The sequence below is a fragment of the Mesorhizobium sp. DCY119 genome (assembly GCF_003590645.1).
GTDB lineage: Bacteria > Pseudomonadota > Alphaproteobacteria > Rhizobiales > Rhizobiaceae > Mesorhizobium_M.
The window spans coordinates 2,996,136-3,052,291 of record NZ_CP031834.1; the positions used below are offsets into that span (position 1 = coordinate 2,996,136).

Annotated in this window: 58 protein-coding genes, 1 pseudogene and 1 riboswitch (1 of these 60 only partly in view); of the genes and pseudogenes, 36 read left to right on the top strand and 23 right to left on the bottom strand. The window is 61.4% G+C overall.

What is annotated here, in order from left to right:
• The 6 genes from DZG07_RS14595 to DZG07_RS24350 all read right to left on the bottom strand — a co-directional run bounded on the left by DZG07_RS14595 (position 1) and on the right by DZG07_RS24350 (position 4,420).
• Positions 1–696: a DnaJ domain-containing protein gene (locus tag DZG07_RS14595; protein WP_119818128.1), complete on the bottom strand. Its 696-nt coding sequence runs from the start codon at positions 694–696 to the stop codon at positions 1–3.
• The gene (locus tag DZG07_RS14600) at positions 693–1,427 is read right to left on the bottom strand and encodes a VWA domain-containing protein (protein WP_119818131.1); all 735 of its coding nucleotides are present in this window, start codon (positions 1,425–1,427) and stop codon (positions 693–695) included. The genes DZG07_RS14595 and DZG07_RS14600 overlap by 4 nt, the downstream gene beginning before the upstream one ends.
• Positions 1,428–1,506: 79 nt before the next feature.
• Positions 1,507–2,118 (bottom strand): 50S ribosomal protein L11 methyltransferase, encoded by a 612-nt coding sequence (locus DZG07_RS14605; RefSeq protein ID WP_119818134.1) that lies wholly within the window; start codon positions 2,116–2,118, stop codon positions 1,507–1,509.
• An 83-nt stretch (positions 2,119–2,201) separates the two neighbouring features.
• Positions 2,202–2,639, bottom strand: coding sequence for a DUF1489 family protein (locus DZG07_RS14610; RefSeq protein ID WP_119818137.1), 438 nt, complete (start codon positions 2,637–2,639; stop codon positions 2,202–2,204).
• A 63-nt stretch (positions 2,640–2,702) separates the two neighbouring features.
• The gene (locus DZG07_RS14615; RefSeq protein ID WP_119818140.1) at positions 2,703–4,103 is read right to left on the bottom strand and encodes an L-serine ammonia-lyase; all 1,401 of its coding nucleotides are present in this window, start codon (positions 4,101–4,103) and stop codon (positions 2,703–2,705) included.
• A 188-nt stretch (positions 4,104–4,291) separates the two neighbouring features.
• Complete coding sequence (locus DZG07_RS24350; RefSeq protein WP_280141847.1) at positions 4,292–4,420, bottom strand: hypothetical protein; 129 nt, start codon at positions 4,418–4,420, stop codon at positions 4,292–4,294.
• A 297-nt stretch (positions 4,421–4,717) separates the two neighbouring features.
• Between DZG07_RS24350 and DZG07_RS14620 the strand changes: the two genes are divergently transcribed.
• Entirely contained in the window at positions 4,718–5,470 is a 753-nt protein-coding gene (locus DZG07_RS14620) for a DUF599 family protein (RefSeq protein ID WP_119818142.1), read from the top strand.
• On the opposite strand, the gene DZG07_RS14625 is transcribed toward DZG07_RS14620, so the two are convergent.
• From DZG07_RS14625 to DZG07_RS14645, 5 genes are all read right to left on the bottom strand, one after another.
• Complete coding sequence (locus DZG07_RS14625) at positions 5,422–6,216, bottom strand: YdcF family protein (RefSeq protein WP_119818145.1); 795 nt, start codon at positions 6,214–6,216, stop codon at positions 5,422–5,424. The two genes, DZG07_RS14620 and DZG07_RS14625, sit on opposite strands and share 49 nt — an antisense overlap.
• Positions 6,217–6,251: 35 nt before the next feature.
• Positions 6,252–7,817, bottom strand: coding sequence for an amidase family protein (locus DZG07_RS14630; protein ID WP_119818147.1), 1,566 nt, complete (start codon positions 7,815–7,817; stop codon positions 6,252–6,254).
• Positions 7,817–8,284 (bottom strand): GNAT family N-acetyltransferase, encoded by a 468-nt coding sequence (locus DZG07_RS14635; protein WP_091916777.1) that lies wholly within the window; start codon positions 8,282–8,284, stop codon positions 7,817–7,819. The genes DZG07_RS14630 and DZG07_RS14635 overlap by 1 nt, the downstream gene beginning before the upstream one ends.
• A 7-nt stretch (positions 8,285–8,291) precedes the next feature.
• The gene (gatC, locus tag DZG07_RS14640) at positions 8,292–8,579 is read right to left on the bottom strand and encodes an Asp-tRNA(Asn)/Glu-tRNA(Gln) amidotransferase subunit GatC (protein ID WP_119818150.1); all 288 of its coding nucleotides are present in this window, start codon (positions 8,577–8,579) and stop codon (positions 8,292–8,294) included.
• A gap of 100 nt (positions 8,580–8,679) precedes the next feature.
• Positions 8,680–9,387, bottom strand: a complete 708-nt coding sequence (locus DZG07_RS14645; RefSeq protein ID WP_119821741.1) for a metal-dependent hydrolase — start codon at positions 9,385–9,387, stop codon at positions 8,680–8,682.
• A gap of 78 nt (positions 9,388–9,465) precedes the next feature.
• On the opposite strand from DZG07_RS14645, the gene ruvX reads away from it, so the two are divergent.
• Positions 9,466–9,951, top strand: coding sequence for a Holliday junction resolvase RuvX (gene ruvX / locus DZG07_RS14650; RefSeq protein ID WP_091916770.1), 486 nt, complete (start codon positions 9,466–9,468; stop codon positions 9,949–9,951).
• On the opposite strand, the gene DZG07_RS14655 is transcribed toward ruvX, so the two are convergent.
• Positions 9,918–10,229, bottom strand: coding sequence for a DUF6105 family protein (locus DZG07_RS14655; RefSeq protein ID WP_091916767.1), 312 nt, complete (start codon positions 10,227–10,229; stop codon positions 9,918–9,920). The genes ruvX and DZG07_RS14655 overlap by 34 nt on opposite strands.
• Positions 10,229–10,783 carry a hypothetical protein gene (locus DZG07_RS14660; RefSeq protein ID WP_119818152.1) on the bottom strand — a complete coding sequence of 185 codons (555 nt, stop codon included), beginning with the start codon at positions 10,781–10,783 and terminating at the stop codon, positions 10,229–10,231. Before DZG07_RS14660 ends, DZG07_RS14655 begins: the two co-directional genes overlap by 1 nt.
• A gap of 170 nt (positions 10,784–10,953) precedes the next feature.
• On the opposite strand from DZG07_RS14660, the gene DZG07_RS14665 reads away from it, so the two are divergent.
• On the top strand, positions 10,954–11,889 hold the full coding sequence (locus tag DZG07_RS14665) for an AEC family transporter (RefSeq protein WP_119818155.1): 936 nt from the start codon (positions 10,954–10,956) through the stop codon (positions 11,887–11,889).
• Here DZG07_RS14665 and DZG07_RS14670 read toward each other — a convergent pair.
• On the bottom strand, positions 11,874–13,499 hold the full coding sequence (locus DZG07_RS14670; protein WP_091916761.1) for a DNA alkylation response protein: 1,626 nt from the start codon (positions 13,497–13,499) through the stop codon (positions 11,874–11,876). The two genes, DZG07_RS14665 and DZG07_RS14670, sit on opposite strands and share 16 nt — an antisense overlap.
• A 168-nt stretch (positions 13,500–13,667) precedes the next feature.
• Between DZG07_RS14670 and DZG07_RS14675 the strand changes: the two genes are divergently transcribed.
• The 4 genes from DZG07_RS14675 to dprA are packed head-to-tail and all read left to right on the top strand — an operon-like array spanning position 13,668 to position 17,706.
• The gene (locus tag DZG07_RS14675; RefSeq protein ID WP_119818158.1) at positions 13,668–14,633 is read left to right on the top strand and encodes an aspartate carbamoyltransferase catalytic subunit; all 966 of its coding nucleotides are present in this window, start codon (positions 13,668–13,670) and stop codon (positions 14,631–14,633) included.
• Positions 14,630–15,916 (top strand): dihydroorotase, encoded by a 1,287-nt coding sequence (locus tag DZG07_RS14680; protein WP_119818160.1) that lies wholly within the window; start codon positions 14,630–14,632, stop codon positions 15,914–15,916. Before DZG07_RS14675 ends, DZG07_RS14680 begins: the two co-directional genes overlap by 4 nt.
• A gap of 45 nt (positions 15,917–15,961) precedes the next feature.
• Positions 15,962–16,576, top strand: a complete 615-nt coding sequence (gene plsY / locus DZG07_RS14685) for a glycerol-3-phosphate 1-O-acyltransferase PlsY (RefSeq protein ID WP_162931627.1) — start codon at positions 15,962–15,964, stop codon at positions 16,574–16,576.
• Positions 16,573–17,706, top strand: coding sequence for a DNA-processing protein DprA (gene dprA / locus DZG07_RS14690; RefSeq protein WP_119818163.1), 1,134 nt, complete (start codon positions 16,573–16,575; stop codon positions 17,704–17,706). The genes plsY and dprA overlap by 4 nt, the downstream gene beginning before the upstream one ends.
• On the opposite strand, the gene DZG07_RS14695 is transcribed toward dprA, so the two are convergent.
• Positions 17,668–17,871 carry a hypothetical protein gene (locus tag DZG07_RS14695; protein WP_091916756.1) on the bottom strand — a complete coding sequence of 68 codons (204 nt, stop codon included), beginning with the start codon at positions 17,869–17,871 and terminating at the stop codon, positions 17,668–17,670. The two genes, dprA and DZG07_RS14695, sit on opposite strands and share 39 nt — an antisense overlap.
• Before the next feature lie 288 nt (positions 17,872–18,159).
• On the opposite strand from DZG07_RS14695, the gene topA reads away from it, so the two are divergent.
• The 6 genes from topA (at position 18,160) to rpmG (ending at position 25,841) form a co-directional block, all read left to right on the top strand.
• Positions 18,160–20,778: a type I DNA topoisomerase gene (topA, locus tag DZG07_RS14700; RefSeq protein WP_091916755.1), complete on the top strand. Its 2,619-nt coding sequence runs from the start codon at positions 18,160–18,162 to the stop codon at positions 20,776–20,778.
• Between the two features lie 39 nt (positions 20,779–20,817).
• Positions 20,818–23,112 (top strand): ribonuclease R, encoded by a 2,295-nt coding sequence (gene rnr / locus DZG07_RS14705; protein ID WP_245429646.1) that lies wholly within the window; start codon positions 20,818–20,820, stop codon positions 23,110–23,112.
• Positions 23,112–23,546, top strand: a complete 435-nt coding sequence (locus tag DZG07_RS14710) for a DUF983 domain-containing protein (protein WP_091916754.1) — start codon at positions 23,112–23,114, stop codon at positions 23,544–23,546. The genes rnr and DZG07_RS14710 overlap by 1 nt, the downstream gene beginning before the upstream one ends.
• Positions 23,547–23,621: 75 nt before the next feature.
• Positions 23,622–24,362, top strand: coding sequence for an NUDIX hydrolase (locus tag DZG07_RS14715; protein WP_119818166.1), 741 nt, complete (start codon positions 23,622–23,624; stop codon positions 24,360–24,362).
• A 23-nt stretch (positions 24,363–24,385) separates the two neighbouring features.
• Positions 24,386–25,570 (top strand): MFS transporter, encoded by a 1,185-nt coding sequence (locus tag DZG07_RS14720; protein ID WP_091916752.1) that lies wholly within the window; start codon positions 24,386–24,388, stop codon positions 25,568–25,570.
• Positions 25,571–25,673: 103 nt separating this feature from the next.
• On the top strand, positions 25,674–25,841 hold the full coding sequence (gene rpmG, locus DZG07_RS14725) for a 50S ribosomal protein L33 (protein WP_019173400.1): 168 nt from the start codon (positions 25,674–25,676) through the stop codon (positions 25,839–25,841).
• Positions 25,842–26,229: 388 nt separating this feature from the next.
• On the opposite strand, the gene DZG07_RS14735 is transcribed toward rpmG, so the two are convergent.
• Complete coding sequence (locus tag DZG07_RS14735) at positions 26,230–27,603, bottom strand: PleD family two-component system response regulator (protein ID WP_119821747.1); 1,374 nt, start codon at positions 27,601–27,603, stop codon at positions 26,230–26,232.
• A gap of 37 nt (positions 27,604–27,640) precedes the next feature.
• Positions 27,641–27,997 carry a response regulator gene (locus DZG07_RS14740; protein WP_084496673.1) on the bottom strand — a complete coding sequence of 119 codons (357 nt, stop codon included), beginning with the start codon at positions 27,995–27,997 and terminating at the stop codon, positions 27,641–27,643.
• A gap of 255 nt (positions 27,998–28,252) precedes the next feature.
• On the opposite strand from DZG07_RS14740, the gene DZG07_RS14745 reads away from it, so the two are divergent.
• The gene (locus DZG07_RS14745; protein ID WP_119821749.1) at positions 28,253–28,552 is read left to right on the top strand and encodes a DUF3572 domain-containing protein; all 300 of its coding nucleotides are present in this window, start codon (positions 28,253–28,255) and stop codon (positions 28,550–28,552) included.
• A complete protein-coding gene (locus DZG07_RS14750) occupies positions 28,549–29,202 on the top strand; it encodes a hypothetical protein (RefSeq protein ID WP_119818172.1) in 654 nt (217 codons plus the stop codon). Before DZG07_RS14745 ends, DZG07_RS14750 begins: the two co-directional genes overlap by 4 nt.
• Before the next feature lie 9 nt (positions 29,203–29,211).
• Here DZG07_RS14750 and DZG07_RS14755 read toward each other — a convergent pair whose 3' ends face one another.
• Positions 29,212–29,787 carry a GNAT family N-acetyltransferase gene (locus tag DZG07_RS14755; RefSeq protein ID WP_119821751.1) on the bottom strand — a complete coding sequence of 192 codons (576 nt, stop codon included), beginning with the start codon at positions 29,785–29,787 and terminating at the stop codon, positions 29,212–29,214.
• A 67-nt stretch (positions 29,788–29,854) separates the two neighbouring features.
• Here DZG07_RS14755 and DZG07_RS14760 point away from each other — a divergent pair, with 67 nt between their 5' ends.
• The 5 genes from DZG07_RS14760 to DZG07_RS14780 all read left to right on the top strand — a co-directional run bounded on the left by DZG07_RS14760 (position 29,855) and on the right by DZG07_RS14780 (position 32,784).
• On the top strand, positions 29,855–31,183 hold the full coding sequence (locus DZG07_RS14760; protein WP_119818175.1) for a DNA polymerase IV: 1,329 nt from the start codon (positions 29,855–29,857) through the stop codon (positions 31,181–31,183).
• Between the two features lie 108 nt (positions 31,184–31,291).
• On the top strand, positions 31,292–31,744 hold the full coding sequence (locus DZG07_RS14765) for a nuclear transport factor 2 family protein (RefSeq protein WP_119818178.1): 453 nt from the start codon (positions 31,292–31,294) through the stop codon (positions 31,742–31,744).
• A complete protein-coding gene (locus tag DZG07_RS14770; protein ID WP_119818180.1) occupies positions 31,741–32,043 on the top strand; it encodes a hypothetical protein in 303 nt (100 codons plus the stop codon). The genes DZG07_RS14765 and DZG07_RS14770 overlap by 4 nt, the downstream gene beginning before the upstream one ends.
• A 76-nt stretch (positions 32,044–32,119) precedes the next feature.
• Positions 32,120–32,362: a type II toxin-antitoxin system prevent-host-death family antitoxin gene (locus tag DZG07_RS14775; RefSeq protein WP_119818183.1), complete on the top strand. Its 243-nt coding sequence runs from the start codon at positions 32,120–32,122 to the stop codon at positions 32,360–32,362.
• Entirely contained in the window at positions 32,362–32,784 is a 423-nt protein-coding gene (locus DZG07_RS14780; RefSeq protein ID WP_119818185.1) for a type II toxin-antitoxin system VapC family toxin, read from the top strand. The genes DZG07_RS14775 and DZG07_RS14780 overlap by 1 nt, the downstream gene beginning before the upstream one ends.
• 17 nt (positions 32,785–32,801) lie before the next feature.
• Here the strand turns inward: DZG07_RS14780 and dnaE are convergent, their stop codons facing one another.
• The 5 genes and pseudogenes from dnaE to DZG07_RS14805 form a co-directional block, all read right to left on the bottom strand.
• The gene (dnaE, locus tag DZG07_RS14785) at positions 32,802–36,290 is read right to left on the bottom strand and encodes a DNA polymerase III subunit alpha (RefSeq protein ID WP_245429647.1); all 3,489 of its coding nucleotides are present in this window, start codon (positions 36,288–36,290) and stop codon (positions 32,802–32,804) included.
• Positions 36,291–36,510: 220 nt separating this feature from the next.
• Positions 36,511–36,797: pseudogene (locus DZG07_RS14790) on the bottom strand (GIY-YIG nuclease family protein).
• Between the two features lie 103 nt (positions 36,798–36,900).
• On the bottom strand, positions 36,901–37,593 hold the full coding sequence (locus tag DZG07_RS14795) for an HAD hydrolase-like protein (RefSeq protein ID WP_119818189.1): 693 nt from the start codon (positions 37,591–37,593) through the stop codon (positions 36,901–36,903).
• Positions 37,594–39,606, bottom strand: a complete 2,013-nt coding sequence (locus DZG07_RS14800; protein ID WP_119818191.1) for an acetyl/propionyl/methylcrotonyl-CoA carboxylase subunit alpha — start codon at positions 39,604–39,606, stop codon at positions 37,594–37,596.
• A 102-nt stretch (positions 39,607–39,708) separates the two neighbouring features.
• Positions 39,709–40,143, bottom strand: coding sequence for a potassium channel family protein (locus DZG07_RS14805; protein ID WP_119818193.1), 435 nt, complete (start codon positions 40,141–40,143; stop codon positions 39,709–39,711).
• Positions 40,144–40,263: 120 nt separating this feature from the next.
• Between DZG07_RS14805 and DZG07_RS14810 the strand changes: the two genes are divergently transcribed.
• From DZG07_RS14810 to DZG07_RS14885, 16 genes are all read left to right on the top strand, one after another.
• Positions 40,264–41,391 (top strand): S-(hydroxymethyl)glutathione dehydrogenase/class III alcohol dehydrogenase, encoded by a 1,128-nt coding sequence (locus DZG07_RS14810; RefSeq protein ID WP_119818195.1) that lies wholly within the window; start codon positions 40,264–40,266, stop codon positions 41,389–41,391.
• Between the two features lie 14 nt (positions 41,392–41,405).
• Positions 41,406–41,891 (top strand): YaiI/YqxD family protein, encoded by a 486-nt coding sequence (locus tag DZG07_RS14815; RefSeq protein WP_119818197.1) that lies wholly within the window; start codon positions 41,406–41,408, stop codon positions 41,889–41,891.
• The gene (locus DZG07_RS14820) at positions 41,888–42,538 is read left to right on the top strand and encodes a DUF1345 domain-containing protein (protein ID WP_119818200.1); all 651 of its coding nucleotides are present in this window, start codon (positions 41,888–41,890) and stop codon (positions 42,536–42,538) included. Before DZG07_RS14815 ends, DZG07_RS14820 begins: the two co-directional genes overlap by 4 nt.
• A gap of 65 nt (positions 42,539–42,603) precedes the next feature.
• Positions 42,604–42,858 (top strand): hypothetical protein, encoded by a 255-nt coding sequence (locus DZG07_RS14825; RefSeq protein ID WP_091916725.1) that lies wholly within the window; start codon positions 42,604–42,606, stop codon positions 42,856–42,858.
• Positions 42,848–43,249, top strand: a complete 402-nt coding sequence (locus DZG07_RS14830; protein WP_119818204.1) for a type II toxin-antitoxin system VapC family toxin — start codon at positions 42,848–42,850, stop codon at positions 43,247–43,249. Before DZG07_RS14825 ends, DZG07_RS14830 begins: the two co-directional genes overlap by 11 nt.
• A complete protein-coding gene (gene fghA, locus DZG07_RS14835; protein ID WP_119818207.1) occupies positions 43,246–44,082 on the top strand; it encodes an S-formylglutathione hydrolase in 837 nt (278 codons plus the stop codon). The genes DZG07_RS14830 and fghA overlap by 4 nt, the downstream gene beginning before the upstream one ends.
• Before the next feature lie 121 nt (positions 44,083–44,203).
• A complete protein-coding gene (locus DZG07_RS14840) occupies positions 44,204–45,085 on the top strand; it encodes a cytochrome b/b6 domain-containing protein (protein WP_119818210.1) in 882 nt (293 codons plus the stop codon).
• On the top strand, positions 45,082–45,873 hold the full coding sequence (locus DZG07_RS14845) for a molybdopterin-binding protein (protein WP_119818212.1): 792 nt from the start codon (positions 45,082–45,084) through the stop codon (positions 45,871–45,873). The genes DZG07_RS14840 and DZG07_RS14845 overlap by 4 nt, the downstream gene beginning before the upstream one ends.
• 181 nt (positions 45,874–46,054) lie before the next feature.
• A complete protein-coding gene (locus tag DZG07_RS14850; RefSeq protein ID WP_091916718.1) occupies positions 46,055–46,441 on the top strand; it encodes a helix-turn-helix transcriptional regulator in 387 nt (128 codons plus the stop codon).
• 166 nt (positions 46,442–46,607) lie between these two features.
• Positions 46,608–46,694: riboswitch (glycine riboswitch) on the top strand.
• 150 nt (positions 46,695–46,844) lie between these two features.
• A complete protein-coding gene (gcvT, locus tag DZG07_RS14855) occupies positions 46,845–47,945 on the top strand; it encodes a glycine cleavage system aminomethyltransferase GcvT (RefSeq protein ID WP_091916717.1) in 1,101 nt (366 codons plus the stop codon).
• A 7-nt stretch (positions 47,946–47,952) separates the two neighbouring features.
• Entirely contained in the window at positions 47,953–48,321 is a 369-nt protein-coding gene (gene gcvH, locus DZG07_RS14860; RefSeq protein ID WP_119818215.1) for a glycine cleavage system protein GcvH, read from the top strand.
• A 15-nt stretch (positions 48,322–48,336) separates the two neighbouring features.
• The gene (gene gcvP, locus DZG07_RS14865; RefSeq protein WP_119818218.1) at positions 48,337–51,147 is read left to right on the top strand and encodes an aminomethyl-transferring glycine dehydrogenase; all 2,811 of its coding nucleotides are present in this window, start codon (positions 48,337–48,339) and stop codon (positions 51,145–51,147) included.
• Positions 51,148–51,211: 64 nt separating this feature from the next.
• Positions 51,212–51,523: a type II toxin-antitoxin system RelE/ParE family toxin gene (locus DZG07_RS14870; RefSeq protein WP_348272919.1), complete on the top strand. Its 312-nt coding sequence runs from the start codon at positions 51,212–51,214 to the stop codon at positions 51,521–51,523.
• A complete protein-coding gene (locus DZG07_RS14875) occupies positions 51,523–51,801 on the top strand; it encodes a helix-turn-helix transcriptional regulator (RefSeq protein WP_091916713.1) in 279 nt (92 codons plus the stop codon). Before DZG07_RS14870 ends, DZG07_RS14875 begins: the two co-directional genes overlap by 1 nt.
• Before the next feature lie 231 nt (positions 51,802–52,032).
• Positions 52,033–54,081 carry a DNA topoisomerase IV subunit B gene (gene parE / locus DZG07_RS14880; RefSeq protein WP_091916712.1) on the top strand — a complete coding sequence of 683 codons (2,049 nt, stop codon included), beginning with the start codon at positions 52,033–52,035 and terminating at the stop codon, positions 54,079–54,081.
• A 22-nt stretch (positions 54,082–54,103) separates the two neighbouring features.
• Positions 54,104–56,156, top strand: partial view of an FUSC family protein gene (locus DZG07_RS14885; protein ID WP_119821753.1) — the 5' portion only. The gene runs 14 nt beyond the window's last position; 2,053 of the gene's 2,067 nt are visible here — the first part of the coding sequence; its start codon is at positions 54,104–54,106; the stop codon falls past the right edge of the window.

A 56,156-nucleotide genomic window follows, 5' to 3' on the forward strand; every position in this document is an offset into this window, starting at 1 on the left:
CTAATGGTGATTGGTGAGCAAGACGTCCTTGGCTTCGTTGATCCGCGCCGCCAGGAAAGACGTGCCTCCGAGATCGGGGTGCAAGCGCTGCATCAGGCGGCGGTGCGCCTTGCGGATATCCGCCGCGGTGGCCCCCGTTTCAAGACCAAGGATCTTGTAGGCCTCCTCCTTAGTCATGGCGCCAGAACCTGGCGGAATACCATGCCCGTCGCCACCGTGCGCATCCGCGTCTTCGCGCCAGACGGGAAACCGGCCATCAAGATAAGTCTCTAGCAATTGACGGCTCTCCTGGTCACCGGAGAGGTCTGCGTAGAGTTCCTTGAGTTCCTTCAGTGACATGGCGCTCAGCATCTTCTGCTCGTGCCGGCCGGCAAGCACCATGCCTTCCAGCACGCCGCTGTCGTGATCGAGCTCCATCTCAAGTGCGGCCGTGCGCACAGTCGAGCGCTTTCCCGGCGTCTTTTTCTTTGACGCGCGCATGCGTCCCGCGGAATACCAGGCGAAAGCTGCCGAAAGCAGCATGCCGCCGAAACCGGCGCGACCGACAAGTAGAAACACCACACCCATAAGCCCGACGGCGATAGGACCAGCGAGCGTCGCCGTTCTGGCAAGGCTGGCGGGTTCGGCGCGCAGAAAAATCGTGCCTGCCACCAGCAGCAGCATCGCAAGGCTCAGGATTCCAAGCAGAAGGCTCATCCGGACCTGCCGCGCAGATGTTCGATCATAAGCCGGTCCTCCTCGCGCCCGCGCGCTTCAAGCGCCTTCAGGCCACCCGTTGCAAAGACCGCGATTGCCGAGAGCAGTTTTGCCAGCATCGCCGGCGCGTTTCGGTCGAACCGAAACCAGGCACCCTTCGACAGCCGCGCGATTTCCTTGAAGGCCGCTTCCGCGAGATGGTCCTTGCCTTCCTGAAAGACGAAGACGGGAACGCCATGCAGGCCGAGATTGCCCGCCTTCACCGCAAGATCATCCACATCCTCCTCCATCGCATCGCCGATATAGACGAGCGCGCCAACTTTGGAGCGGCCCACCTCCTTCAGCGCATGCGAAAGAACCTTGCCGATCTGGGTATGGCCGCCCTGACAGGAGATTCGCATCATCAACCGCTTCAGCGACGCCGTATCGGCCACGAATTGCGAAGAACGGCATTCGCCGAGCCCGCGAAAATAGACGAGCTGGACATTGAGCGAACCGGCATGCTGCACGGCATCGAACATTTCGGCCTGAAGCGAGCAGGCGAGATCCCATGTCGGCTGCCGGCTCATCGTCGCATCAAGCGCCAGAATGAGGCGGCCTGAACCAGGCCCCTTCCCCACACCGAGCGCTCGCGCCTGCCGCACGAAAGCCTCGACATCCTGCGCGCTCGAATGCCTTTCAACGGGCGCGCCGCGGTTTCCGATCGGTGCTGGTGGCTTCTTTTCAGTCATGAAAGGAAGATGTGGCGGGATTGCCCGGCTTGCAAGCCGGGTTAGCGTATCATGGGTAAAAACGGCTTGATGCGCGACTTCATGGCTCAAGAGCAAAAACGGCGCTGGGGCGTATATCGGCGTCCCGGCCAACGCCGAAATCCGGCACTCGATATTCGGCAAGCTGCCGCAACCGAGAACGAGGCAGATACGCCCGCCCCGGATCGCCGATCAGGACATCGATACCGGCATCCAGGCATCGGTCGAGAAAAGCGGTGACGCGCTCGGCAAGTCGACTTTCGTAATAGAGGTCGCCGACAGCTACGAGATCGACCGAGGGCGGTGGTCCTGGTGTGAGATCGCTTCCGATTGCCGTGATCGAGACACCATTTTCCGCCGCGTTCAGGCCGATGGCGGCAAGGCCGTTGCGGTCGATTTCGGCAGCAAACACCTCGCTTGCACCTGCTTTCATCGCGGCAATCCCGACCAGTCCGGAGCCTGCCCCGAGATCCAGCACCCGCCGGCCCGTCACTATTTCGGGTCGATCGAGGAAATATCGCGCCAAGACCAATCCGCCTGCCCAGGGATAGGCCCAGTAGGGGGGTAAAGGGTCTGCATCCCCTTCGGTTTCGGTAAGGCGCCGCAACCCGCTGCCCGGATGCGCCGTGTAAAGCCTGATCTCGGGTATGAAAGGCACCGCGATGACATGCATGTACGTGCGGATGAAGCTTGGTGCATCGTGGTCAGCGGGTTGGGCGATTGCACCCGGCGCTTCGGAACTATCGGCGGGTGCGCTCAAAGCAGTCCGAGGGCGGCCAGTTCACGGCGAAGTTTCGGCGGCATTTCCATCAGGCCGGAATTGCCGGAACCAAGATCGGCCGGGGCATCAGGCGCCTTGAGGTAGCGCCAGCCCTGAAAGGCCCGGCGTGGCTGCCAGTCGGTGCGGATAACGGCGGGGTCAAGCACCAGATGGCAGCGCGAAATGCCCTCTTCGTCGACAAAAGGGCGGATTTCCAGAAGCCGCTGCCGGCACTGCACGTTGCTCTTGATGACCCAATAGAGCGAACCGCCGTCAATGAGTTCCGCGCCGCGCGTCGGCATCATGCGGGTCGTGTGATACTGCTCGACCGGTTCGCCATTGCGCCGCCGCTCGTCCAGCCGGAATGCGATCCACTCTTCCAGATCCTCGACGCTGTCGCAGCCGACGCAGAGTTTTATGAGGTTCAGGGCCATGGCCAATGGTTTAGCGCCGACATCGGCGTCGTCAATTCAAATCACCGTTCTCCACAGGCCGGCTCAGCACTCGACCACATTGACGGCGAGACCGCCCAGGCTGGTTTCCTTGTAGCGCTCGTTCATGTCCATGCCGGTCTGGCGCATGGTTTCGATTGCAGCATCGAGCGGCACGAAGTGCGTGCCGTCGCCCTTGATGGCTAGCGACGCCGCCGTCACCGCCTTGACCGCACCGAGCGCGTTGCGTTCGATGCAAGGCACCTGCACAAGACCGCCGACGGGATCGCAAGTCATGCCGAGATGATGCTCGAGTGCGATCTCGGCGGCATTCTCGACCTGCTCCGGCGTGCCACCCATGACGGCGCAAAGCCCGGCTGCGGCCATGGCCGATGCGGAACCAACCTCGCCCTGGCAGCCGACTTCGGCGCCTGAAATCGAGGCGTTGGTCTTGATGATGCCGCCGACGGCAGCTGCCGTCAGCAGGAAATCGCGGATGCTTGCCTGATCGGCCTCGGGGTGGAAATGCAACCAGTAGCGCAGCACCGCAGGCAGCGTACCGGCAGCGCCATTGGTGGGCGCGGTAACGACGCGGCCGCCGGCGGCGTTCTCCTCGTTGACGGCCATGGCGTAGATCGACAGCCAGTCATTGGCCAGAAGCGGGTTTGGCCGGTTCTGGCGCCATTCTTCCTGCAATTTGTCATGAAGCTGGCGGGCACGGCGGCGCACCTTCAACCCACCCGGCATGATGCCGTCCTGCGACAGGCCGCGCTCGATGCAGTTCTTCATGGCGCCCCAGATGGCATCCAGGCCCGAATCGAGTTCATCGCGCGACTGGCGCGTCTCCTCGTTGACGCGCTTCATCTCGGCAATCGACAAGCCGCTCTTGCCCGCCATTGCCAGCATTTCGACGGCATTCTTGAACGGATATGGCACTTTCGGGCCGGTCGACGTGTCGCCACGGGATTTCAGGCGCTGAAGCTCTTCCTCGGAGACGACGAAGCCGCCGCCAATCGAATAATAGATGCGCTTCAGAAGCAGTCGGTCGTTGGCATCATAGGCATAGAACGCCATGCCGTTGGCATGGCCGAGCAACGGTGTCTTCTTATCCAGCACCAGATCGCTCGCCGGATCGAAGCGATAGGACGGATGGCCGGGTGGTGCCACGCGCTTCTCCGCCGTGATTTTCTCGATGATCGCATCGGAAAGGTCAGGGTCTACGGTCGTGGGTATCTGGCCGGCAAGGCCAAGGATGACGGCACGGTCGGTGCCATGGCCGACGCCGGTATAGGCAAGCGAACCGTGCAGGCTGGCAGCAACGCGATCGACCTTCGCGCCGGACGGACGCGGCCAGTCATCGCTCAGGATTTCCGCTAGAAAGCGGGCCGCAGCCGTCATCGGTCCCATCGTGTGCGAACTGGACGGACCGATGCCAATCTTGAAGAGGTCGAATACCGACAGGAACACGAGCGGCTGGTCTCCGTGGACTGCAAAGCGCGGGCTGCGCTTGTCACGTCTATATATGGATGTTTGGGCGCTTTTGTCAGGCGAAGCTTGGCGCTTCCCGACCTTGATTGCTTCGCCAACGACACCCTCAAAACAAAAGAGACGCGGAAAACCGCGCCTCTCTGGAATTTCGATACTGTCTGCCGGGATCAGCTTGCAGCGAGAACTGCCGCCGCTTCGGCCCCGCTGACCAGCCAGAAAAGTACGATGATGCCTGCAATGCCGATCACTGCCTTGGCCGTTAGGCCCCAGCAGGATTTCTGAACGCTGTCGTCCATGATGTCTTTTTCTATCCTGTGAAATCTTGCGAGAACGGCTTTCCCGCCGCTTCTTCCCACCCCGCAGTGGGATGGCTGAATACGCTTTTGTGTTGCCGTTCGCAACTGCAAAAAAGGCAGAAGCAAGGCAGATTTCACATATCTGCCATGCAGCGATCATTCCTATTTTAATAAAATCAACGATTTATCCGGCTTTGCGCGTAAACGCTTTCGCAAGCTGTGTGACGGGATTGTGTCGCAGCCGTTATCTCGATCAGAGCTTTTCGCGGCATCACATCGCCGTGATATGTTTGCTGCATGCTCGATTCTCTTCACCTGACGGCGGCGGATTTCGCCGCACTAGCCTTCTTCCTGGTTGCATGGGTGGTGCATACGCTTGCCGCCGACGGCAAGCTGGTCAGTCGCGTTTCGCTGAGCAGGGCAATGAATGCCCAGCGCGAAGCCTGGATGCAGACGATGGCGCGGCGCGAACTGCGCATGATCGACACGAGCATCATGGTCGGACTCCAGCAGGGAACCGCGTTTTTCGCCTCAAGCTCGCTGATTGCGGTCGGTGGCTGCTTCGCGCTGCTCGGCGCATCAGATCACGTGCTGACGGTTTTGTCCGACCTGCCTTTTTCCAGCGCTCCGTCGCGGCCGATCTTCGAGATCAAGGTGCTCGGGCTGATCGTCATCCTGGCCTATTCGTTCTTCAAATTCGGCTGGTCGTACCGGCTGTTCAACTACTGCTCGATCCTGATCGGGGCGGTGCCGATGGTCAGGGACGGCCATGCCAACGAAATCGAGATGGAGACCGCAATCCGGCGCGCGGCGCGGATGAACATTCTGGCCGGGAAGCATTTCAACGCCGGCCTGCGCGGCATTTTCTTCTCGATCGGCTATCTCGGCTGGTTCGTCGATCCGATCGTGTTCGCACTGACGACGGTGATCCTGTTCGCCGTACTTTTGCGCCGCCAGTTCTTTTCGGCGGCAAGAGAGGCCGTCATGGTCGAAGCGCAGGATTATGCAGGGCCGGGAAACGGCGAGTCGATCCGCCCGGAAAGCCAGTAGGCGACCAGCCCAATCCATTCGCGGATCGCCATCGTCGTGTTCTGAAGCGAATCCTGCGGGTTGTCGCGGAAGAAGCCAACACCCTCTTCACCAGAAGTGCGATAGTCCACCGGCCAGGGCAGGACCGAAAAATCAGCCTTGCGAAACAACGCCATCGAGCGAGGCATATGGAAAGCCGATGTGACCAGAAGCCATGTCTCGCCGGGCTTTGGCGTCACCAGCCGCTTGGTGAAGACCGCGTTTTCGTAAGTGTTGCGCGACTGGTTTTCGAGCACCATGCGCTCGGGCGCGACGCCAAGCGCCGACAGTAGCCGAGGCGCGGTATCGGCATCGCCCTCGCCTTCCAGAACCAACGTGCCGACGCCGCCGGAGATCACGATCTTCGCATCCGGAAAACGTCGTGCCAGCACCGCTGCCTCGACAAAGCGATCGCCGGCGCTGTTCATCTCGTAACCGCCGCGCGCTAAATTGATAGCGCCTTCAAGCCCACCGCCTAGCACGACGATGCCGTCGACCTTTTCCGGCAAGCTTGGGCGCTGAAAGCGCTCTTCCAGCGGGTTCATCAGCACCGCACCGAGCGACGTCCACGTTGCCAATCCGAGGATCAGGAACGCGCTGACGCAGCCGGCAGCCGACAAGCGCCGCCAGCCCAGAAACAAGCCGATCACGCCTGCCAGAAGCAGGAAGATCGCGAGGTTGAGCGGCTGGATGAAAAACCAGAAGACTTTGGAGATTACAAAGAACATCCCGTCACCTTTTCAAAAGGATGGCGGAACAATCTCTACCACCACTTCTCCGGCTCGAACCGCCCCGCCGCCTGCTCGATCACATGGGCGGTCTGGAACAGCGTTTCCTCGTCGAAGGGCCGGCCGATAAGCTGGAGGCCAAGCGGCAGGCCGTGCGCGTCGAGCCCGGCTGGAACAGCGATGCCGGGCAGACCGGCCATGTTCACGGCGACAGTGAAGATGTCCTGCATGTACATTTTCACCGGATCGTTTGCCATGTCCTGATCGGCGATGCCGAAGGCCGCCGCCGGCGTTGCCGGCGTCAGGATGATATCGACGCCGGCGGCGAAGACATCTTCAAAGTCCTTCTTGATCAGCGTACGGACCTTCTGCGCCTGAAGATAATAGGCATCGTAATAACCGGCCGAGAGCACATAGGTACCGATCATGATGCGGCGCTTGACCTCGCGGCCGAAACCGGCGGCGCGAGTCTGCTCATACATATCGGTGATGTCCTTGCCCGGCACGCGCAGGCCGTAGCGAACACCATCGTAGCGCGCGAGGTTGGACGAGGCTTCCGCCGGCGCGACGATGTAGTAGGCCGGCAGCGCGTATTTCGTGTGCGGCAGCGAGATGTCGACGATCTCGGCGCCAGCGTCCTTCAGCCAGGCAATGCCCTTCTGCCAAAGCGCCTCGATGTCTTCCGGCATGCCTTCGACGCGATATTCCTTCGGAATGCCGACCTTCATGCCCTTTATCGGGCGGCCGATCGCGGCCTCATAGTCCGGCACCGGCAGATCGACCGAGGTCGTGTCCTTCGGATCGACCGAGGCCATGGATTTGAGCATGATCGCGGCATCGCGCACGTCGCGCGTGATCGGACCGGCCTGATCGAGCGAGGAGGCAAAGGCAACGACGCCCCAGCGCGAAACACGGCCATAGGTCGGCTTGATGCCAACGGTGCCGGTGAAAGCCGCAGGCTGGCGGATCGAGCCGCCCGTGTCGGTCGCAGTCGCGCCGGCGCAGAGCCAGGACGAGACGGCAGCGGCTGAGCCACCTGACGAACCGCCGGGCACCAGCTGGGCGTTTTCGAGCGAGCGAGCGCTGCGCGCGCCGCCGGCGGAAACGAAACCGCCATCGCCCTGATGCGTCGTCGGCATGACCACCGTATCGACGCGCGAACGCCGCCACGGATTGACGACCGGACCGTAATAGGAGGTCTCGTTAGACGAGCCCATGGCGAACTCATCCATGTTGAGCTTGCCGAGCATGACCGCACCGTCGGCCCAGAGATTGGCCGTCACGGTCGATTCGTAGCGCGGCTTGAAGCCGTCAAGCACATGGCTGCAGGCCTGCGTGTGCACGCCCTCGGTCCCAAACAGGTCCTTGATGCCGAGCGGAATACCCTCGAGCGCCCCGCCCTCACCTTTGCCCAGCTTGTCGTCCGACGCCTTGGCCATGTCGCGCGCCTTGTCATGCGTGACCGCGACATAGGCGTTGAAAGTCTGGTTGGCGGCGTCGATCGCGCCGAGATAGGCGTCGGTCAGTTCGACGGAGGAGATATCCTTCGAGCGAAGTTTCTCGCGGGCTTCGGAAATGGTCAGTTTGGTAAGGTCGCTCATCAGGCAAGGTTCTTTTCGTAAAAACGGGAATAGCCGGAATCGGGATAGTCGAGAACCGCACCGCAGACTTGGAACCCGCCACGTTCATAGACGCGCCAGGCCGGCTCGAAGCCAGGCGCTTCGCCCGTCTCCAGCACGAGCCGCGAAATTCCCTTTTCGCGCGCCAGCGATTCAATGCTCTGCAGAAGCTTTGCGCCAACGCGCTGGCCGCGCACTTCCGGCAGTGTGAACATGCGCTTCACTTCACCCAGACGGTCGCCATGATCCTTGAGGGAAGCCATGCCGACCTGGCGACCGGCTTCATTACGCGCCACAAGCACCGTCACGGTCGGCTCGGCCATCTGCTCGACGGTCAGCTGGAACTGGAACTCCCGCGGCGTCAGCGGGATCATGTGGGCGTTGAGATCCGCCACCATGGCGCGCACATCGTCCTGCAACGGTGTCTCGATGGCAATCGTTACCGTCATCGTGGTGTTACTCCACGACCTTCGGGACAAGGAAGAAGTTTTCGTCGGTTGCCGGCGCGTTGGCGACGATATCGGCCGCCTTGTTGCCGTCGGTGACGATGTCTTCGCGCTTGCGCATTGCCATCGGCGTCACCGAGGTCATCGGCTCGACGCCGGAAACATCGACCTCGTTCAATTGCTCGACAAAGCCGAGAATGGCATTCAACTCGCCGGTCATGCGCTCGGCGTCTTCCTCGGTGACGGCGATGCGGGCAAGATGGGCGACGCGCTTGACGGTGGCTTTATCGACGGACATCAAAAACTCTCCGGAAATCCGGGCTGCTAATCATGTCCGGGCTATAGCGGCGCTAAGCGCGGTGCGCAACAAGCATGTCCGCGCCATCGCCTTCGGGCGGCTAAATGTCCCTGCTTTCGCCCACCTTCGGCACGATGACATCGACGCCCGAGCCTTCCATGCCGTCAACGAATTTTTCCGCCGTCTGGTCGAGCATCGGAAATGTCGCGTAGTGGCAAGGTATGACCGTCTCGAACTTGAAGAAGCGCTGGCAGGCCAAGGCCGCAACCGCGCCGCCCATGGTATAGCGGTCGCCGACAGGCACCAGGCCGATCTTCGGCTCGTGAAGCTCATTGATCAGCGCCATGTCGGAGAAAATGTCGGTATCGCCCATGTGGTAGAGTGTGCGGTCGTCGGGGAAGTGCAGGACGAGACCGCCGGGATTGCCGAGATAGACGTTCGATCCGCCTTCCCCACCGAAGGACGAGGAATGCAGCGCCTGGACGAAGGTCGTCGTGAAGCCGCCGCAGTCTACCGTACCGCCGAGATTACCCGGATTGATCTTGTCGCCGCTGGCACCCTTGCCGACGAGATACATGCAGATCTCGAAATTGGCGACGAGCTGGGCGCCGGTCTTCTTCAGGATTTCGACCGAATCGCCGACATGGTCGTTGTGGCCGTGCGTGAGGAGCAGATGGGTTATACCTTCGGCTGGCCCTTCCCATCCCTTGCCCCAGGACGGATTCTGGCTGAGGAACGGATCGATCAGGATCTTTGCGCCGCCTACTTCGACGCGAAATGCGGATTGGCCATACCAGGTTATTTTCATGAAGGTCGTCTCCTCGATTTTCTCTTGCCGGGAAGATAGAAGGCAGCGCATGCATGTCAAAAGGAAAGCGGCGAGCCATTGAACATTGTCGTGATCGAAGACCTGCCGGCCCTGTTGGCCAACGGCAGGACACTTGCCGGGCTCGATCTCGGCGACAAGACGATCGGCGTTGCCGTCTCCGATCGCGGCCTGTCGTTCGCCCACCCGCGCCCGGTCATTATCCGCAAGAAGTTTTCAGTCGATGCCGCGAGCCTCATCGATCTGCTGACGAAGGAAAACACCGGTGCGGTGGTGATCGGCCTGCCCATCAACATGGACGGCAGCGAGGGGCCTCGCGCGCAGGCTTCACGCGCTTTCGTGCGCAACATAGCGCGCATGACCGACCTGCCCTTCGCTTTCTGGGACGAGCGGCTATCGACGGTCGCGGCCGAGCGCAGCCTGATCGAGATGGACATGTCGCGAGCAAAACGAAAGACGAAGATCGATTCGGCCGCGGCCGCCTTCATCCTGCAAGGCGTTCTGGACCGAATTCACGCGCTCGGTGAAGAGGGTTCGCCAAGATAACGTTCGCGTTGCGTTTTCAGCCATGCACCTATCTGGCGACGGCGGCGGAAGGCGTAGATGGCAAGCACGATAAGCGTGTCGATGATGCAGGCCTTGGCAACCATGCCGGGGATGATGGTCGGATCGATGCCGAGCGTGTCGCCATAGAGCTGGAAGACAAGGTCATGAACCTGCCTGGTCAGCATGACATAGCCGAAATTGATGTTGTAGAATGACAGGCCGAACCAGCCCCAGAACAGTATGAGCGGCAGAGCCCAAAGCGCGAGGACATAACGCATCAGGCGTTCCCTCGCGGGTCGGATCGGCCGGAAATGCGCGACAGCATGGCTCCGTGGGCTGCTCCCATCGCCATCGACCGCGCCACTTCCTGGGCATCTTCCTCTTCGGGTGACGCCGTCAGCAATGCCGCCCAGCGCTCGGCCTGTATTGCGAGATAGGACGTGGTAATCGCCGCAAGCACGGCAGCGATCACCGGAAAGATGCCGGCATCCGCGCGCATAACCCCCAGAACCAGCATCAAGGACAGGACGCCCGCGGCGGCGGCGAAGGCCACGCGGGTCACTTCGTCCGGATCGCCCTGATCCGAGGGTTCGCACAGGAACAGCGTCAGAAACGCCCAGAGGAACAGGGCTGCCACGAGTGCAAAAGTCACCGAGAGGAAGACGCTGGAAGACGAACCCACAGTGAATGCGTTTCCATCCGGCAAGGATATTCCGAGGATATCGAGCGCATTCGAAGCACCGCCGGCGCTTCCGAAGACGCAGACCATCGCCAGCAGCGCGAAGGCCGCTGCCCAATGGAAGGTCAAGAAGGAGCCGAGGAGATGGCGCATGGGAATCCTTTTGGTCTCCGTGCACAGTGGGGCCGGAGCATTTTCATCGCAACGGAAACCATTTGTTAAGGTTAACAGGCAGAGGCGCGCTGTTGATAACGGCAAGACATAGGCTTTATAGAACCGTCCATCGTTTGCCGCCCCGCCCTCGCCTTCAACCTGAAGCGTTCATGCTCCCGATCTTCGAAAGCATCCTGCCGATTTTCCTGCTCATCATCGGCGGTAATCTCCTGCGTCGCATGCCGCTGATCGATTCGTCGGCATGGATCGGCCTGGACCAGATCGGCTTCTGGTTTCTCTATCCGGCCCTGCTGTTCGTCACGATCTACAATGCCGATTTCAGCGGGCTTCAGCTCGATGCGATGATGGCCGCGTTGCTGGTGGCATTGGTTGCAATGATCGCCATCACCCTTGCGCTATGGCCTCTCCTGAAACCCACCGGCCTTGTCCGCAAAAGCGAGTTCTCCTCGATCTTCCAGACGGCGGTGCGCTGGAACAGCTTCATCGCGCTGGCGATCGCCCAGAAGATATTCCCGCCTGCCGGCATGGCAGTGGTGGCCCTGGTCATGGCCGTCATTATCATTCCGATCAACCTGACCACGGTTTTTACCGTCACGCGGTTTGCCGACCATTCCATTAACTGGCCGCGCATTGGCCGCGGCATCGTGACCAACCCGATGATTATCGGTTCGCTTGCCGCCATCCTGCTCAGGCAATTGCCTTTTCAACTCTACGGGCCGCTCAATCAGTCACTCGGCCTTATCGCCAACGCAGCGCTCGGAATGGGACTTCTCGCGGTGGGTGCGGCGCTTCGTGTCAGCGATCTCTGGCAACCGCGCCTGGCATTGATCCTGCCGCTGGTGCTCAAACTGGTTGTGTTCCCAATATTGCTTGTCGGCGCGGGTCTTGCCTTCGGCATCAGCGGGTTGCAGCTCAGCTACCTCGTACTTTGCGCGGCGGTTCCGACTGCCATGAACGGCTATCTGCTGGCGCGGCAACTCGGCGGCGACGCGGAACTCTACGCCGCCGTCACCACATTGCAGACGATCGTCTCGTTCTTCACCATACCGGCCGTTCTGGCGATTACGGCTCAGTTGGCGGGATAGAGCGTATCAACGATCATGCGGGCATCGTGGCGCGCGTCGAGCATGCCGTATGTTCCGCGCCACTGGCCGGCAAGCCGGGTTTCGATGAAGGCGTCGGCAATGCGCCCTGCTCCCATCCGCTTCAGCTCGGCGGCTGCGGCTGACAGTGCAAGCTGTTCCGTCAGGATGCGCGCCGAACCTTCGTCCGACGCCGCAACCTGCATCGCGGCACGCAAAACGCCGATGGTGCCGGGTCCGCCAGCGCCGAGGTCGCGCTCTATACCGGCAAGCACATCATCGAACAGGCCCGGGGCGCGGCCGAGCACACGCAGCACGTCGAGCGCCATAACGTTACCGGAGCCTTCCCAGATCGCGTTTACCGGCACCTCGCGATAGTAACGCGCCAGCGGGGCCTCCTCGACATAGCCATTGCCGCCAAGGCACTCCATCGCTTCGTAAAGCAATGCTGGTGCGATCTTGCAGACCCAATATTTGACCACCGGCGTCATGGCGCGTGCAAAGGCGGCCTCCCCGCGGTCGCTGGCGGCCTCGTCAAACGAACGCGCCAGCCGGAACGACAGCGCCGTGGCGCCGGCGACATCCAGCGCCATATCGGCCAGAACGCGCTGCATCAGCGGCTGCTCGATCAGGCTGGAGCCGAATACCTGGCGGTGGCGGGCATGATGAACGGCTTCGGCCAGACCCGCCCGCATGATGCCGGACGATGCGACGGCACAGTCGAGACGCGTCAGCGTGACCATGTCCATGATGGTTTTTACGCCTTCGCCCGGCTCGCCAACCATCTCGCCGATGGAATTGACGAACTCGACTTCCGAAGACGCGTTGGAGCGATTGCCGAGCTTGTCCTTCAGCCGCTGGAAGCGAAATCCGTTGCCGGTGCCATCACCGAGGATGCGCGGCACGAGGAAGCACGACAGACCCTCGCGCACTTGCCCGAGCACCAGAAAGGCATCGGACATCGGCGCGGACATGAACCATTTGTGGCCGGTCAGGCGGTAAAACCCGCTGCCGACGCGTTCGGCCTTGGTGGTGTTGGCGCGCACATCCGTGCCGCCCTGCTTCTCGGTCATGCCCATGCCGAGCGTCAGCCCGGTCTTTTCGACCGGTGGCTTTTGGGCCTGATCATATTTGCGTGTGGTGACGCGCGGCGCCCATTCGCGAAACAGTTTCGGGCTCGCCATCAACGCGGCGAGCGAGGCGTTGGTCATCGTGATCGGGCAGAGATGACCGGACTCCAGCTCGGACGTCAGATAGAATCGCGCGGCGCGGACCTGATGGCGCTTGCCGGTTTCGTTGGCGCCGTTTTCCCAGACCGAAGAGTGCAAACCAATGGCGACCGAGCGGCGCAGCAGCGCGTGATAGGCGGGATGGAATTCGACCTGATCGATGCGCCGGCCCTGCCGGTCATGTGTCTTGAGCTTCGGGGTTTCGGTGTTGGCGAGGCGGGCGAGATCCTGCGCTTCGGAGCTCAGAACGAAACGGCCGAGACCATCCAGATCCTTGCGGACCGGCTCCGAAAAATGTTCGGCAAGCTGTACCAGCAAGGGATCGCCCCGCCAGGCATTGCTTCCGGTCAACGGCGGGGGCTGGTTCGTTACCTCGTCGGTCACGCGCTTTCCTTACATATTCTTCGGCGCGCCATGCGAATCCGAAGCAGGTTGGACGGTTTTATAACGCAAGGATTGGTAGCCGCGCGATTAAAATCCCGGGAGAAATCGCGCCAACCCACAACGACGGCTTGCAGCCGCTTTTGTGCGCGCCTATAGCACGGCCTTGAGATGACAGAAGCTTCGTCCCTGCCCCTTTATCCGCACCGCCACCTGCTCGGCATACGGGACCTGTCTCCCGTCGACATAGAGCTTTTGCTCGATCGCGCCGACGCCGCCGTGGCGATTTCCCGACGACATGAGAAGAAGACATCGACGCTGCGCGGACGAACGCAGATCAATCTCTTCTATGAAGCGTCGACGCGAACGCAGTCGTCCTTCGAACTGGCCGGCAAGCGCCTCGGCGCCGATGTCATGAACATGTCGGTGGCAAGCTCTTCGGTGAAGAAGGGCGAAACGTTGATCGACACGGCGATGACGCTGAATGCGATGCGGCCCGATATCCTCATCATCCGCCATGCTTCGGCGGGTGCTGCCGCCCTTCTGGCGCAGAAGGTCGGCTGCTCCGTGGTGAATGCAGGCGATGGCGCTCACGAGCACCCGACACAGGCGCTACTCGACGCCCTGACCATCCGCCGCGCCAAGGGCGAACTTTCCCGGCTGACGGTGGCGATCTGCGGCGACATTCTTCACTCGCGCGTCGCCCGCTCCAATATTCTTCTCCTCAATGCGCTCGGTGCGCGAGTGCGCGTCGTCGCACCGTCGACGCTGTTGCCATCCGGCATCGCGCAGATGGGCGTGGAAGTCTGCGCGACAATGGCCGAGGGACTGAAAGACGCCGACGTGGTGATGATGCTGCGCCTGCAGCGCGAGCGCATGGAAGGCGCCTTCGTGCCTTCGGTGCGCGAATATTTCCGCTACTTCGGGCTCGACGCGGAAAAACTGAAGGCAGCAAAGCCAGACGCGCTGGTCATGCACCCCGGCCCGATGAATCGCGGCGTCGAGATCGCTTCCCAGATTGCAGACGGGCCGCAAAGCGTCATCCAGGAACAGGTGGAGATGGGCGTCGCCGTGCGCATGGCGGTGATGGAGGCACTCCTAGATCCTCGTCGCAACCGCGAGGGGGTATCGGCATGAGCGTCACCGTTTTCCAGCGTGCTCGCATCATCGATCCGTCACGCGGCCTGGACGAGGTCGGGACCGTCATCGTCAACGGCAAAAAGATTGTCACCGCTGGCGCGTCAGCGCTGAACCAGGGCGCACCGGAAGGTGCCACGATCATCGATTGCGCCGGCAAGGCTATCATTCCCGGATTGGTCGATGGGCGCGTCTTTATCGGCGAGCCCGGCGGCGAACATCGCGAAACCATCGCCTCGGCGAGCGTGGCTGCCGCAGCAGGCGGCGTGACTTCGGTCATCATGATGCCCGATACCGACCCGGTCATCGACAACGTCGCTCTGGTCGAATTCGTGCTGCGGACGGCCCGCGATACGGCCTCGGTTAATGTTTTTCCGGCGGCTGCCATCACCAAAGGCCTCGAAGGCCGCGAGATGACCGAATTCGGCCTGCTGCGCGAAGCCGGTGCGGTTGCCTTCACCGATGGCCGGCATACAATTTCCAACGCGCTGACGATGCGCCGCGCGCTGACCTATGCCCGCGACTTCGGCGCGACCATCGTGCATGAGACGCAGGACAAGGACCTCGCCGGCTCCGGCGTTATGAACGAGGGGCTCTATGCGAGCTGGCTCGGCCTTTCCGGCATTCCGCGCGAGGCCGAGGCGATCCCGCTGGAGCGCGACCTGATGCTGGCGCGGCTGACGCGCGGCAACTACCACGCCGCCAAGATTTCCACGGCGATGTCGGCGAATGCGATCACCCGGGCCAAGGCCGACGGCGCCAAGGTCACCGCCGGCGTCTCGATCAACCACCTGTCGCTCAACGAGAACGATGTCGGCGAATATCGCACCTTCTTCCGCCTGTCGCCGCCGCTGCGCACCGAGGACGACCGGCTGGCGATGATTGAAGCGCTGAGAGACGGCAGCATCGACATCGTCGTCTCCTCGCACGATCCGCAGGACGTCGACACCAAGCGCCTGCCTTTCGCCGATGCCGCCGATGGCGCGATCGGGCTGGAAACACTGCTGGGTGCCGCACTTCGCCTCTATCACAATGAGGATCTGCCGCTGCTGCGCGTGATCGAGGTGCTTTCGACGGCACCGGCAAAACTGTTCGGCCTGCCCGGCGGCACGCTGAAACCGGGAGCGGCGGCCGATCTGGTTCTGGTCGATCTCGACGAGCCATGGATCGTGCAAGAGAGCGCCATCCGCTCCCGCTCGAAAAACACCTGCTTCGAAGGCGCTCGCCTGCAAGGCAGGGTCTTGCAAACAATGGTTTCGGGCCGCACAGTGTTTACGGGTTAGAGCCGGAACACAACAACGCATGCGCTCCGGCTTGGAGGGGAAACAATGGCTGATCTGTCGGCGTGGCAGCTACCGCTGCCCTTTCTCATTGCAGCACTTGTTTTCGGCTATCTGCTCGGCTCGATCCCCTTCGGCCTTCTGATCACGCGCGCTGCCGGACTTGGCGACGTTCGCAAGATCGGCTCCGGCAATATCGGCGCGACCAATGTTCTGCGCACCGGCAACAAGAAACTCGCCGCCCTCACCCTCGTTCTCGATGCCCTCAAGGGCACGGCTGCGGTTCTCATCGCCGGCTTTTATGCGCCGGAAGCGGCATTGGTTGCCGGCTTCGGCGCTTTTCTCGGCCACCTCTTTCCGGTCTGGCTCGGCTTCAAGGGCGGCAAGGGCGTGGCGACCTATCTCGGAGTCCTGATCGGCCTCGCTTGGAAGGCCGCGCTGGTCTTTGCTGTCGTCTGGCTGCTGATCGCCTTCATCTCGCGCTATTCGTCGCTGGCGGCACTCATTGCGGCAATTGCAGTGCCGATCGCGCTTTATTTCTTCGGCGCTCATGCCGTGGCGGCATTGTTCACCGTCATGAGCCTGATCGTCATCGTAAGACACCGGGCAAATATCTCCCGGCTGCTTGCCGGAACCGAATCACGCATCGGAGCCAAGGGATGAATGTCGCAGCCGGTCCCCGCCTCAGCGACCGGCAACGGCTCAACTGGCTACGGCTCATTCGCACGCCGAATGTCGGCCCGGCGACCTTTCGCGACCTGATCAATCGTTTTGGTTCGGCCGAGACAGCCATAGAAATGCTGCCGGAACTGATGATGTCGGGCGGTGCAAACCGCATCGCGCGCATCCCTTCCATCGCTCAGGCGGAAGCGGAAATGGACGTTGCGCGAAAGCACGGTGCGCGGTTCGTCGGCATCGGCGAAGCCGACTATCCAGCTGTTCTGCGCCGCATGGACAACCCGCCGCCACTGCTCGCGGTCAAGGGCACAGGTGCGGTGTTCGGACTGACGCCGATCGCAATTGTTGGCGCGCGCAACGCTTCGCTGGCCGGAATCAAGATGGCGCGCATGCTGGCCGACGGGCTCGGCCGTGAGGGTTACTCGATCATCTCCGGCCTTGCCCGCGGCATTGACACGGCGGCGCATCAAGGCGGCCTCGCCACCGGTACGGTCGGCGTGCTCGCCGGCGGGCTGGATCGTCCCTACCCACCTGAAAACATCGGGCTCTGCGAGGAGATCGCGCAAAATGGCGGCGCGGTGGTTTCCGAAATGCCGTTCGGCTGGGAGCCGCGCGCGCAGGATTTTCCTCGCCGAAACCGCATCGTCGCCGGCATGGCGCTCGGACTGGTGGTGGTGGAAGCAGCAAAGCGATCCGGTTCCCTGATCAGCGCGCGCCTTGCCGGCGAAATGGGCCGGCTGGTCTTCGCAGTGCCGGGTTCGCCGCTCGACCCGCGAGCCGCCGGCACCAACGGGCTTCTCAAGGACGGCGCGACCCTTGTGACGGAGGTCAACGACATCATCTCGGCGATTGCGCCTCTGATTGGCGCCCCATTGCCGCTGCCACCCGAATTCGACGAACCGCCGGATTTTTCGGCGACACCGCCGCCGGTAGATGACGACCGCGCCCGTGTCGTCGAAGCGCTGGGACCTGTACCGGTCGGCGTGGACGAAATCATTGGCCATGCCGGGCTGCACCCGGCCAAGGTTTTCATGATTCTTCTTGAGCTTGATCTGGCCGGCCGGCTGGAGCGTCACTCAGGTGGCTCGGTGTCTCTTGTCCTGCTGGACCCGTGACGGGCGTTCGCCGCGTATGATGTCGCTGGTTTCGACATAGGCCATTTCGATCAGGTAGGCGAGCATGTCGCAGCGTTCCGACTCGGCCATGGTACGAAGCTGGCCGAGCATCGATTGCATGTAATCCAGCGTATCGGTGCGTCGTGTTGTAAAGACATGACCCATCGGCAATACTCCTGGTATCGCGCGAAGCGTACTTCGCGGAGCTGAATGTTTGCGACTTACAAAACTCTTGGAACGATGCAACCCCTGGTAACATCAAATATATTACAGCTATCTTAAATTGCAACCCATGCGATACATCTTGCAGGAGTTGTACAACTCGCAATAAGGCCGATTTTGCCACCCGCCCCTTGACCGGACGGCAAACGGCAGCCATGTGACGAGCCAATTGAAAATATCTGTCGTGCGCCGCAGCTTGATTTGGGCGCCACTCTGGAAATACGAGCCCTCATGGACGTTGTCGTCGTCGAATCGCCGGCTAAAGCGAAAACAATCAACAAATACCTCGGTCGGAACTACAAGGTTCTGGCTTCCTATGGCCATGTCCGCGATCTTCCGGCCAAGGACGGATCGGTAAAGCCCGACGAAGATTTCGCCATGTCCTGGGCGGTCGACGGTCCTTCGGCCAAGCGGTTGACCGAAATCGCCAATGCGGTGAAAGCCGCCGATGGCCTGATCCTGGCGACCGACCCTGATCGCGAGGGTGAAGCGATCTCCTGGCACGTTCTGGAGGTGCTGAAGCAGAAGCGCGCATTGAAGGACAAGCCTGTCAGCCGCGTCGTCTTCAACGCCATCACCAAGCAGTCGGTGCTGGAGGCCATGGCCAATCCACGCCAGATCGACGCGCCGCTGGTCGATGCCTATCTGGCGCGCCGTGCACTCGACTATCTCGTCGGCTTCACCCTTTCGCCGGTTCTGTGGCGCAAACTGCCCGGGGCTCGCTCGGCAGGCCGCGTGCAGTCTGTGGCGCTTCGTCTGGTCAGCGACCGCGAAGCCGAGATCGAGCGCTTCATCCGCGAGGAATACTGGCAGATCGCCGCCATGCTCGGCACGCCGCGCAACGACAAGTTCGAGGCGCGGCTCACTGCGTTCGAAGGCAAGAAGCTGCAGAAGCTTGATATTTCCTCGCAGGCCCAGGCCGAAGATATCAAGGCGATGCTGGAAGGCGCGAGCTTCAAGGCATTGACGGTCGAAGCCAAGCCGACCAAGCGCAATCCCGGCCCGCCCTTCACCACTTCGACGCTGCAGCAGGCGGCATCGTCGCGCCTCGGCTTTTCGGCGGTGCGCACCATGCAGGTCGCACAGCGTCTCTATGAAGGCATGGATATCGGCGGCGAGACGGCCGGCCTTATCACCTATATGCGAACCGACGGCGTGCAGATGGCGCCTGAGGCGGTGACGCAAGCACGTGAAGCCATCGTCAAGGAATTCGGCGACAAATACCTGCCGGAGAAGCCACGCTTCTATTCCGTCAAGGCCAAGAACGCGCAGGAAGCCCACGAAGCGATCCGCCCGACCGATTTCATGCGCACGCCGAACTCCGTGCGCCAATATCTCGATGCCGACCAGTTCAGGCTGTACGACATGATCTGGAAGCGCGCGATCGCCAGCCAGATGCAGCCGGCCGAGATCGAACGCACGACGGCCGAGATCGAGGCGACCAATGGCAGCCGCATCGCCGCCTTGCGCGCCGTCGGCTCGGTCATCCGCTTCGACGGCTTCATCGCCGCCTATACCGACCAGAAGGACGAGGATTCGGAGGACGAGGAAAACAAGCGTCTGCCGGAAATCCGCGCCGGTGAAGCGCTCGACCGTGATGCCATTCTCGCCACGCAGCATTCGACCGAACCGCCGCCGCGCTATTCGGAAGCCTCGCTGATCAAGAAGATGGAAGAGCTCGGCATCGGCCGTCCTTCCACCTACACGGCGATCCTGAAGACGCTCGAAGACCGCGAATACGTCACCATCGATAAGCGCCGGCTGATCCCGCAATCCAAGGGACGGCTGTTGTCGGCCTTCCTGGAAAGCTTCTTCGAAAAATATGTCGAGTATGATTTCACCGCGGCACTCGAGGAAAAGCTCGACGAGATTTCCGACGGCAAGCTCGCGTGGAAGGACGTGCTGCGCGACTTCTGGAAAGACTTTTCGGCCTCCGTCGACGACATCAAGGAACTGCGCGTCACCGACGTGCTCGACGCGCTGAACGAAGAACTTGCGCCGCTGGTGTTCCCGGCGCGCGAGGACGGTTCCAATCCGCGCATCTGCCCGAAATGCGGCACCGGCAACCTGTCGCTGAAGCTCGGCAAATATGGCGCCTTCGTCGGCTGCTCGAACTATCCCGAATGCGGTTTCACGCGCCAGCTTGGCGACGCCGTCAATGGCGATGGCGAATCTGCCGGCGGTGAAGACGGCAACAGGGTGCTGGGCACAGACCCTTACACATCCGAAGAGATCACGCTGCGCAGCGGCCGCTTCGGCCCGTATATCCAGCGTGGCGAAGGCAAGGAAGCCAAACGTTCCAGCCTACCGAAGGGCTGGACGCCGGCAAGCATCGACCACGAAAAGGCGCTGGCGCTGCTGGCTCTGCCGCGCGATGTCGGAAAACATCCCGAAAGCGGCAAGATGATCTCCGCCGGGCTTGGACGCTACGGCCCCTTCGTGCTTCATGATGGCACCTACGCCAATCTGGAAAGCATCGAGGACGTGTTCTCGATCGGCCTCAACCGCGCCGTTTCGGTGATTGCCGAAAAGCAGTCGAAGGGCAAGGGCGGCCGCAATGGCGGCACACCTGCCGCGCTCAAGGAGCTCGGCGAGCATCCGGACGGCGGCGCAATCACCGTGCGCGACGGTAAATACGGGCCTTACGTCAATTTCGGCAAGATCAACGCGACGCTGCCTAAGGGCAAGGATCCGATGACCGTGACGGTCGAGGACGCCCTGGCATTGATTGCCGAGAAGGAAGCCAAGGGCGGCGGCAAGAAGCCGGTACGGGCCAAGGCCGCAGCGACCAAGAAGGCGCCCGCAAAAAAAGCACCAGCTAAGAAGCCGGCAGCGAAAACAAAGGACTAGCACGCTTTGGCAAGGAAAATCTCCGGACGCAAAGGCGCGATCGGCAAGGACGGGTCCCCTGGCCCGTCTGCATCCGGAGACAAATCCAAGGATTTTCGTCCGACGCGCGACGACATCCTGCGCTACATCGCCAACAATCCTGACAAGAGCGGCAAGCGCGAGATCGCCAAGGCGTTTTCGCTCAAGGGCGAAGACCGCATCTGGCTGAAGGATATGCTGCGCGACCTTCAGGACGAAGGCGCGCTGGAGAAGGACCGCAAGCGGCTGGTTCGCCCCGGCGCCCTGCCCCATGTCGCGGTGCTCGACATTTTCGCGCGCGATGCCGATGGCGGCCTGCTCGGACGCCCGACCGATCAACCGGAAGACGCGCTGCCGACGGTGGTGTCCATCAAGATGTCGCGCGGCAGCGGCCCGACTGCAGGCATCGGCGACCGCGTGCTGGCAAAGACCTTCCCGACCCATGCCGAAACCGGCCCGGCCTACACCGCACGGGTGATGAAGATTTTCGAGAAGCGCAAGGACGCCGTTCTCGGCGTCTTCCGCGTGCTTCAGGACGGAACGTTCCGCATCGAACCGGTCGAGCGCCGGCAGCCGGAATTGACCGTCGAGAAGGAATACCAGAACGGCGCCCAGAACGGCGATCTGGTTGAGGTCGAGCCGCAGCGCGCCACGCGCTACGGGCTGCCGCGTGCAAAGGTTCTGAACGTCGTCGGTTCGCTGACCAGCGAAAAGGCGGTCTCGATGATCGCCATCCACGCGCACGAGATCCCGCATATCTTCCCGTCCGAAGTGCTGGCCGAATCCGAAGCGGTGAAGCCGGCAACGCTTTCAGGCCGCGAGGACTGGCGCGAAGTGCCGCTGATCACCATCGATCCGGCTGATGCCAAGGATCATGACGACGCGGTTTTCGCCGAACCCGACACGGACGAAAGCAACCCCGGCGGTGTCATTGCCATTGTCGCCATCGCCGATGTCGCCGCCTATATCCGCTCCGGCACGGCACTCGATCGCGAAGCCCTGAAGCGCGGCAATTCGGTCTATTTCCCCGACCGCGTCGTGCCGATGCTGCCGGAACGCATCTCCAACGACCTCTGCTCGCTGAAGGAGAAGGTCGACAGGCCTGCACTTGCCGTGCGCATGGTGTTTTCGGCCGAGGGACGCAAGATCCGCCACTCCTTCCACCGCATCATGATGCGGTCAGCCGCCCGCCTCGCCTACAGCCAGGCACAGGCAGCAATTGACGGCGTGACGGACGACACGACCGGTCTGATACTCGAGCCGATCCTGAAGCCGCTGTGGGCCGCCTATGGCGTCTTGAAGCGGGGCCGCGATTCGCGCCAGCCGCTGGAACTGGACCTACCCGAGCGCAAGATTCTGCTGAAGCCCGACGGCACGGTCGACCGGGTCATCGTGCCGGACCGGCTCGACGCCCACAAGCTGATCGAAGAATTCATGATCCAGGCCAATGTCGCGGCCGCCGAGACATTGGAAGCCAAGAAGCAGAGCCTGGTCTATCGCACCCATGATGCGCCCTCATTGGTAAAGCAGGAATCGCTGCGCGAATTCCTGGCCACGCTGGGCCTGTCGCTGGCGCGCGGCGCACAGATGAAACCGGCGCAGTTCAACCAGATACTCGACCAGGTGAGAGGCGCCGAGAACGAGGCGCTGGTCAACGAGGTCGTGTTGCGTTCCCAGAGCCAGGCGCTGTACTCACCTGAAAACCTTGGCCATTTCGGCCTCAATCTGCGGCGCTATGCGCATTTCACCTCGCCGATCCGCCGCTACGCCGACCTTATCGTCCACCGAGCCTTGATTGGCGCGCTGGGGCTCGGCGCCGACGGTATTTCGCGCGGCGAAGAAGAGCGGCTTGAGGATATTTCGGCGCTGATCTCGGCAACCGAGCGCCGCGCCATGGCCGCCGAACGCGACACTGTCGACCGGCTGATTGCCGGCTATCTTTCCGGCCAGATCAACGAAACGTTCGACGCCCGTATCTCCGGCGTCACCAAGGCGGGGCTATTTGTCCAATTGCCGCAGTTCGGCGCAGATGGTTTCATACCGGTGTCATCTTTGGATGGCGACTACTATATCTACGACGAGGCTGCCCGAGCGCTTTTTGGAGATCGCACCGGAAAAGGCTATCAGCTGGCAGACCGGGTTGAAGTTCGCCTCATCGAGGTAGCACCCTTGGCAGGCGCCATGCGCTTCGAAATGCTGACCGACCCGAAACCTTTGCCGGGGTCAAAAAGGTCCTTCCACAAGGCCAAGGCGCAAAGACCGCGGGGCCGCGCATCACAACAGTCGCGCGGACCGGCCCGCAACAGGAGACGTTGATGGAACAGCAGGTTTTCGGTGGGGCGCACCAGGTGGATCGTCCGGCGCGACCGCTCTGGACGGCGATCAAGCGTGGTCTTCTGTGCCGCTGCCCGCATTGCGGGGAAGGCAAGCTGTTCGAATCATTCCTCAAGCCGGTGGACAGATGCGCGCATTGCGGCGAGGAAATGTTTCATCACCGTGCCGACGACCTGCCGGCCTATCTCGTCGTCGTCATTGTCGGCCACATCATCGTCGGCGCCTTCATGGGCGTGGAGGCCACGAGCACGCTTTCAACCTGGCAGCATCTTGCCATCTGGGTGCCTTTGACGATCATCATGGCGCTTGCCCTGCTGCGACCGGTCAAGGGCGCTGTCGTCGGACTGCAATGGGCGCTCTATATGCACGGGTTCGGCGAAGAAGAAGACTACATCGAATCTCACCCCGAGGCCTGAAATTCGACTTCTGGAGCAATGCTCAGTCCTTTGGAATAATTCCGTCTGGCTGCAGATTGTCCTAAAGGGGATTTCATGGACGGAATGACGAAAGCACAAGTGGACAAAGCCGAAGGTCGGGACTTCGCGCTCGGCGCAGGCCCGAAAAGGCCGCGCGACGCCGCGACCCTGATGCTGCTCGACCGAAAGGGCGACGATGTCTTCGTGCTCATGGGCCGGCGTCACGCCAGCCACGCCTTCATGCCGGGAAAATTCGTCTTCCCGGGCGGTCGCACAGACCCGGCCGACAGCCGCATACCCGTGACCGACAGCCTGCACCCCGACGAAGCGGCGAAACTCATTGGCACCGTTGCCAGTGGCAGCGCCACGCGGGCCCGTGCCATCGCGCTGTCAGCCATCCGCGAGACCTATGAAGAAGCGGGTCTGCTTATAGGCCACAAAGCGCCGTTCGCCACCGGCAAGGCTGACTGGCAGGGTTTCGTCGAACATGGCGTGCAGCCCTCCCTCAAGCCGCTGCGCTTCATCGCCCGCGCGATCACACCTCCCGGAAGAGTGCGCCGTTTCGACACGCGCTTCCTCTCCGCCTGGCGCAGCGACGTCGCTGTTGAGTTGCCGGACGGCGGACCGACCAATGAGCTGGAAGAACTCATGTGGCTGCCGCTGCCCGAGGCGCGGCAAGCCGATATTCCAGCCATCACCAAGACAATCCTCGAAGAACTTGAACAGCGATTGGCGCAGGATCCCTTGCTTCGCCCCGGCGGGGCCGTGCCCTTCTATCGCATGATCCGCAAACGCTTCGTCCGCGAAATTCTCTGACAAATTCTAGGCTCCCGCATAAAATGACTGCCAATTCCCAATCGCCGGAAGACGACGTGCCAATGCGCTGGCTGTCGATTTCGGCAGCCATTGCCTCGATCAGCGTTGTCGGCATCGCCATCGGCCTCGGCATGCCGCTTCTCAGCATCATATTGGAAACGCGCGGCCACTCGGCATCCATGATCGGGTTGAATACGGCAATTGCGGGCTTGGCTTCGATTGCGGCTGCGCCCATGGCAACCCCGCTCGCGGTGCGTTTCGGCGTCGTCTGGACGATGCTCGCCATGATCTTTCTCGGCGCGCTGGCCTTCGTTGGCTTCTATTTCGCGCCGGCGTTCTGGATGTGGTTTCCGCTGCGCGTAATCCTGCATCTCGCTCTCACCGTTCTGTTCATCCTCTCCGAATTCTGGATCAGCACATCGGCGCCACCGCACCGGCGCGGACTGGTTCTCGGCATCTATGCGACAGTGCTGTCGCTGGGGTTTGCCGCCGGCCCATGGCTTTTCGCCCAGATGGGCAGCTCAGGATTCCTGCCTTTCGGCACCGTGTTCGTGCTTGTCACCATCGCCGCAATCCCCGTGCTTGCGGCCTGGCGCGAAAGCCCGGCGATCGTTGTCGAAGGCGGCTCGGGCGGCTTCATTCGCTACATCTGGCTGGTGCCGACGGCGACCGCTGCCGTGCTGGTCTTCGGGGCCGTGGAGACCGGCGGCTTTGCGCTGTTTCCGGTCTATGGCAACCGAATCGGCTACTCGGAAGGCGACGCCGCCCTGCTCCTGACCATGATCGGTCTCGGCAATGTACTGATGCAGATACCGCTGGGCATGATTTCCGACCGCATCGGCGACCGCCGCTATCTGCTGCTGATCTGTGCGGCGGTGGGGCTGGCGGGCATGATCCTGCTACCCCATGTGCAGATGAACTGGCATCTGGTGGCGGGCCTGCTGTTTCTCTGGGGCGGGGTCGTCGCAGCACTGTACACAATCGGCCTCGCACATCTCGGCTCGCAGCTTTCCGGCCATGAACTGGCAAATGCAAATGCCGCCTTCGTGCTTTGCTATGGCCTCGGCATGGTGGCCGGACCGCAGGCGATCGGCATCGGCATGGATATGTTCGGCACAAGAGGTTTCGGCTGGACGCTCGCCCTTTTCTTTGCAGCTTACATCGTTCTGGCGGGCACCCGGCTCATAGCCGGCAGCCGGCGGGCTTGACTTTCCGCGCACGTTCTTTATGTGTCGCGCCAAGTTTCCCGCGTCCGGGCTCTTTTGCCGTGGTCAGGCGGCCCGAACTCCAGAAAATTAACGGACGAAAATCATGGCAAAAGCCGCAAACATCAAGATCAAGCTCCTGTCGACCGCCGATACCGGCTTTTTCTACGTGACGAGCAAGAACAGCCGCACGAAGACGGAAAAGCTGTCCTTCCGCAAATACGATCCGGTCGCCAAGAAGCACGTCGAATTCAAGGAAACGAAGATCAAGTAATCTTCGATTCTCCTGCTGGAAAAACGCCGCCTCCGGGCGGCGTTTTCATTTCTGGAAATGGAAAAGAAAAACGGGCCTCTCGGCCCGTTTTTTCATGCTTCATGTGAGAATTAGGGGGCCGGTCGGCGTTCTGACAGCGGTACGAGGAGGCCACTATGTGCCAGTGCCAACCGGCCGACCCCATGGACCCAGGAGATGCGGCGGACCTGAGCATCATGGGGCGTCGGCAGGACAATCCGGCATCTCCTCGCGCCGGTGTCCGTTCTTTCGCTGGAACATTCGCGCAAGACCAATTGAAAATCAACACTTTCTTAACCAATGCTACCGAATCGCTTGGATTAAGGTAAACACCCCTTCTCCTGATTCGCCGCACAACCCGATTTCGCAGCTATGCAGCTTTTGCGACTACCCGGTTGCGCCCCGCCGTCTTGGCCTCATAGAGCGCGACATCAGCCCGCTTCATCAAATCCTCGACCGTATCGGTGCCGCGCCTGAGCGAAGACACACCCACGCTGATGGTCACATTCAGCGTCTGGCCATCCTTGCCGACAGAGAATGGCGTTTGGGCAATCTCGGAACGGATGCGCTCGGCGACCTTTTCGGCGATCGCCCCATCGGTGTCCGGCATGACGACCACGAACTCTTCGCCGCCATAGCGGCAAGCCAGATCGATGCCGCGCACATTCTTGCGCAACCGGCGTGCGAATTCGCGCAGCACATCGTCGCCGCCGTCGTGACCATAGGTGTCGTTGACCGACTTGAACCGGTCCAGATCGGTGATCATCACCGAAATCGGACGACGACGCGCAACGGCGCGGTCGAACAGGGTCTGCAGATGGCTGTCGAGATAACGGCGGTTATGCAGGCCGGTCAGCCCGTCCGTCACCGCCATTTCGATCGTCTGCGTGACGCTGGCGCGCAGATGGTCGTTATAGCGCTTGCGCTTGACCTGCGTGCGCAGGCGGGCAGTCAGTTCCTGCTGGTCTATCGGGCGAATGAGATAGTCGTTCACGCCGAGCTCGAGCCCACGAATGATGCGCTCCTCCTCGCCCTCGTCCGCCAGCAGAATGATCGGCACAAAGCGTGTGCGATCGAGCGAGCGCAATTGCGAGCAAAGCCGTAGCGGATCGAACTCGGCAAAGCCGGTCGAGACGATGATGCACTCGTAGGGCAGTTCGGCCGCCTGGAAAAACCCGGTATGCGGATCGGCTACAACGTCGAGATCGGCCGCCTGCCGCAGCATTTTCTGGATGCGCTCAAAGGAGGACGGACGCTCATCGACCAGAAGCACTTTCGGCGTGACGTCTTCGGACGGCGGACGGCGGCTCAGAAGCTCTTCGATGCCGATGTTGCGCGTGGTCGAGGCACGAAGGCGCAATTCGTCGGTGAGCATCTTCAGGCGCACAAGACTTTTTACCCGCGTCATCAACTGAAGATCATTCACCGGCTTGGTCAGGAAATCGTCGGCTCCCACCTCCAGCCCGCGAATACGGTCGGAAACCTGGTCCAGCGCGGTGACCATCACCACAGGAATATGCGAGGTCGCAGGATCGCCCTTCAGCCGCCGACAGACCTCGAAGCCGTCCATATACGGCATCATCACGTCGAGCAGGACGACATCGACCTTGTCGTTCTGGCAGGTTTCAATGGCGTCCGCACCGTTGGTGGCCGTCAGCACATCGAAATATTCAGCGAGCAGCCGAACCTCGAGCAGCTTCACATTGGCAGGAATGTCGTCGACGACGAGAATACGCGCGGTCATGATGCTTCCTGCCGATGCGAGGGCGACGGAGCAGGCATCATGCGTCACCCAGATATGATTTGATTGTTTCGATGAAGCGCGGAACCGAGATCGGCTTCGAAATGTAGGCTTCGCAACCGCCCTGGCGAATGCGTTCCTCATCGCCCTTCATGGCAAATGCAGTGACGGCAATGACAGGTATGACGTGAAGTTCGTCGTCTTCCTTCAGCCACTTGGTCACCTCGAGGCCGGAGACCTCCGGCAGCTGGATATCCATCAGGATCAGATCAGGCTTATGGGTACGGGCAAGATCAAGCGCTTCCAGGCCGTTGCGCGTGCGCACGGTCTCATAGCCGCTTGCTTCGATCAGGTCGCGGAAGAGCTTCATATTGAGCTCATTGTCCTCGACGATCATAACCTTCTTAGCCATAGATTTCCCGTCCCGACTGCCGATCGCGCCAGCCTATACTTCTTGACGCGCCTTGCCGATGGCACCAAACCCGCGACAACATTAGCGCAAGATCATTGACGAAACGGAAACCGATCCGTCGCGGCGAATTCAAACATCAATCCTATACCAATTTTGATGCGACCGCCCGAAGACTTGCCCGAGCCGATCGTAGCGGCTACTTCCGACAAACGTTTTCGCATCGATGGCTTGAAAGTGACGATGGTCGATAAATTTTCAACGAGCAAGGACGCCGAGGCGATCGCCATCGAGGCACTCGTCTTCGTCGCATCGGACCCTGAACTCCTGCCGCGCTTCCTTGCCTTGACCGGCATCGAAGCATCGGCGATTCGCGAGGCGGCGCGCGAACCGGGTTTCCTGGCGGGCGTGCTGCAATTCATCCTCGCCCACGAACCGACGCTGATGCAGTTTTCGGAAAGCTCCGGCATCCCGCCGGCCAATATCGGAGCAGCACTGAGGCGCCTGCCACTCGGCGACGACAACCACCAGTCTTCGATATGAGCGACGATCCCGAAACCGCACGCCAGATCGCCGAGCTGGCGAAAGACGAGCGCCCGCTTCTGGTACTCGACGTCGATGAGGTGGTTCTGGAATTCGTTCAGCCCTTCATCGGCTTTCTCAGGTCGCGCGGTCTGGATCTGAAAACCGATTCGTTTAGGCTTCACGGCAATGTCTTCGACCGCGATACGAATGAGGCTCTCGCCAACGAACGCGTTTCGACGCTGATCGAAGATTTCTTCTTCGTTCAGGCCGATTGGCAGGTCGCGCCGGCGGGCGCAGTCGAGGCTGTCGCGGCGATAGCCGAGAAAGCGGAAATCGTCATGCTGACGGCGATGCCGCATCAGCACCGGGCGACCCGACGCATGCTTCTGGACCGGCTTGGCTTCCCCTACCCGCTGGTGACCACCGAAACGGCGAAAGGTCCGGCGATTAGGCAGCTGCGCGGTGAACATCCTCGCCCCGTCGCCTTCGTCGACGACATCGCCCGCAATCTCGTTTCCGTGCAAGAGGCGGTTGCCGACGCTCATCTCTTTCACCTCATGGCGCACAAGGGCCTGCGTGCACTTATGCCGCCGTTGCCGGAAGGCATCACCTTCGTAGACGACTGGCACGATGCTGCGCCAAAAATCACTGTTGCTTTGGGTATTTAGGCTCAGAACCTACACCACAAAACGCATCAGCGGCCGGCCTAGCTTGCGCTCTATCATCTGCGAAAAGCCAGCTTTCTCGAAAACCCGGGTCGAACCGACGAAAAGGCCGAGCGAGCGCGAATCCTTCGATTGGTTCATCGGACAGGCCTCGACAAACCGCGCACCGTTCTTGCGTGCAAATTCGACCCCGGCACCGACAAGTCTATGAGTCAGTCCTTTGCCCCGCGCCTTATTGCGGATGAAAAAGCAGGAGATCGCCCAGACGGACGGATCGGCGGCTTCCTCAGGCTCGAGCGGAGCGGAACCTCTGCCCGCATTGTTCCATTCGGGCACATCCGCCCTCGGTCCTATCTGCATCCAGCCCGTCGCGATATCGTCCTCGAACGCCAGCAGGCCGGGCGGCGGACCTGATTCGATGCGCGCCTTGATGAATTCCTTGTTGTGCACCCGGTCGTTTTCCCGGCGCTGCGCCGGCGGCAACCGAAAATGCGTGCACCAGCAGCCGTAGCAGGCGCCTTGCTTGCCGAAGAGATCCTCGAAAGCCGGCCATAGATCGACTGTCAGCGGCTCGATTGTCAGTTTCATCATACATCTCCGCGACCGCAGCCTTGCGAGCTGCAGCTTGCTGCCATAAGATTGCGATGTTCCTCTTATGTTCGCAGTCATGGGCACCTCTGTCAACGATCCAAGCTACGGTTTCTGCCGAGATTGTCTCGCCGTGCAGCGCGGGCTGGCGATGCGTTGTACCGGTTGCGGAAGTCCGCGCCTTATGCGGCATCCGGAACTTTATGCGCTGCATATCGCCCATATCGATTGCGATGCCTTCTATGCGGCGGTGGAAAAGCGCGACAATCCGGATCTGAAGGACAAGCCGGTCATCATCGGCGGCGGCAAGCGCGGCGTCGTCTCGACCGCCTGCTACATCGCGCGCATCAATGGCGTACGTTCGGCGATGCCGATGTTCAAGGCGCTGGAAGCCTGCCCGCAAGCTGTCGTCATCTCGCCCAACATGGAAAAATATGTCCGCGTCGGCCGCGAGGTCCGCGCCATGATGCAGGCGCTGACGCCGCTGGTCGAACCTATCTCCATCGACGAAGCGTTTCTCGATCTTGCCGGCACCGAGCGCCTTCATGGCCTCCCGCCCGCATTGGTGCTGGCGCGGTTCGCGCAGAGCGTCGAAAAGGAAATCGGCATCACCGTTTCGGCCGGTCTTTCCTATTGCAAATTCCTGGCGAAAGTCGCCTCGGACTTCCGCAAGCCGCGCGGCTTTTCGATCATCGGCGAAGCGGAAGCCGTCACGTTTCTCGCCGAGCAGCCGGTAACGCTGATCTGGGGCGTGGGGAAAGCCTTCGCCGCGACGCTGGAAAGCGACGGCATCCGCACCATCGGCCAGATCCAGCGGATGGAGCGCGGGGACCTGATGCGGCGCTACGGCACGATGGGCGACCGGCTCTACCGGCTGTCGCGCGGACAGGATACGCGCCGCGTCGAGCCCGACCATGACGCGAAAAGCGTGTCGGCGGAAACCACCTTCGACACCGACCTCGCCTCCTCCGCCGATCTGGTGCCGATCTTGCGGGCATTGTCTGAAAAGGTTTCCACACGGCTGAAGAAATCCGGCATCGCGGGGCGCACGGTGGTGCTGAAACTGAAGACGCAGGATTTCAAGATCCGCACGCGCAACCGCCAGCTTGGCGATCCGACGCGGCTGGCAGATCGCATCTTCCAGACCGGCATGCAGCTTCTCCAGAAGGAAACCGACGGCACGAAATACAGGCTGCTCGGCATAGGCGTCAGCGACCTCACCGGCGTCGAGAAGGCCGACCCCCCCGACCTCATCGACGTGCAGTCTCGCAAGCGTGCATTGGCCGAAGGCGCCATGGATGCCTTGCGCGACAAGTTCGGGAAGACGGCAGTCGAAACCGGCTACACCTTCGGCAAGGGACGCAGGGCGCATCCGCGCGAGGATGTGGAAGACTGAACCGCAGCGCACCATCGGCGCTGCTCAATAAAAAATCTCTATCCTGTCGGACATCGCCTTCCTCGTTCGTCCTTCGGATGCATCCCCAGGAACAACGGAGGATTTGTCATGAGCATCAACACCGACAGGAAAGAAATCCGCGCCGTCATGGACGCCATCCGTCAGGCGCATTACGACAAGAATGCGGCCCGCGTTATCGCCCAATACGAGCCTGAAGCGCTGATTTTCGATCTAGCGCCGCCGCTCGATCATCGGCCCAATGTCGATGGTCTTTCAGCCTGGTTCGATACCTGGCAAGGGCCGGTCGAGATCGAAGCGCATGATTTCGAGATTACGATCGACGGCGACATCGCCTTCGGCCACGGCTTCTACCGCACCAGCGCCACGACCACGCAAGGCGGCGAAAGGGCTGTCTTCTGGTCACGCGCGACGGTCTGCCTCAAGCGTACCAACGGCGTCTGGAAGATCGCCCACGAGCATACGTCCGTGCCATTCTACATGGATGGAAGCTTTCGCGCGGCAATCGACCTCGAGCCGAAATCCAAGGAGGATGCGGCATGACCACAAGCAAACCCGGTAAGATTGGCATCGAGAACGTGAACCATCCCGGCAACGTCGAGTTTGTCGATGCAGAGATGTATGAGGCTATGAAGCACGCTTTGCTAAAGACGCTGCCAGGCACCACACCGGGGCTGACCGTGGCGGAGGTTCAAAAGCGCGTCGTCGATCATCTGCCGCAGGCGTTATTTCCCGGCGGCGCCAAATCAGGCTGGTGGATGAAGGCAGTCCAGCTCGATTTGGAGGCAAAACGCGTCATCGCGCGGGAGAAAGTCACGCCGCTTCGGCTGCACAAGGCTTGATGCTGTTACCGATGTCGATTGAACCCAAGCCAACGGGATGCTACATATGACCATCTAACTGGTCATGAGAAAATCTATGAGCACCGTCAATCTTGCCGACGCAAAGGCGCATCTCAGCGAACTGATCGGCCGCGTCGCTGAAGGCGACACAGTCCGCATTACGCGGCGCGGCAAGCCGATTGCGCAACTGAGTTCCGTCAAGAAAACGCTGCAACCGATTGATTTGGCCGCACTGAAAAGCATCACGGACCAAATGCCGGCGCAGCGGCAGTCCGCCGGCGAGTTCATGCGCGACGTTCGCGATGGCGACCGGTATTGATGCTCTATATCGACACATCAGTGCTGGTCGCCGCACTGACCAAGGAAGCCAGAACCGATTATGTTCAAAGCTGGCTGAGCCAACAGGATCCGAACGAACTCGCAATCAGTGACTGGGTCATAACGGAATTCTCTTCAGCCCTATCAATCAAGCTTCGTACGGATCAATTATCGGCTGAGCACCGCGCTTCAGCCCTCGCCGCGTTCGTCCAGCTTGTATCCAATTCATTCAACACGCTCCCGATATCCGGGGCTCAGTTTCGCGCGGCTGCGCGTTTTGCTGATCAATATACGCTCGGACTGAGGGCCGGCGACGCCCTGCATCTCGCCGTGGCGGCTGACAACGGTGCAACCGTTGTTACGCTCGACAAGCGATTGGCCGAAGCGGGCCTCCCGCTCGGCCTGAAAACGCAGCTTCTTTAAACAAAAGCCCGCCGGCGCTAAACCAACTCCACCTCGACCACGCCGGGAACGGCGCGCATGGCAGATGCTATCTGCGGCGAGATGCGGTAGCGGTTGGGTAGTTCGACCTCGACTTCGCCCTGCGCGCCATCCTTGATCAGTACGAAACTCACCTGCCCCTCGCCCTTGACGTTGAGCTGGTTGGCAAGGGTTCCGAGCGGCGACGCATCGCGCAGGTAGACGCGTAGCGCCTTCTGGACGCGGCTTGCCTCGTCCTCCAGCGAATGCACGGTCTGGATGCGCAGGTTGATGCCTTCCGGGCGGTCTTCGGCCGCGACCGTGATGACGACAGAACGGCCTGCCTCGAGCAGATCGCGATATTGCGCCAGCCCTTCCGAAAACAGCACTGCTTCATACTGGCCGGTGGTGTCGGAGAAAGCGACGACGCCCATCTTGTTGCCGGTGCGGGTCTTGCGCTCCTGCTTGGACGTGACGGTGCCGGCCAGTCGCCCCGCGGCAGCGCCCCGCTTCACGGCGATGGAAAAGTCGGCCCATGTCTGGGCGCGCATCTTTTCCAGAACCGCCTTGTACTCATCCAGCGGATGCGCAGAGAGATAGAAGCCGACGACCTGGAATTCGCGGTGCAACCGGTCTGCCGGCAGCCAGATATCGGCCGCAGGCAGATGTAGCGTCTGCGCCTGTCCGCCCATTGCACTGCCAAAGATGTCGGACTGGCCCGAGGCGGCATTTTCCTGCGCGCGCTGCGCCATGCCCATCATGCGCTCGACGCCGGCCATAAGGGCTGCCCGGTCATGACCGAAGCAATCGAAGGCGCCGGCCATGATCAGGCTTTCGAAGACGCGTTTTCCGACAATCTTCGGATCGATGCGTTCGCAGAAATCGGCAAGGCTGGCGAACGGCTTTTCCTTGCGCTTGGCGACGATGTGCTCGACGGCGGCATCGCCGACGCCCTTGAGGGCTGCCAGCGCGTAGAAGATGCGGTTTTCGGCAACCTCGAAATCGCGGAACGAGGTCATCACCGAGGGCGCAACCACGTCGATACCGAGGCGCAGCGCATCCTGTCGGAAGTCGGCGAGCTTGTCGGTGTTGGACATATCCAGCGTCATCGACGCGGCAAGGAACTCGACCGGGTAATGCGCCTTCAGATAGGCGGTCTGATAGGACACCACCGCATAGGCAGCGGCGTGCGACTTGTTGAAGCCGTAGTCGGCAAACTTGGCCAGAAGGTCGAAGATGAAATCGGCCTGCGGCTTGCTCACGCCCTTTTCCACCGCACCGGTAACGAAGCGCTCGCGCTGCTTGTCCATCTCGGCGCGGATCTTCTTGCCCATGGCGCGGCGCAGAAGATCTGCTTCGCCGAGCGAGTAGCCGGCCAATTCCTGCGCGATCTGCATCACCTGTTCCTGGTAGACGATGACGCCTTGGGTCTCCTTGACCAGGTGATCGATCTTGGGATGGATCGAGGCGATCTCCTCCTCGCCATGCTTGCGCGCATTGTAGGTCGGGATGTTCTCCATCGGGCCCGGCCGGTAGAGCGCGACCAGCGCGATGATATCCTCGATGCGGTCGGGCTTCATGCCGATCAGCGCCTTGCGCATGCCGGCACTTTCAACCTGGAACACGCCGACAACCTCGCCGCGCGACAGCATCGCATAGGTCTTCTCGTCATCGAGCGGAATGCGCGCCAGATCGACCTCGATGCCTCGACGGCGGATGAGCCGCACCGCGGTCTCCAGCACCGTCAGCGTCTTCAGGCCAAGGAAGTCGAACTTCACCAGCCCGGCCTCTTCGACCATCTTCATGTTGAACTGCGTGACCGGCATGTCGGAGCGTGGGTCGCGATACATCGGCACCAGTTCCGACAGCGGACGGTCGCCGATGACGATGCCGGCAGCGTGCGTCGAGGCGTGGCGGTAAAGCCCTTCCAGCTTCTGCGCCATGTCGAGCAGCGTCTGGACGATCGGCTCCTTCTCGGTCTCCTCGGCAAATCGCGGCTCGTTGGCGATGGCGTCGGCAAGTTTAACCGGATTTGCCGGGTTCTGCGGCACCATCTTACAGAGGCGGTCAACCTGACCGTAGGGCATCTGCAGCACGCGCCCGACGTCGCGCAGCACGGCGCGCGCCTGCAGCGTTCCAAAGGTGATGATCTGGCCGACCTGGTCGCGGCCATAACGGCCCTGGACGTAGCGGATCACCTCTTCACGCCGGTCCTGGCAGAAATCGATGTCGAAGTCGGGCATCGAGACGCGGTCGGGGTTGAGGAAGCGCTCGAACAGCAGCGAAAAACGCAGCGGATCGATGTCGGTGATGGTCAGGGCATAGGCAACCAGCGAGCCCGCGCCCGAACCACGGCCCGGGCCGACCGGAATGCCTTGGGCCTTCGCCCATTTGATGAAGTCCGAGACGATCAGGAAGTAGCCGGGAAACTTCATCCGTTCGATGATGCCGAGCTCGAATTCCAGCCGCTCGCTGTACTGCTCGACCGTGAAGCCTTCGGTCAGTCCGGCGGTTTCAAAACGCTGCTGCAAGCCCTCCCGGGCCTGCCTGCGCAATTCGTCGGCCTCGGCCTTGAGCGCCTCAGTCGGATCGGCTTCGTCACCACCGGTGAAGCGCGGCAGGATCGGATTGCGCTTCTTCGGGTAGTAGGAACAGCGCTGCGCGATCTCGATTGTGTTGTCGAGCGCTTCAGGAATGTCTGCAAAAAGCGCCGACATCTCCTTCTGACTCTTCAGATAATTGTCGGGCGACAGACGGCGACGCTCGTCGGACGCAACGACCGAGCCTTCGGCGATGGCAATCAGCGCGTCATGGGCTTCGTAGTCGTCGCGGGATTGGAAGAACGCCTCATTGGTGGCGACCAGCGGCAGGCGATGGCGATAGGCAAGATCGATGGTTGCGGCTTCGAGGTTCCGGTCATAGCCGCCGAGACGCTGCAGTTCGACATAGAGCCGATCACCGAACAGCGCCTTCAGCGCCAGCAGCCTTGTCTCGGCCAGTTCCGTGTGGCCGGATTTCAGCGCGGTGCCGACAGGCCCCAGCGGCCCGCCGGTAAGGCAGATCAGCCCCGGCGAGAACTCCTCCAGCCACTCCGTGGTGACCTGCACCGCTTCGCCTGGCGGCGTTTCGAGATAGGAGCGGCTGACAAGGCGAACGAGATTGGCGTAGCCCTCTTCGGTCGCGGCGATCAGCACGATCGGGTGCAGATCTGCCCCCTGGCGGCGATTGCCGCCGCGCGAGGAATCATTGACCTCACCAGTGAAGGACAGGCTTGTCTGACAGCCGACCAGCGGCTGCACGCCCTCCTTGGTGGTCTTTTGCGCGAATTCGAGCGCACCGAACAGGTTGTTGGTGTCGGTGATGGCGATGGCCGGCGCGCTGTCCTTGACGGCGTGGCCGACGATCTTGCCGACCTGCAACGCGCCTTCCAGCAGCGAATAGGCGGAATGCACACGCAGATGGATGAAGTTGCGCTGGACAGGCTGGGCCTTCACCCGCGCATTTTGCATGCTGCGCAGGATGGGGTCGCGCGGAGGCCTGTCGCTCGCCATATCTTACGCCTTTGCTACTCGACTCAGGTATCTATTTTGGTCATGGAGCGCCGTGGGTCTAGTGCGAAATCACATTGAACACAGAAGCCTGCATTCATTTCGGCGTTACGGAATGGGTCCCGGATAGCCTTCGCTTCGCTACGGCTTCCGGGATGACGCACGGAGGATTTCCGCAGTCTTACCAGCCCATGCCCCCGTAGAGTTCACGCCAATCCGGGTTCATCTTCTCGATCAGTTCGATCTTCCACGATCGACGCCATCTCTTGATCCGCTTTTCGGCAATGATCGCTTCACCGATGTCCAGATATTCCTGATACCAGACCAGCCGTATTGCTCCGTATCGAGCAGTGAAGCCCTTTGTCATGCGTTGCTTGTGTTCCCATACGCGCCGGCCCAGATCGGCGGTCACGCCGTATACAACGTTCCGTCTCGTTTCGAAGCCAGGATGTAAACGAACCCGCTCATGGCTATGATGACACTCCGGAAAAGCGAATACCGACGTCATCCCGGAAGCCGTAGCGAAGCGAAGGCTATCCGGGACCCATTCCGGACCATAGCCTCCGTAAAATCATGCCGTAAAGCGCGCGGTCGGCTCCAGCAACGCGCCGATCAGCTGACGCAATTCCGCAGGTCGCCCGGCAATTCGCGCAGCACCAGCGTCTTCCAGTTCCTTGCGATCGCCATAGCCCCAAAGCACGCCGACGGTCTCGATGCCGTTCAGCTTGGCGCCGACCACATCATGCGAACGATCGCCGATCATGGCGGCTCGTGTGGCATCGATCGGCTCGGTTGCGAGGATATGGGCGATCAGGTCGCCCTTCACGGAATTTCGGCCATCCAGCTCAGAGCCGTGCACGACGTTGAAATAGCGGCGAAGATCGAAGTGGTCGATGATCTCGCCGGCATAGGTTTTCAGTTTCGAAGTCGCGACCGACAGGAAGTAGCCATCGGCAACCAGTTCGGCCAGCGCCTCGGGAATGCCGTCGATCAGGATGTTCTCGAATTTACCGACATCCGAATAGCGCTCGCGGTAAAGCCGCACGCCCTCGTCGATCAAAGCCGGGTCGTCGGTTTCGAGCAGGATGCCAAACGCCGACTTGATCGGCGGACCGATGCACCAGCGCAGGTCGTCGGCGGCAGGTGCGATGCGGCCGAGCTTTTCGACCGCATATTGCAGCGATTTGGTAATGCCGACGAAGGGGTCCGTCAGCGTGCCGTCAAGATCGAACAGAACGGCCTGCCGCCGCGCGGACACATCCATTCAGGCAAACTCCATGATCACGGCATCGACGGCGAGGCTGTCGCCGGCCTTGGCATTGATCTTCTCGACCGTCAGGTCGCGGTCGGCGCGCAGCACGTTTTCCATCTTCATCGCCTCGACCACGGCCAATGTCTCCCCGGCCTTGACCTCTTGGCCCTCGGCGACGGCAATCGAAACCACCAGTCCGGGCATCGGGCATAGCAGCAGATTGGAGGTATCGGGCGCAATTTTCACCGGCATAAGGCGGTCGAGTTCTGCGGTGCGCGGCAGCATGGCGCGCGCCGTCACCGACATGCCTTTCCAGGCGATGCGGATGCCGTTCGGCACAGGCCTGATCTGCGCCGCAATGCTGCGTCCACCGACAGCTCCCTGCCAGACGGCCTCGCCCGGGCGCCAGTCGGAAATAACCGTCATCGGTTTGCCGCCGGCAACTAGCAGGTCGACCTCGATCGGAATCGAAACCATCCCCTCGCCGACCGCGACCGGGATATAATCGTCGCCGATGCGCACGACCCAATCCGGCTTCAGCACGCCCGAATGCGGGGCCAGCCGCCCGGTCAGGCGATCGAGGCGGTCGCGCCGCAGGAGCTCGACCACAGTGGCAATCGCGGCCAGAACCGACTTCTCCTCCGCGTTCGGCGTGATCGGCGCAAAGCCATCAGGATATTCCTCGGCAATGAAACCCGTCGAAAGCCGGCCTTCGCGCCAGCGCGGATGCTGCATCAGGGCCGCCAGAAACGGAATGTTGTGCTCGATGCCGTCGACCACGAACATATCCAGCGCCTCGGACATCGCATCGATCGCTTCGAGCCGCGTCGGTGCCCACGTGCAGAGCTTTGCGATCATCGGATCGTAGAACATCGAGATTTCCGAACCTTCGGTCACACCGGTATCGTTGCGGATGACGATGTCGCCGAATTTTCCTTCCTCGGGCGGCCGGTAGCTGGTCAACCGGCCAATGGAGGGCAGAAAATTGCGATACGGATCCTCGGCATAGAGCCGGCTCTCGACAGCCCAGCCGTTCAGCTTCACATCGGCCTGGCTGATCGCCAGTTTTTCACCGGCGGAAACACGGATCATCTGCTCGACCAGATCGATGCCGGTGATGAGCTCCGTTACAGGATGCTCGACCTGCAAACGTGTATTCATTTCAAGGAAGTAGAAGTTTTTCTGGCTGTCGACGATGAACTCGACGGTGCCGGCGCTCTGATAGTCCACCGCTTTGGCCAAGGCCACGGACTGCTCGCCCATGGCCTTGCGTGTCTTCTCGTCAAGGAATGGCGAAGGCGCTTCTTCCGCGACCTTCTGGTTGCGGCGCTGGATCGAGCATTCGCGCTCGCCGAGATAGATGGCGTTGCCGTGACCGTCGGCCAGGACCTGGATTTCGATGTGGCGCGGATCGACGACGAATTTCTCGATGAAAACGCGGTCGTCACCGAAAGAGCTTTTCGCCTCCGAGCGAGCGCGGTCGAAGCCGTCGCGCACTTCGGCCTCAGACCACGCGATGCGCATGCCCTTGCCGCCGCCGCCGGCTGACGCCTTGATCATCACGGGATAGCCGATTTCGCCGGCGATCTTTTCGGCATGATCGACGTCCTCGATAACGCCGAGATAGCCCGGAACTGTCGAGACCTTCGCCGCATTGGCGAATTTCTTCGATTCGATCTTGTCCCCCATGGCCTTGATCGCCTTGGGCTTGGGGCCGATGAAGACGATGCCTTCCTTTTCCAGCGCCTCGCAGAATGAAGCCCGCTCTGACAGGAAGCCATAGCCCGGATGCACGGCCTCCGCCCCGGTCTGCTTGCAGGCTTCGATGATCTTCTCGGCCACCAGATAGCTTTGTGCGGCCGCCGCCGGGCCGATATGCACCGCCTCATCCGCCATTTCGACATGAACCGCATCGCGGTCGGCGTCTGAATAGACGGCAACCGTTGCGATACCCATCCTGCGGGCTGTCTTGATGACGCGGCAGGCGATCTCGCCACGATTGGCGATCAGGATTTTCTTGAACATGGACGAATGGTTCCTCCGGTGGCGGGGATCGTTTTATGGACTATCCCGCCGCGCCTCAAGTGCCGGATTCACAAACCCGCTTTGCGCGAGAAATTGCCACTCTCAAAAATGCTTGTCGCGCTCGAAAGGTCCGAAGCGCACGCCTGAGGTGACCAGATAGGCCGCTGTCCAACCCATGACGAGAAGGCCGGTTATGCCTTCCATGGCGGAAAGCAGCCGCCACTCTTTCAACGGAGTCACGTCGTTGAAGCCGACGGTGGCGAATGTCGAGGCAGAGAAATAAAACGCGGTCTCGAAATCCGGCAGCGCGCCGACCGCCAGCATCCCGGCAGCCCAAATCGCAAGCTCGATGCAAACCAGAACGAACAACCCCAGTGCAAGCGCCCCCATCGCCAGAGCCTTTTCGCCCTGCTTGCCGTCGATCAGAGGATGCGACAGCAGAAAGGAGACAATATGCGTAAGGACGATCAATCCGGCCACATGCACCAGGAAAGTCAGCACGTCGAAGATCATGGCGAGGAGAAGATTTGCGATCATGCTGCGAACTAAAGGCGCAGATGGTGGCCCGGCTATGGCAAAACGCGGACATTTCGCCTAGTCAGTCTGACAAGCACCGACCCAACCATTGAGACAGATCTACGCAGAAGGAATTGCCTGATGAAGACCCGCGCCGCAGTCGCCGTTGGAGCCGGAAAGCCGCTTGAAATCATGGAAGTCGACCTCGAAGGTCCGCGCGAAGGCGAGGTCCTGGTCGAAATCAAGGCGACCGGCATCTGCCACACCGACGAGTTCACGCTTTCGGGTGCCGACCCGGAAGGCATTTTTCCGGCGATTCTCGGCCATGAGGGTGCCGGCGTCGTCGTCGATGTCGGCAAGGGCGTCACGTCGCTGAAGAAAGGTGACCACGTCATCCCGCTCTACACACCCGAATGCCGCCAGTGCCCGTCCTGCCTGTCGCGCAAGACCAATCTCTGCACCGCGATCCGCTCGACGCAAGGCCAGGGCCTGATGCCCGACGGTTCCAGCCGCTTCTCCATCGGCAAGGACAAGATCTTCCACTATATGGGCTGCTCGACCTTCTCGAACTTCACGGTTCTGCCCGAGATCGCGCTGGCCAAGGTCAACCCGGACGCGCCGTTCGACAAGATCTGCTACATCGGCTGCGGCGTCACCACCGGCATCGGCGCGGTCATCAACACGGCCAAGGTCGAGATCGGCGCGACGGCGGTCGTGTTCGGCCTTGGCGGCATCGGCCTCAACGTGCTTCAGGGCCTGAGGATGGCCGGCGCCGACATGATCATCGGCGTCGACATCAACAACGACCGCAAGGCATGGGGCGAGAAGTTCGGCATGACGCATTTCGTCAATCCGAAGGAGATCGACGGCGACATCGTGCCTTACCTCGTCAACATGACCAAGCGCGGTGCCGACCAGATCGGTGGGGCGGACTACACCTTCGACTGCACCGGCAATGTGAAGGTCATGCGCCAAGCCCTTGAAGCGGCTCACCGCGGCTGGGGCGAGAGCATCGTCATCGGCGTTGCAGGTGCGGGCCAGGAAATCTCGACGCGGCCGTTCCAGTTGGTCACCGGCCGCACCTGGAAAGGCACTGCCTTCGGCGGCGCGCGCGGCCGCACCGACGTGCCGAAGATCGTCGACTGGTATATGGAAGGCAAGATCCAGATCGACCCGATGATCACCCACACCATGCCGCTCGAAGACATCAACAAGGGTTTCGACCTGATGCATAAGGGCGAGAGCATCCGAAGCGTGGTGATCTACTAAGCCAGGGAAAGCGCATGCCGGACCCGATCATCTACGTCGACGCTGATGCCTGCCCGGTGAAGGCGGAGGCCGAGAAGGTCGCGGACCGGCTCGGGCTGGTGGTGGTTTTTGTCTCGAACGGGGGCTTGCGCCCTTCCCGCGACCCGATGATCCGCCACGTCGTCGTTTCGAAAAGCGCCGACGCGGCGGACGACTGGATCGTCGAGAATTCAAAACCCAACGACATCGTCGTGACGGCCGACATTCCGTTGGCCGCACGCACCGTAGCGCTGGGTGCGCATGTTCTGGGCATGACCGGAAAGCCCTTCACGCACGAGACGATTGGCATGGCGGTCGCCATGCGCGACCTGAAGCAGCATCTGCGCGAGACGGGTGAAAGCAAGGGCTACAATGCCGGCTTCACGCCGCAGGACCGTTCGCGCTTTCTCGGCGCGCTCGACCAGACGGCACGAAAGGCAAAGGCATTTGCCGAAAGTGCCGCGAAGGATGCGGCCGGATGAACATACTGAGCGTCCGCCATTTTCCGTTCTATGCCGGCGTAGTCCTGGGGCTGGCGGCATTCGCTTTGGCATTGCTGCTGAAGCAGCCGCTTGCCTATGCGATCGGCGCGAATGTCTTCTTCGTCATCTATATCGCTCTCATGCTGAGGCAGATGCCGTCGTTCAGTGCCGACTATCTCAGCCGGCGCGCGCAGGACGCCGACGAGCCTATCGGCATCATCTTCCTCGCCACAGCCGTTATCATCTGCGTCGCGGTGGGCTCGCTGTTCCTGCTGATGAACGCCAAGGACGCGCCGCATCCGATCGGGCTCGCCTTTTCGATGCTGTCGCTGCCGCTCGGCTGGTTCACCATTCATACGATGGCCGCCTTGCACTACGCGCATCTTTACTGGAAAGGCGACAGCACATCCGACAAGCGCAACCGCAAGCCGGTGGGCGGCCTGATTTTTCCGGGCACCGAACGGCCGGTGGGATGGGATTTCCTCTATTATTCGGTCGTCATCGGCATGACGGCGCAAACCGCCGATACCAACATCAACACCACCACAATGCGCATTGCGACGATGGTTCACTCCGTCCTGTCGTTCTTCTTCAACACGGTGATCGTGGCGGCGGCAGTCAATCTCGTGGTTTCACTGGCGGGTTGATCGTCGCGGTTGTGACCACAGATGAAAAATGATATCATCGTGATATCATTTTCAAAGGAATTCCCATGGGCAGCATGGTTATCAGGAACATTCCCGACGACGTCGTCGAGAGCTTCAAGGCTCGCGCCAAAGCCAATGGGCTATCGGCCGAGCAACTGGCGCGCGACGTCATAACGCGCGAAGCCGGGATGACACGGGAAGAGGCATGGGCAACGATCGATTCCATCCGCGCGAAAAGCAAGCCTGTCGATCTGAACACGGCGCTGAAGATCATGGAGGAAGCCCGCCTCGATCGGGACGGGCCAGATAATGATCATTGACGCAAGCGTTGCGGTTCCATGGCTTGTCGAGACACCATTTTCAGAGACGGCAAAACGACTTCGTTCAGCTGAATGCGCCGCCCCCGATCTGCTGTTGATGGAAACGACAAATGCCCTGCTCAAATATCATCGCATCGGCCAGATCTCGTTGGACGGCATTCTTGCAGGCGCCCAGGCGCTGAAGGTTGCGGTTTCGAAATTTGTGCCCGACAACCAGTTGCTGCCCAGTGCGACAAAGATCGCAGCCGACAATACGCACAAGATTTACGATTGCATGTATCTTGCTCTCGCGCTTGAACGTAACCAACCGCTGGCTACTGCGGACAAGCGTCTCGCAGCCATCGCCAAATCCCTTTCAATCAAAACATTGCTGATCGAGCCCATTTCATGAAAACCATCTCCACCGCGAAATCTCATGGCGGCGTCCAGGGCGTCTATTCCCATGCATCTGACGCTTGCGCCTGCGATATGACCTTCGCTATCTTCGTGCCGCCGCAGGCCAAGGATGGCCCTTGCCCGGTTGTCTGGTATCTGTCGGGCCTGACCTGCACGCACCAGAACGTCATGGACAAGGGCGAATACCGCCGGCTGGCCGCCGAGCTCGGCCTGATCATCGTCTGCCCGGACACCAGCCCGCGCGGCGAGAATGTTCCCGACGAAAAGGACAATTGGCAATTCGGCGGCGGTGCCGGCTTCTACCTCGACGCCACGCAGGAGCCCTTCGCCACGAACTACCGCATGTATTCCTATGTCGCTGAGGAACTGCCGGCGCTAATCGCCAAGGAGTTTCCAGCGGACATGAACCGGCAGGCGATCTTCGGCCATTCCATGGGCGGCCACGGCGCGCTGACGATTGCCTTGAAACATCCAGACCGCTTCAAAAGCTGTTCGGCTTTCGCGCCGATCGCGCACCCGATGACGGCCGGCTGGTCGAAACCCGCTTTTGAGAAATATCTCGGCGCCGACGAGGCGTCATGGCGCGCCTATGACACGGTCGCGCTGATAGAGGACGGCAAGCGTTTTCCCGAGTTCCTTGTCGACCAAGGCAAGGCAGACGGCTTCCTTGATGACGGCTTGCGTCCGTGGCTTCTGGATGAGGCATGCAAGGCGGCCGGCATTCCGCTCACCTTGCGCATGCAGGATGGCTACGACCACTCCTATTTCTTCATCTCGACCTTCATGGACGACCATCTTCGCTGGCATGCCGAAAGACTTGCGAAGTAACTTCCCTGTCGCGCGAATGTCATTCGTGCGCTGAAACCTGTGAATGTTCCCTCCCGTTTCTTGGCAGTAGTATCTGCCAATTGCAGCGCGGCAATTATCGCGCTGCGGGGAGGATCAGAAGATGGACAACGCGGCAGTCGGCGAGATGCAATCCAGCATCAAGCCTGCAAAGGATGACAGGCTCGTCTATCGGCAATCCGCCTGGACGCGACTGACGCATTGGATATGGGCGCTGGCGCTTTTCTTCCTGCTGCTTACCGGCTTGCAGATATTCAACGCACATCCGTCGCTCTATATCGGCAAGCAGTCCGGTTTCGGCTTCGACAATTCGGTACTAGGCTTCAGCGCCGAAAACACGCCTGACGGACCTAAGGGCTACACCGATATCTTCGGCCACCGCTTCGATACCACCGGTGTTCTGGGCCTCTCCGGCGGACCCGACGACCTGCAGGCCCGCGCCTTTCCGGCATGGGCGACGATTCCTTCGCATCAGGATCTGGCGACTGGCCGTGTTATCCATTTCTTCTTCGCCTGGCTGCTCTCCGGCACCCTGCTCGTCTGGCTGGTCGCCAGCCTCATCAACGGACATCTGCGCCGCGATCTCGCACCGCGTGTCGCGGACTTGAAGCGCCTGCCCGGCGACATCGCGGACCACGCCAAGCTGAAATTTCATCATAGCCGCGACTACAACACGTTGCAGAAGCTGGCCTATGGCGGCGTGCTCTTTATCCTTCTGCCGCTGATGATCCTGACTGGTCTTGCCATGTCGCCGAGCATGAATGCGGCAATACCGTTCCTCGCGGACATCTTCGGCGGCAGGCAGACGGCGCGAACCATCCATTTCACGATCATGCTGCTCCTGGTCGCCTTCTTCATCATTCACATGCTGATGATCCTTGCCGCCGGCCCGCTGAGCGAGCTGCGTTCGATCATAACCGGATGGTACCGCACCGATCCGCCCAAATCCGGCGACGAGCCCTCGACACGGAGCGACCGGCCATGAAACGGTTTCAGATAAGCCGCCGCAGCTTTCTTACCTCTGCGGCACTGGGCGCCTCCGGCCTCGCGCTTTCGGGTTGCGACGCGTTCGATTCGTTGTCTTCGACGGACAGTCAGGTTCGAGGTGTTCTGGAAGGTGCAAACAACCTCACCTACAGGGTTCAGCGCCTGCTTGCCGGTCGCGATTCGCTTGCGCAGGAATTCACTGAGGCCGATATCCGCCAGCCGCAGCGTCCCAACGGCGTGACCGCGCCTGATGACGACGACTATCTCGTACTCCAAAGCAAGGATTTTGCCGACTGGCGGCTTGAGGTTTCGGGTCTGGTCGAAAAGCCGTTGTCGCTATCGCGCGAACAGCTGATTGCCATGCCGTCGCGTACGCAGATCACCCGCCATGACTGCGTCGAAGGCTGGAGCTGCATCGCCAAATGGACCGGCACACCGCTTTCTCTGGTGTTGGACGAAGCGAAGGTCAAGCCGCAGGCCCGCTATGCTGTTTTCCATTGCATGGACACGATCGAGAGAGGGCTTTCGGGCGGCATAAAATACTACGGCTCCATCGACCTGATCGACGCCCGCCATCCGCAGACCATTCTAGCCTATGGCCTCAACGATAAGCCATTGCCGGTCGAAAATGGCGCTCCTCTCAGGGTGCGCGTCGAGCGCCAGCTTGGCTACAAGATGCCGAAATATGTCCGCAAAATCGAGTTGGTCGGCAGCTTCACCCAGATGGGTGACGGCAAGGGCGGCTATTGGGAAGACCGCGGCTACGATTGGTACGGCGGTATCTGAAAAACGACGCGATTCCCCGACCGACCGTCGAACTTTGAGTCTAAGAATTACCCTTAAATACAAGACTTTACACGATATTGGTGCAAAGCGCCTTGCTATGCCGGTGTCGGTCCGCCATGTTTAGGGCACCTGCTTCCATGTCGGAAACAGGATAGTCCGCACATCACAGGAGGTGAATCGGGTGTCCGACACCACGAATATTTACGAAGAAACGCCGGATCTCGATACGATCGGCGGCCGACTGTCCCGAGCCCGCGAGGCCAGCGGCATGAGCGTCAAGCAACTGGCATGGCGGCTTGGCGTCAAGATGTCGACGATAAACGCCTGGGAGAGCGACCGTTCGCAACCCGGCGCGCACCGCCTGAACATGGTATCGGGCATTCTCAATGTCAGCCTGTCCTGGGTCCTGCACGGCGTCGGCACCGGGCCGATCGAGCCGGAAGACGACAGCGACATGATCGAAACCGTTGGCGCCCAACTGGATCGTCTCAAGCTCTTGCATGCCGAAACCGGCAGCCTGATCGTCCGCCTTCAGAACGATATGGACCGTCTCGCCGCCGCGAGCTGACGGGCTTTTCCGTCCGCGCTTTGTCGTCGCCTCGATAATCAGCCTCATGGCCGCACGCTATTTCTGCCGCGCAATAACAAAGCTGTGCGTATGTCGCATGGGGCGTGACAATGCGTCGGTCATGAGCTAGCTATGCTGCGTCGAGGATCCGGTGTTTTCCGGATTCTACCTGTTTGCGGGAGAGAGCAGCGTTTGCTGCCGCCGAAGGGGAAATCGCCCGAAATCTCTCAGGCAAAAGAACCGTAGATGGGAAAGACACTCTGGAAAGTCGGGACTAATCCTCCCGCGCCGAAGGTGTAAGCGTCGCCGACAGAGTTCCGGTTGCGCGAGTCTCTCAGGCTTCAGACAGAGGGGCACGGAATGGCCGCCGTAGCGGCCGCTTGCGTGCGACTCTGGAGATGTCATGACGGGCACCGACGCCAAGAAACTACCCCTCGAAGACCTGCATATTGCAGCTGGTGCGCGCTTTGGCGCGTTTGCCGGTTGGTCAATGCCGTTGACCTATCCGGCCGGCGTCATGGCAGAGCATCTTCACACCCGCGACCATGCCGGGCTGTTCGACATTTCGCATATGCGCCTGTTCGAAGTCGCCGGCCCCGGTGCGGCCGCGCTGCTTGCCAAGGCATGTCCGCTCGACGCAGCGGCACTTTCGGAGCGCCAGTCGAAATACACCTTCTTCCTCAACGAGCAGGCCGGTATCATCGACGATCTGATCGTCACGAGGCTTGGACCCGAGCGCTTCATGGTCGTCGCCAATGCCGGCAACGCGGCAGTGGATGAGGCGCATCTGCGCGCGCTGGCCAAGGATTTCGACTGCAGGATCGATGCACTGGACCGCGTCTTCCTCGCCATCCAGGGCCCGGAAGCCTGGGCAGCTTTGGCTCGCGCCGGCATCGAGACCGGCGAACTTCTGTTCATGCATGGCTTCGAGCCGAAAAAAGACTGGTTCATGAGCCGGTCGGGCTATACCGGCGAGGACGGTTTCGAGATCGGCCTGCCGGAGACAGATGCGCGAAAGCTTCTTGAGGCCCTGCTCTCCGATGAGCGGGTGATGTGGATCGGCCTCGCCGCCCGCGACAGCCTGCGGCTTGAAGCCGGTCTTTGCCTTCATGGCCAGGACATCACGCCGGACATTGATCCGGCGAGCGCCGGCCTGATGTGGGCGATTTCCAAGGATTTGCGCGCCAGCGGGCAGTTCATAGGCGCTGACGCATTGCGCGCCATCCTCGCAAAAGGCCCGACCGAAAAGCGCGTTGGCCTGAAGCCACAAGGCCGCCAGCCGGTTCGCGCCGGCGCATCACTTTTCGACGAAGCGGGAAACCCCGCCGGGCGGGTCACCTCGGGTGGCTTCGGCCCCTCGGCCGGTTCGCCGGTGGCCATGGGCTACGTCTCGGTGCCGCTCGCAAGCAGCGGATCGAAAATCTTTGCCGATGTCCGGGGCACGAAAATTCCCGTCGACATCTCTTCTCTCCCCTTCACGCAGCATCGCTACCGCAAAGGATAATCTTCTCATGGCAACGACCTATTTCACCGACGATCACGAGTGGCTCCGCGTCGAGGGCGGCATCGCCACCGTCGGCATCACTGACTATGCGCAGGAACAGCTTGGCGATCTGGTTTTCGTCGAACTGCCCGAAGCCGGGCGCAAGCTTGCCAAGGGCGACGTCGCCGTTGTCGTCGAATCCGTCAAGGCGGCATCCGACGTCTACGCTCCCGTCGACGGCGAGATCGTTGAGTCCAACGGCGCGCTGGCTTCCGATCCGGCGCTGGTCAATTCGGCCGCAACCGGCGATGGCTGGCTGTGGAAGATGAAGCTTTCCGACGAAGGCCAGCTTGCCAGCCTGCTCGATGAAGCCGGCTACAAAGCGCTCATAGGTTAAGGCACAGGTGATACGATGACTGCCGCTCCCTACCCTTTCGCCACCCGTCATATCGGCCCCAGCACCACTGACACGCGCGCCATGCTCGCTGTACTCGGCGTACCTTCTATCGAGACGCTGATTTCGCAGGCCGTGCCGAAATCGATCCGACTCGAGCGCCCGCTCGATCTGCCCGCACCCGCCAGCGAGGCCGAGGCGCTTGTCGAGCTCGCGGAAATAATGTCTAAGAACGTCGTGCTGAAAAGCTTCATCGGCGCCGGTTATCATGGCTGCCGCGTGCCGCCGGTGATCCAGCGCAACCTGTTCGAAAACCCCGCCTGGTACACGGCCTATACGCCCTACCAGTCGGAAATCAGCCAGGGCCGACTCGAACTCCTGTTCCACTTCCAGACGCTGGTGACGGAATTGACCGGCCTGCCGGTCGCCTCCGCCTCCCTGCTGGACGAAGCGACCGCGGTCGCCGAAGCCGTCGGCATCGCCTATCGCCACCACCGCGAGAAGCGCCATCGTGTGGCTTTCGCTGGCGCACCTCACCCGCAGACGCTCGATGTCGTCACGACCCGCGCCGAGCCGCTCGGCATCGAAGTGGACGGCGAAACGATCGATGAGGACACTGCTGCCCTCGTCGTCTCCTGGCCCGATACGCTCGGTGTCTATGGCAATCATGCCGATGCGATCGCCAGGGCAAAGGCTGCCGGCGCAATCGTCATTTTCGTGGCCGACCCGCTGGCGCTGACCATTGCGGAAACGCCGGCCAGTCTCGGCGCGGACATTGCCGTTGGGCCTATGCAGCGCTTCGGCGTGCCGATGGGCTTTGGCGGACCGCACGCCGCCTATTGCGCCGTTTCAGACAAGCTCACGCGCCTCATGCCCGGTCGCCTCGTCGGCCAGTCGGTCGATGCCAATGGCCGTCCCGGCTACCGGCTCGCCCTGCAGACGCGCGAGCAGCATATCCGTCGCGACAAGGCGACCTCCAACATCTGCACGGCACAGGCGCTGCTTGCCAACATGGCCGCCTCCTTCGCCATCTGGCACGGCCCGCAAGGGCTCCAGTCGATCGCCGGCCAGATAAATGCCTTTGCCGAGCGCCTGGCGCTCGGGCTGAAGGCAGCGGGCGTTGAAATCGACGGTGACCGCCGCTTCGATACCGTCACCGTCACCACCAGCGGCAAGGCCAAGGAAATCGCTGCGGCTGCCGAGAAGGATGGTCGCCTCTTGCGCGTGATCGACAATGACCGCGTTGGCGTCAGCTTCGATCAGGCGTCTACCGAAGAAGACCTTGAAGCCATCGCTGCGTTGTTCGGCGCAAAGCCATCACCGGCAGACAAGGTCAAGGCACCGACCAACCCGCGCGGTAAGGGTTTCCTCACCCAGCCGGTCTTCCACGAAAACCGCTCGGAAACCGACATGATGCGCTTCCTGCGCCGGTTGGCCGATAAAGACCTTGCGCTCGACCGTGCCATGATTCCGCTCGGTTCCTGCACGATGAAGCTCAACGCCGCCGCCGAGATGATGCCGGTGAGCTGGCCGTCGGTCGCCAATCTGCATCCCTTTGCGCCGCCGGGGCATTCGCTCGGCTATCGCGAGATGATCGACGATCTGGAGAAATGGCTGAGCGAGATCACCGGCTTCGACGCCGTATCCCTGCAGCCGAACGCCGGCAGCCAGGGTGAATATGCCGGCCTGCTGGCAATCCGCCACTACCACCAGTCGCGCGGCGATCATCACCGCAATATCTGCCTCATCCCGTCCTCGGCGCATGGCACCAACCCGGCCAGCGCTTCGATGGCGGGCATGGGCGTCGTCGTCGTGCGCTGCACCGAAGACGGCAATGTCGACATGGACGATCTGAAGGCCAAGGCTGCCGAGCATGCCAGCAACCTTGCGGCTTTGATGATCACCTATCCTTCGACGCATGGCGTGTTCGAGGAAGGTATTCGCGACATCTGCGCGCTCATCCACGAGCATGGCGGACAGGTCTATCTCGACGGCGCCAATCTCAACGCGCTGGTCGGATTGGCCCAGCCGGGTGAAATCGGCGCCGACGTCTGCCACATGAACCTGCACAAGACCTTCTGCATTCCGCATGGCGGCGGTGGCCCCGGCGTCGGCCCGATCGGCGTCAAGGCGCATCTGAAGCCTTACCTGCCGGGCCATGTCACGGAAGGGTCGGAGCATGCCGTTTCGGCAGCCCCGTTCGGCAGCGCCTCGATCCTGCCGATCACCTGGATGTATATCCGCATGATGGGCGCGTTAGGCCTGAAGCAGGCGACGGAAACGGCGATCCTCAGCGCCAACTACATCGCAGAGCGGCTGAAGGCCCATTACCCGGTGCTCTATCAGGGCCGCAACGGGCGCGTCGCGCATGAGTGTATCCTCGACACGCGTGTGCTCAAGGAAAGTGCGGGCATCGGCGTCGAGGACGTCGCCAAGCGCCTCATCGACTACGGCTTCCATGCGCCGACCATGTCCTGGCCGGTGGCCGGCACGCTGATGGTCGAGCCGACCGAGTCCGAGCCCAAGCGCGAGGTCGATCGTTTCTGTGAAGCGATGATCGCCATCGCCAACGAGGCCGAGCGCGTGGCCAAGGGCGAATGGCCGCGCGAGGACAACCCGCTCGTCAACGCCCCGCATACGGCTGCCGAAACGCTCGTCGGCGACTGGACGCATCCCTATTCGCGGCTCGAGGCGGCCTTCCCGGCCGACGACGCGGAAACGGCTGCAAAATACTGGCCGCCGGTCTCGCGCATCGACAATGTCGGCGGCGACCGCAATCTGGTCTGCTCCTGCCCGCCGGTGACCGAATATCTCGGTGCGGCAGAGTAAAGACCGAACCGGAACCGGTTGAAAGCCCATAGCGTATTCGCTATATTGCGCTATGGGCTGGACGGTGGAGACGCTTGGCGAAGACGTCGATGGCGAGCTTGAGGCTTTACCTGCAACTCTGCGAGCACGGCTGCTTCGGTTGATGGAGATGGTCGAAACCATCGGGCTGGATCGCATGCGCGAACCGCATGTGAAACATCTCGAAGGCAAATTGTGGGAGCTTCGCGCAAAGGCGGCTGACGGCATCGCCAGAGGCATTTATCTAACCGTTACTGGACGCCGGGTCATAGTTCTGCACGTCTTCGTCAAGAAGTCGCAGAAAACACCACCCAGCGCACTGCATCTCGCTCGCGAGCGAATGAAAAGAGTGACGTGATGACAAAGATTTCAGAACTTAAGAAACGCTGGATGGAAGATCCGGCTTTCCGCAAGGAATATGATGAAGCGGACGCCGAATACGCGATCATTGAAGCGCTCATTCGGGCGCGAAATGATGCCCATCTGTCCCAAGCAGAACTGGCTGAAAAGATCGGCACGACACAATCTGCCGTAGCCCGGCTTGAGGGCGGCGGCGTCTCCCCGACACTATCGACGCTACAGCGTTATGCGGCCGCCACCGGGACCCGGCTTCGCCTGGAGCTTATACCAGACTAGGAACTCACCCTACTAACAGGCAAGGCCTCGAGCCAGGGTTGGATCTTTACATAGGTGTAACCCTAAACGATCCGTTCGATTTCGATTCGTTAACTATCCTCTTGAGGTTTTGGTTATCAAAAGCCTATAGAAGCAGGCATATTTCCCTGAACGGAACGGGAACCTCTGTCACTGCGACGGCAAAGCGTGGCAGTATGACAGGCAAGACGAATCACTGGAAATCCGCGCCTTATGGACGACAGCAACGACCTCTTCGGAAATCTCGACAAGCAGACGCCGCTTGCCTCGACGCGCCCGGCCGATCCGCTGGTGCAGGCAGCGGCCAAGCGCGCGCCGCAGCCGGCCAAGGACGGCAGCGAGGGCTATAGCGCGGCCGATATCGAGGTGCTGGAAGGGCTGGAGCCGGTACGCCGGCGTCCGGGCATGTATATCGGCGGCACGGACGAGAAGGCGCTGCACCATCTCTTTGCCGAAGTCATCGACAACTCGATGGACGAAGCCGTTGCCGGCCATGCGACCTTCATCGATGTCGAGCTTTCGGCTGACGGCTTTCTCACCGTCACCGACAATGGCCGCGGCATTCCGATCGACCCGCATCCGAAATACAAACGGCCGGCGCTCGAAGTCATCATGACGACGCTGCATTCGGGTGGCAAGTTCGACTCCAAGGTCTATGAGACCTCCGGCGGCCTGCATGGCGTCGGCGTTTCGGTGGTCAACGCGCTGTCCGATCATCTCGAGGTAGAGGTCGCACGCGGCCGCCAGCTTTACCGCCAGCGCTTTTCGCGCGGCAAGCCGCTCGGCGATCTGGAAGCGCTTGGCGAAGTCCACAACCGGCGCGGCACGAAAACCCGCTTTCATCCAGATCCGGATATCTTCGGCAAGGGTGCTGCCTTCGAGCCGGCGCGGCTCTACCGCATGGCCCGCTCAAAGGCCTATCTGTTCGGCGGCGTCGAGATCCGCTGGACCTGCGATCCGCTGCTGATCAAGGACAAGGACCCTACCCCGGCCAAGTCCGTCCTGCATTTTCCCGGCGGCCTGAAGGACTATCTCAAGGCCTCGCTCGGCGACGATTTCCAGGTGACGCGTGAAATCTTTGCGGGCAAGAGCGACCGTCAGGGTGGCCACGGCTCGATGGAATGGGCCGTCACCTGGTATGGCGGCGACGGTTTCCTGAACTCCTATTGCAACACCATTCCGACAGGCGAAGGCGGCACCCACGAGACGGGTTTCCGCAACGTGCTGACGCGGGGCCTGCGCGCCTATGCCGAACTGACTGGCAACAAGCGCGCGGCGATCGTCACCAGCGAAGACGTGATGATCTCGGCCGCCGGCATGCTGTCGGTGTTCATCCGCGAGCCGGAATTCGTCGGCCAGACCAAGGACCGGCTGGCGACGATCGAGGCGCAGCGCCTCGTCGAAACCGCACTGCGCGATCCCTTCGACCATTGGCTCGCCGACAATCCGCAGGAAGCCTCCAAGCTGCTCGAATGGGTGATCGCGCGCGCCGACGAGCGTGTCCGCCGCCGCCAGGAAAAGGAAGTGTCGCGCAAGAGCGCGGTGCGCAAGCTGCGGCTGCCCGGCAAGCTCGCCGATTGCACGCAGAACGCCGCTGCCGGCGCGGAACTCTTCATCGTTGAAGGCGATTCGGCCGGCGGCTCGGCCAAGCAGGCGCGCGACCGCGCTATGCAGGCTATTTTGCCGTTGCGCGGAAAAATCCTGAACGTCGCCAGCGCCGGCCACGACAAGCTGACGGCAAACCAGCAGATTTCCGACCTTATCCAGGCGCTGGGCTGCGGCACGCGTTCGAAATACCGCGACGAGGATTTGCGTTACGACCGCGTCATCATCATGACCGACGCAGACGTCGACGGAGCGCATATCGCCTCGCTGCTCATCACCTTCTTCTATCAGGAAATGCCGCAGCTCATTAGCGGCGGGCATCTCTACTTGGCGGTGCCGCCGCTCTATCGCATCAGCCAGGGCGGCAAGGTCGCCTATGCACGCGACGACGCCCACAAGGACGAGCTTCTGAAAACGGAGTTCACCGGGCGCGGCAAGATCGAGCTCGGCCGGTTCAAGGGCCTCGGCGAAATGATGGCGAGCCAGCTCAAGGAAACGACGATGGATCCAAAAAAGCGCACGCTTCTGCGCGTGGACGTCGTGGACGATGCGGCGGCAACGAAATTGTCGGTCGAAGCGCTGATGGGCACCAAGCCCGAAGCGCGCTTCCGCTTCATCCAGGAACGCGCCGAATACGCGCAGGAACTGGATATCTGACCGACTGCTGTCGGGGATGCTCATGACCCGGCTGCGCCTCAAGGACTTTCTGCCCAAGCCCGAGAACCTCCGCCCGACGCGCGCGGATTGGATTTTCGCCATTCGCACCACCGTAACAGGGCTGATTGCTCTGTCGATTGCCTTTGCGCTGCAGCTGGAGCAGCCGCAATGGGCGATGATGACGGTGTTCATTGTTTCCCAGCCGGTCGCCGGCATGGTGCTGGCCAAGGGATTTTACCGCCTGCTCGGCACGCTGGCCGGGGCGCTTGCCGCCGTTGCCATCACGACGCTCACAGGATCGAGCCCCTGGCTTTTCGTGACAGTCCTGGCGCTGTGGATCGGGCTTTGCACGTTCACATCTTCGCTGCTGCGCAACCCCGAGGCCTACGGCGCAGTCCTTGCCGGCTACACCGCCGTTATCATCGGTATGCCGTCATTCGGGCATGAACACCTTGCCGTCGAGCTGGCAGTCGCCCGCAGCACGGAAATCATGCTCGGCATCGTCTGCGCCGGCATCGCCAGCCGCCTGTTTCTGCCGCAACTGGCGCGCGACGCGATCATATCCCGGCTGAAGCGCTGCATCCTGGACCTCTCCGCCTACGCCAATGGTGCCTTTGCCGGGGGCGAAAAAGGGAAGCTGGATGCTCTGCACCGCAAGCTGATTGCCGACATACAGGCACTTGCCGAAATGCGCGCCTATGCGCGGCTCGAAGCGCCCAGCCTTGCCGCCCACGGCCACCCGGTGCGCCGAACGATCGGCCATCTTCTGTCGGCCTTGTCGGCCACGCGCATGCTGCACGGCCATGCAGCACCGCTAAACGCCGCCCTGATGCCGGTCCGCAATGAGCTGAAAACCTTGCTCGGCGATTTGACGGCTTCCGGCTCAACCGCCCTCGTCGATACGAAGCCATGGATTGCGCGCCTCGATGCCATCGCGGCCCAGGCACGGCACATGCCGGAAGATTCTGCCGGCGAAGGAAGCGACAAGGTTGGTGCTGCGGCTCGTTTGACGATTGCCGGCGAATTCGCCGACTCTCTGAAAGAGACGCTGCGCGGGCTGGACGCGCTGCGCAGTCCCGCAACCGGCCGCGCGCGGGATCGGCGGCAGCCTGCCCTTGTCGTGCACCGCGACCGTCGCGCGGCACTGAGAAATGCCATCCGCGCGGGTGCTGCGACAATGCTGGTCATCGCGTTCTGGATGACGACGCGCTGGTCGGACGCCGCCGGTGTCGCCATTCTCGTTGCCGTCGTTTCGAGCCTCTTCGCAACACGCCCGGCACCGGTTGAAAGCGCCCTGGAGTTCTTCAAGGGAACGCTTCTGGCCGCACCGTTTGCTTTTCTGGTCGGGCAAGTCGCGCTGCCTGCTTTGCCGGGGTTCGGCTGGTTCGTGCTTTTTGCAGCCCCAATCCTGATCGCGGCGGCACTCGGCATGGCAAACCGCCGGCATGTCGGCATTTCGACTGCCTTTGCCATCAATTTCCTGGCTTTTCTCAACCCGCACCAGACCATGGTCTATGCGCCGCAGGCGTTCTTCAACAGCACCGCTTCGATTCTCGTCGGCATACTGCTCGCCATGGGCGTGTTCGCCGTCGTTTTGCCGGCGAGACCGCAGGACACGGCCGCTCGGCTGATCAAGGCGATGCGCGACGATCTTGCACGGCTCTGCCTGCACGAGCGCCTGCCGAGGCGCTCGGCCTTCGAGAGCCTCGCCTATGACCGGATCAACCAGATTCTGCCGTTGGTTCAACGGCTTGGCCAGGCCAGCGAAACCGTTCTCGAAGGCAGTCTTGCCGCCATGACGGTAGGATTGGAAATCCTGCGGTTGCGCAAGCTGCAGCTGGCAGATGGGATTTCGAACGAGGTCTCGGAACTGATAACCAAGTTCCTGCGGCAGTTCGCGCGCGACGTGTTTCTGCCATTGCCCGGCAGACAGTCTTTCGCGTCCTGGATCGACAGTGCCCGCCAAGCAGCCGCAGAAATGGCATCCGGCAACAGCAGCGCCGAAACCTTGCAGGCAGCTGCATCGCTGCGCGTCATCGCCGCTGCGATCGAGGACTATCCGCAGTTTTTCCGCA

Coding starts and splice junctions, on each gene's coding strand:
- DZG07_RS14595 (WP_119818128.1), bottom strand. CDS start 696: ATGAGCCTTCTGCTTGGAATCCTGAGCCTTGCGATGCTGCTGCTGGTG.
- DZG07_RS14600 (WP_119818131.1), bottom strand. CDS start 1,427: ATGACTGAAAAGAAGCCACCAGCACCGATCGGAAACCGCGGCGCGCCC.
- DZG07_RS14605 (WP_119818134.1), bottom strand. CDS start 2,118: ATGCATGTCATCGCGGTGCCTTTCATACCCGAGATCAGGCTTTACACG.
- DZG07_RS14610 (WP_119818137.1), bottom strand. CDS start 2,639: ATGGCCCTGAACCTCATAAAACTCTGCGTCGGCTGCGACAGCGTCGAG.
- DZG07_RS24350 (WP_280141847.1), bottom strand. CDS start 4,420: ATGGACGACAGCGTTCAGAAATCCTGCTGGGGCCTAACGGCCAAGGCA.
- DZG07_RS14620 (WP_119818142.1), top strand. CDS start 4,718: ATGCTCGATTCTCTTCACCTGACGGCGGCGGATTTCGCCGCACTAGCC.
- DZG07_RS14625 (WP_119818145.1), bottom strand. CDS start 6,216: ATGTTCTTTGTAATCTCCAAAGTCTTCTGGTTTTTCATCCAGCCGCTC.
- DZG07_RS14630 (WP_119818147.1), bottom strand. CDS start 7,817: ATGAGCGACCTTACCAAACTGACCATTTCCGAAGCCCGCGAGAAACTT.
- DZG07_RS14635 (WP_091916777.1), bottom strand. CDS start 8,284: ATGACGGTAACGATTGCCATCGAGACACCGTTGCAGGACGATGTGCGC.
- gatC (WP_119818150.1), bottom strand. CDS start 8,579: ATGTCCGTCGATAAAGCCACCGTCAAGCGCGTCGCCCATCTTGCCCGC.
- DZG07_RS14645 (WP_119821741.1), bottom strand. CDS start 9,387: ATGAAAATAACCTGGTATGGCCAATCCGCATTTCGCGTCGAAGTAGGC.
- DZG07_RS14655 (WP_091916767.1), bottom strand. CDS start 10,229: ATGCGTTATGTCCTCGCGCTTTGGGCTCTGCCGCTCATACTGTTCTGG.
- DZG07_RS14660 (WP_119818152.1), bottom strand. CDS start 10,783: ATGCGCCATCTCCTCGGCTCCTTCTTGACCTTCCATTGGGCAGCGGCC.
- DZG07_RS14665 (WP_119818155.1), top strand. CDS start 10,954: ATGCTCCCGATCTTCGAAAGCATCCTGCCGATTTTCCTGCTCATCATC.
- DZG07_RS14675 (WP_119818158.1), top strand. CDS start 13,668: ATGACAGAAGCTTCGTCCCTGCCCCTTTATCCGCACCGCCACCTGCTC.
- DZG07_RS14680 (WP_119818160.1), top strand. CDS start 14,630: ATGAGCGTCACCGTTTTCCAGCGTGCTCGCATCATCGATCCGTCACGC.
- plsY (WP_162931627.1), top strand. CDS start 15,962: ATGGCTGATCTGTCGGCGTGGCAGCTACCGCTGCCCTTTCTCATTGCA.
- dprA (WP_119818163.1), top strand. CDS start 16,573: ATGAATGTCGCAGCCGGTCCCCGCCTCAGCGACCGGCAACGGCTCAAC.
- DZG07_RS14695 (WP_091916756.1), bottom strand. CDS start 17,871: ATGGGTCATGTCTTTACAACACGACGCACCGATACGCTGGATTACATG.
- topA (WP_091916755.1), top strand. CDS start 18,160: ATGGACGTTGTCGTCGTCGAATCGCCGGCTAAAGCGAAAACAATCAAC.
- DZG07_RS14710 (WP_091916754.1), top strand. CDS start 23,112: ATGGAACAGCAGGTTTTCGGTGGGGCGCACCAGGTGGATCGTCCGGCG.
- DZG07_RS14715 (WP_119818166.1), top strand. CDS start 23,622: ATGGACGGAATGACGAAAGCACAAGTGGACAAAGCCGAAGGTCGGGAC.
- DZG07_RS14720 (WP_091916752.1), top strand. CDS start 24,386: ATGACTGCCAATTCCCAATCGCCGGAAGACGACGTGCCAATGCGCTGG.
- rpmG (WP_019173400.1), top strand. CDS start 25,674: ATGGCAAAAGCCGCAAACATCAAGATCAAGCTCCTGTCGACCGCCGAT.
- DZG07_RS14735 (WP_119821747.1), bottom strand. CDS start 27,603: ATGACCGCGCGTATTCTCGTCGTCGACGACATTCCTGCCAATGTGAAG.
- DZG07_RS14740 (WP_084496673.1), bottom strand. CDS start 27,997: ATGATCGTCGAGGACAATGAGCTCAATATGAAGCTCTTCCGCGACCTG.
- DZG07_RS14745 (WP_119821749.1), top strand. CDS start 28,253: ATGGTCGATAAATTTTCAACGAGCAAGGACGCCGAGGCGATCGCCATC.
- DZG07_RS14750 (WP_119818172.1), top strand. CDS start 28,549: ATGAGCGACGATCCCGAAACCGCACGCCAGATCGCCGAGCTGGCGAAA.
- DZG07_RS14755 (WP_119821751.1), bottom strand. CDS start 29,787: ATGAAACTGACAATCGAGCCGCTGACAGTCGATCTATGGCCGGCTTTC.
- DZG07_RS14760 (WP_119818175.1), top strand. CDS start 29,855: ATGTTCGCAGTCATGGGCACCTCTGTCAACGATCCAAGCTACGGTTTC.
- DZG07_RS14765 (WP_119818178.1), top strand. CDS start 31,292: ATGAGCATCAACACCGACAGGAAAGAAATCCGCGCCGTCATGGACGCC.
- DZG07_RS14770 (WP_119818180.1), top strand. CDS start 31,741: ATGACCACAAGCAAACCCGGTAAGATTGGCATCGAGAACGTGAACCAT.
- DZG07_RS14775 (WP_119818183.1), top strand. CDS start 32,120: ATGAGCACCGTCAATCTTGCCGACGCAAAGGCGCATCTCAGCGAACTG.
- DZG07_RS14780 (WP_119818185.1), top strand. CDS start 32,362: ATGCTCTATATCGACACATCAGTGCTGGTCGCCGCACTGACCAAGGAA.
- dnaE (WP_245429647.1), bottom strand. CDS start 36,290: ATGCAAAATGCGCGGGTGAAGGCCCAGCCTGTCCAGCGCAACTTCATC.
- DZG07_RS14795 (WP_119818189.1), bottom strand. CDS start 37,593: ATGGATGTGTCCGCGCGGCGGCAGGCCGTTCTGTTCGATCTTGACGGC.
- DZG07_RS14800 (WP_119818191.1), bottom strand. CDS start 39,606: ATGTTCAAGAAAATCCTGATCGCCAATCGTGGCGAGATCGCCTGCCGC.
- DZG07_RS14805 (WP_119818193.1), bottom strand. CDS start 40,143: ATGATCGCAAATCTTCTCCTCGCCATGATCTTCGACGTGCTGACTTTC.
- DZG07_RS14810 (WP_119818195.1), top strand. CDS start 40,264: ATGAAGACCCGCGCCGCAGTCGCCGTTGGAGCCGGAAAGCCGCTTGAA.
- DZG07_RS14815 (WP_119818197.1), top strand. CDS start 41,406: ATGCCGGACCCGATCATCTACGTCGACGCTGATGCCTGCCCGGTGAAG.
- DZG07_RS14820 (WP_119818200.1), top strand. CDS start 41,888: ATGAACATACTGAGCGTCCGCCATTTTCCGTTCTATGCCGGCGTAGTC.
- DZG07_RS14825 (WP_091916725.1), top strand. CDS start 42,604: ATGGGCAGCATGGTTATCAGGAACATTCCCGACGACGTCGTCGAGAGC.
- DZG07_RS14830 (WP_119818204.1), top strand. CDS start 42,848: ATGATCATTGACGCAAGCGTTGCGGTTCCATGGCTTGTCGAGACACCA.
- fghA (WP_119818207.1), top strand. CDS start 43,246: ATGAAAACCATCTCCACCGCGAAATCTCATGGCGGCGTCCAGGGCGTC.
- DZG07_RS14840 (WP_119818210.1), top strand. CDS start 44,204: ATGGACAACGCGGCAGTCGGCGAGATGCAATCCAGCATCAAGCCTGCA.
- DZG07_RS14845 (WP_119818212.1), top strand. CDS start 45,082: ATGAAACGGTTTCAGATAAGCCGCCGCAGCTTTCTTACCTCTGCGGCA.
- gcvT (WP_091916717.1), top strand. CDS start 46,845: ATGACGGGCACCGACGCCAAGAAACTACCCCTCGAAGACCTGCATATT.
- gcvH (WP_119818215.1), top strand. CDS start 47,953: ATGGCAACGACCTATTTCACCGACGATCACGAGTGGCTCCGCGTCGAG.
- gcvP (WP_119818218.1), top strand. CDS start 48,337: ATGACTGCCGCTCCCTACCCTTTCGCCACCCGTCATATCGGCCCCAGC.
- DZG07_RS14875 (WP_091916713.1), top strand. CDS start 51,523: ATGACAAAGATTTCAGAACTTAAGAAACGCTGGATGGAAGATCCGGCT.
- parE (WP_091916712.1), top strand. CDS start 52,033: ATGGACGACAGCAACGACCTCTTCGGAAATCTCGACAAGCAGACGCCG.